A 56,813-nucleotide genomic window follows, 5' to 3' on the forward strand; every position below is an offset into this window, starting at 1 on the left:
GGCACCACCCGTGCCGAGCACGCCGACGAGCTCGACGAGGCGGTGGGCAACTGGATCGGCCGGCACACCCGCGAGGAGGCCGTCTCGGCCTTCGAGAAGGCGGAGGCGGCCATCGCGCCGATCCATGACGTCCAGGACGTGATGGAAGACCCGCAGTACCGGGCCCTGGACTCCGTCACCGAGGTCGACGATCCGGAGCTGGGCCCGCTGCGGATGCAGAACGTGCTGTTCCGGCTCTCCGCGACACCGGGCGCGATCCGCTGGGCGGGCCGGCCGCACGGCGCGGACACCGAGGAGATCCTCACCGGGCTGGGCCTGTCGGGCCCGGAGATCTCGGCACTTCGGGCGGAGCACGTCCTGTGACGGCGGCGGTACCGCTCACCTGGCTGTACGTCCCCGGGGACCGGCCGCAAGTGGTGCGCAAGGCGCGGGACTCGGGCGCGGACGTGGTGATCGTGGACCTGGAGGACGCGGTCGCCCCGGACCGCAAGGAGTACGCGCGCTCGGCCACCGCCGAGCTGCTCTCCGAGGCGGCCGGGGACACGGCCGTGCCGGTCCACGTCCGGGTCCACACCGAGGCGGACGTCATCGCCCTGGCCGGGCTGCCGGGACTGGCCGAGCTCCGGCTGCCCAAGATCACGCACGCTGCGTCCGTCCACCACATCGCGGCCGTGGCGCCGGGCGTCGCGCTCTGCCCGCTGCTGGAGTCGGCGCTGGGCATCGAGCACGCGTACTCGGTGGCCGCGTCCCATCCCCAGGTGCGTTCCATCGCCCTCGGCGAGGCGGACCTGCGGGCCGACCTGGGGGTACGGGACGACGCCGGCCTCGACTGGTCGCGCAGCCGGGTGGTGGTCGCCGCCCGTGCGGCCGGACTCGCCCCGCCCACCCAGTCGGTGTTCCCGGACGTTCGGGACCTGGACGGCCTGTGGACCTCCTGCGCGCACGGCCGGTCACTGGGCTTCCTGGGCCGGGCGGCGATCCACCCCCGCCAGCTCCCGGTCATCGAGCGGGCGTTCCGCCCGACGCGGCAGGAGGTCGAGGCGGCGGCGGAGATCGTGGCGGCGGCCGTGGCGGACGAGGGTGCGCTGGCCCTGCCGGACGGCCGGTTCGTCGACGCGGCGGTGGTGGCCTCGGCCCGTCGGACGCTCGCGCTGGCGGGCGAGTGAGACCACATGCGTGGGGCCCCGGACCGATCGGTCCGGGGCCCCACGCACGGGTTCACACGGCTCAGCCCTTCTTGGCCGTCTCCGCGGTGCCGTTCTTCTCCGATGTCTCGACGGCATCCGCGGGCCCGGCGTCGCCGTCCGCCTTCGGAGCCTTCTTCAAAGCCTTGTCCGCGCCGCCCTCGGCGGCCGCGGAAGCCTTGGTGTCCTTGGAAGCCTCGGTGTCCTCGGCGGTCTCGACGCCCTCGGCGTCACCGGACTCCGCCGCGGCCGCCGCGTCCTCCGCGGCTCCCGGCTCCACGATCTCCTCGCGCCCCGGCCGTACCTTCGCCGAGATCACGAAGTAGACCACGGCCAGCACAAAGACGATCAGCGCGGTCCACACGTTCAGACGCAGGCCCAGGATGTGGTGGGCCTCGTCGACCCGCATGTACTCGATCCAGGCCCGCCCCGCGCAGTACGCGGCGACATACAGGGCGAACACCCGGCCGTGTCCGAGCTTGAAGCGGCGGTCCGCCCAGAGCACCAGCAGAGCGGCGCCGATGCACCACAGCGACTCGTAGAGGAACGTCGGGTGGTAGGTGCCGGCGACCCGGTTGGGGCCCTCGCTGATCTTCAGCGCCCACGGCACGTCGGTCGCCTTGCCGTACAGCTCCTGGTTGAACCAGTTGCCCCAGCGGCCGCAGGCCTGGGCGAAGGCGAGGCCGGGGGCGAGCGCGTCGGCCCAGGCGGGCAGCGGGATCCCGCGGCGGCGGCAGCCGATCCAGGCGCCGACGGCACCGAGCGCGACCGCGCCCCAGATGCCGAGGCCGCCCTGCCAGATCTTGAAGGCGTCGACCCAGTTCTCACCCTCGCTGAAGTACAGCTGGTAGTCGGTGATCACGTGGTAGAGCCGGCCACCGACGAGGCCGAACGGCACCGCCCAGACGGCGATGTCGGCAACCGTGCCGGATCTGCCTCCCCGGGCGACCCAGCGCTTGTTGCCGAACCAGACGGCGACAAAGACACCGATGATGATGCAGAACGCGTAGCCGCGGAGCGGGATCGGGCCGAGATCGATCACGCCGGTCGACGGGCTGGGAATATAGGCAAGGTCCATGGCAAGGTCGACGCTACCTTGCCGGGTGGGGCGTACGGCAACCCACCCGACAACGTCTGGGTAACGGGCGGGTCATCGATTCCCCTTGCCGGACCCCGCCCGGGGACCGGTCAGGAACCCGACGGGGCGGGGGTGACCGTGCCCGGTTTCTTGCCCTTGTTGGCCTCGGCCACCCACTTCTTCAGGTTCGCCGCCGTGATCGGTTCGCTCCCCTTCTTCGGGAAGATCGACTCGCCGTTGAGCAGCGCGGTCGGTGTGCCCTGGAATCCGCCGTTCTGGAACGCCGTGTTGGACTTCTGGACCCAGCTGTCGTGCCTGCCGGCGTTCACACAGCCGCGGAAGCCGGGGGTGTCGAGCCCGGGTACCTTCCCCGCGAGCTCGATCAGCTTGTCGTTGTCACCGAAGGTGTCGACGGACTCCTGGGGCTGGTTGCGGTAGAGCACGTCGTGGTACGCGGGGAACTTTCCGGCGTCCTGTGCGCAGGCCGCCGCGTTGGCCGCCCGCAGCGAGCCGCTGCCGCCGAGATTCCCGTCGATGATCGTGGCGAGGTGGTACTCGACCTTGATCTGTCCGCTGTTCTCCAGCTGGTGGACCGTGTCACGGAAGGCGTTCTCGAACTGGGCGCAGACCGGGCAGCGGAAATCCTCCCAGATGGTGAGTGTGGACGGGGCGTCGTCCGCGCCGACCTGGATGGCCAGGCTGTCCTTCCCGGTCGCGCCGGACGGGGCGACGAGGGGACCCGCCTCGCGCTTTCCGCTCTTGCCGCCCGAATTGGCGGCGATCACGCCGACGACGGCGGCCAGCGCCAGCACCCCCACCACCGCGCTGGTGACGATCAGCGTGCGCCTGCGGCGCTCGCTCGCCCGCTGGCGCTCACGCTGCTGTACGAGCCGGTCTCGCGCGGCCCTTTTTCCCTGTTCGTTCTTCTCGCTCACACCCGCAGCAACGAACCGGGGAGGCACGTGCGTGCCTCCCCGGTCCAGGTCCACCCGTTCGGGTTACACCGGGTTCAGCGCTTTCGAACGCCTTCGGCGAGTTCGCCCGCCAGGGAGCGGACGGCGGCCAGGCCGGCCGCCTCGTCGGGGGCGTCCAGGATCGCCTTGACGAAGGCGGAGCCGACGATCACCCCGTCGGCGAAGCCCGCGACCTCGGCGGCCTGACCGGCGTTGGAGACGCCCAGGCCGACGCAGACCGGCAGCTCGGTCGTGGCGCGGGTGCGCAGGACCAGGTCCTGGGCCTGCTCGCCGACCGAGGCGCGGGTGCCGGTGACGCCCATCAGCGAGGCCGCGTAGACAAAGCCGGAGCCGGCCGCGGTGATGGTGGCGAGGCGCTCGTCCTTGCTGCTCGGCGCGACGACGAAGACGGTCGCGAGACCGTGCTTGTCGGCGTGCTCGCGCCACAGCGCGGACTCCTGGACCGGCAGGTCGGGCAGGATGCACCCGGCGCCGCCGGCTTCGGCGAGCTCGGCGGTGAAGCGCTCGACGCCGTACCGGTCGATCGGGTTCCAGTACGTCATGACGAGGATCGGGACACCGGTCGCCTCGTGGGCCTCGCGGACCGTGCGCATCACGTCGGCGATCTTCACGCCGCCGCGCAGGGCGATGTCGTCGGCGGTCTGGATGACCGGGCCGTCGAGCACCGGGTCGCTGTGCGGCAGCCCCACCTCGACGATGTCCGCGCCGCCCGCCACGACCGCCTTCACGGCCTCGATCCCGCCGTCGACGGTCGGGAACCCGGCCGGGAGGTACGCGATGAGGGCGGCCCGGTTCTCCGCCTTCGCCTGCGCGAGGGCGGAACTCAACAGCTCAACATTGCCGCTCACTTGGTGACCTCCTCTTCCCCGTCGGCCACATCGGCCTCGACGACCCCGTCGGCCCCGTCGTACAGCCCGAAGTAGCGGGCTGCCGTGTCCATGTCCTTGTCGCCGCGGCCGGACAGGTTGACCACGATCAGCCCGTCCTTGCCGAGCTCCCTGCCGACCTCCAGGGCTCCGGCCAGCGCGTGGGCGCTCTCGATGGCCGGGATGATCCCCTCGGTGCGGGAGAGCAGGCGCAGCGACTGCATGGCGGCGTCGTCGGTGACCGCGCGGTACTCGCCGCGGCCGATGTCCTTGAGGTACGAGTGCTCCGGGCCGATGCCCGGGTAGTCCAGCCCGGCCGAGATGGAGTACGGCTCGGTGATCTGGCCCTCGTCGTCCTGGAGGACGTAGCTGCGCGAGCCGTGCAGGATGCCGGGCTCGCCCGCGGTCAGGGTCGCCGCGTGCTCGCCGGTCTCCACGCCGTGTCCGGCGGGCTCGCAGCCGATCAGCCGGACACCCGCGTCCGGGATGAAGGCGTGGAAGAGCCCGATGGCGTTGGAGCCGCCGCCGACACAGGCGATGGCGGCGTCCGGCAGCCGGCCGGCCCGCTCCAGGATCTGTCGGCGGGCCTCGACGCCGATGACCCGGTGGAAGTCGCGGACCATGGCCGGGAAGGGGTGCGGTCCGGCGACGGTGCCGAAGAGGTAGTGCGTGCGGTCCACATTGGCGACCCAGTCGCGGAACGCCTCGTTGATGGCGTCCTTCAGGGTCCTGGAGCCGGACTTCACCGCGATGACCTCGGCGCCGAGCATCCGCATCCGCGCCACGTTCAGCGCCTGCCGCTCGGTGTCGATCTCGCCCATGTAGATGGTGCATTCGAGGCCGAAGAGCGCGCAGGCGGTCGCGGTGGCGACGCCGTGCTGGCCGGCTCCGGTCTCCGCGATGACCCGGGTCTTGCCCATGCGCCTGGTGAGCAGCGCCTGGCCCAGCACATTGTTGATCTTGTGCGAGCCGGTGTGGTTGAGGTCCTCGCGCTTGAGGAAGATCCGGGCGCCGCCGGCGTGCTCGGCGAAGCGCGGGACCTCGGTCAGCGCACTGGGCCGGCCGGTGTAGTTGACCATGAGCTCGTTGAGCTCGGCGGCGAAGGCCGGGTCGTGTTTGGCCTTGTCGTACTCGACGGCGACCTCGTCCACGGCGGCGACCAGCGCCTCCGGGATGAACTTGCCGCCGAACGCACCGAAATACCCCTCGGCGCTGGGGATCAGACCCTCCGGGTCCGGAATGAAGAAGTCAGATGACATCCGACGTGCTCCTCGACATCGCAATGAGTGGATTCACCGTGTGCGCCGTGAGCGGAGCGCCACCGCGACCGGTGATCGGTCGAGGCGGTGCGGTCGTACGTACGACGGGAGTGGTGCGGGTACGTCGGCCGGGGCTCGCTACGGTGCGGACCCCGTGCGCCATCGCATGCCGTTGACCTGACCGGGCTCGTCCCCGATCACGTACCGCACGCGCCGGCCGTGCACCCGGCGCGCCGGGGCGCGGCAGCCGCGCGGGCGGCAGCCGCGCGCCAGCGGGGCGTGCGGGTCACGGGCGACCGTCGTACCGGCGGGGCGCAGGCCCGGCCGGACGTGGTACGCGCAGCGGTCGGTGGACACGGTTCCGGTCAGCCCCGTCCGTGCCTCAGGGCGGGGTGGGCGCCGGCGGCGACCAGGTCGGCGACGGCGGACCGCGGGTCGCGGCCGGTGACCAGGGACTCGCCCACCAGCACCGCGTCGGCGCCGGCGTTGGCGTACGCGATCAGGTCGTGCGGGCCGCGGACGCCGGATTCGGCCACCTTGACGATGTGGTCCGGGATCTCGGGGGCGACGCGCTCGAAGACGGAGCGGTCGACCTTGAGGTCCTTCAGGTTGCGCGCGTTGACACCGATGATCTTCGCCCCGGCGTCCACGGCACGCTCCGCCTCCTCCTCGTCGTGCACCTCGACCAGCGGCGTGAGGCCGATGGACTCGGCGCGCTCGATCAGGGAGACCAGGGCCTCCTGGTCGAGGGCGGCGACGATCAGCAGGGCGAGGTCGGCGCCGTGGGCGCGGGCCTCCCAGAGCTGGTACGAGGTGACGATGAAGTCCTTGCGCAGGACCGGGATGTCGACCTTGGCGCGGACGGCCTCCAGGTCGGCGAGCGAACCGCCGAAGCGGCGCTCCTCGGTGAGGACCGAGATGACGGACGCGCCGCCCGCCTCGTAGTCCGCGGCGAGCGCGGCCGGGTCGGCGATCGCGGCCAGGGCCCCCTTGGAGGGGCTGGAACGCTTGACCTCGCAGATGACGGTGACGCCCTCGCCGCGCAGGGCGGCGACTCCGTCCTTGGCCGCGGGAGCGCGCGCGGCGCGCTCCTTCAGCTCGTCGAGGCTGACGCGCGCCTGCCGCTCCGCGAGGTCGGCGCGTACGCCGTCGATGATCTCGTCGAGCACACTCACGCGAGCGGCCCCCTTCCGGGACGGTGATGAGGTAAACAGCAGAACAGGATCAGCCATATCAATGCTATCCGCAGGAGGGCTGTCGGCCCGAATCCGGTCGGTAGATGTCCCACTACCTGGGCATTCAGGGTGCCAGAGCCGAACCGATCGGCAGGTTCCGCACCACCGAGAAGATCAGCAGCACGGCCCCGATCCCCCACCAGACGGCCGGTTTCGCCGCGATGCTCATCGGCCTGCCCCGCCAGGCGCGGACCGCCCAGACCGCCCACAGGACGGCGAAGACGCCGTAGCCGACGACGGCGAGCGCGTTGGAGCCGAGGGCGGCGGCGATGTCGCCGTGCGCGACGGCGTGGGCGCTGCGCAGTCCTCCGCAGCCCGGACAGTAGAGCCCGGTGAACCGGAGCAGCGGGCAGAGCGGGTAGTGGCCCGGCTGGTTGGGGTCGACGGCGCCGACGTAGCCGAACGCCCCGACGACGACGGCCAGCACGCCCGCCGGGGTGGCCAGCCGCCGGATGCGCGAGGGGGGTACGGGGGCCGGGGGGAAGACCGGCGGGGACGGGCGGCCGGGAGCGGGCCCGGAGGCCGGGGCCGGCACTGCGGCGGCGGAGGTAGGCGATGCGTCCACCCGGTGATTGTCCCCGTTGACGCGGAAAGGCGCAGCCCGGGTCGGACTGCGCCTCGTGTGCGTACGGGTGCCGCGTGGTGTCAGGAGATCTGGGCCTGTGCGGCGCGGGCCCTGGCCTGGGCCATCTCCGCCGACTCCTTCGGCATGCCGAGGCCCGCGGCCTTCATCGCGAGGCCGACGACGCCGCCGAGGAGGACGACGGCGATTCCGGCCCAGAAGCCGACGGGGCTGGCCGCGACCATGAAGACGCCTGCGACGCAGAAGCCGATGAAGGAGATGATGACACCGGTCCAGGCGGCCGGGGTGTGTCCGTGGCTGCTGCCCGCCATGAGTTGCTCCTTGTTGGTGATGCGCTGTTGGTATCGCTGTACGCAAAGCTGGTGGCGCTGTTGGTGCCGCCGTGCTGAAAGCTCGGCTTCATTGTCCCGTACGTGCGGGTAGGACGTGAGTTGGGGGTCACGTCTCGCGCGTCGGGTCCTCACCGCGGTCCAGGGCCTTCCAGAGGTCCTCGGGCCGGTCCGGGTCCGGGGCGGTGCGGGCGGCCTTGCGGGGGCGGGGGGTGCCGTCCCGTTCGTACCGTCCCGACATGGTGGGCCAGAGCTTCCCGTAGCGCAGGGCGAGCAGCCCGGCGAGCAGGATCAGCAGGCCGCCGGTGGCGGTGACGTAGGGCCACGGGGTGTGGGCGAGCGCGCCGATGGTCGCCGAGGTGTCGCCGGTCGTCTGCGCGGCCTTCTCGTCGAGCGCCGCGCTGTCGGCGGCACCGAGGCAGGCGCTCAGTCCGGCGCCTAGGCCGCTGAGGGCGAGGAGCCCGGCGACCAGCAGCCGGCCGCTGCCGCGGACCGCGAAGACGGCGACGAGGGCGGCCAGGCCGACTATGGCGAGGGCCGCCGGGAGGCCGGTGACATCCTGGCCGTCGGCGGTCAGTGGCAGCGAGCCGCCGCCGACGGACGCCCGGCCCTCGGCCCAGGTCTGGCCGGAGGCGAGCAGGACGACGGTGGCGCCCGCCGCCCCGAGGAGCAGACCGGCGGCCAGGCTGCGGCGGCTCCCCGAGGCGTCGGACGCGGTGGCGGCTCGGGCACGGGGCTGGGGTACGGGGACGGCACTCACGTACTCCACTATCCCCTACCGCCTCGGACGCCGTGGAGGCGGTTGGCCGTATGCACCGCGCGGAGCACCGCCGCGGCCTTGTTGCGGCACTCGGTGTCCTCGGCGACCGGGTCGGAGTCGGCGACCACGCCCGCTCCGGCCTGGACGTACGCGGTGCCGTCGCGGAGCAGGGCGGTGCGGATGGCGATGGCGGTGTCGGAGTCCCCGGCGAAGTCGAGGTAGCCGACGCAGCCTCCGTACAGGCCGCGGCGGGTCGGTTCGAGCTCCTCGATGATCTGCATCGCACGGGGCTTGGGGGCGCCGGAGAGGGTGCCGGCGGGGAAGCAGGCGGTGAGTACGTCGAAGGCGGTGCGGCCCTCGGCGACCCGGCCGGTGACGGTGGAGACGATGTGCATCACGTGCGAGTACCGCTCGATCGACATGAAGTCGACGACCTCGACGGTGCCGGGTGCGCAGACCCGGCCGAGGTCGTTGCGGCCGAGGTCGACCAGCATCAGGTGCTCGGCGCGTTCCTTCGGGTCGGCGAGGAGTTCGTCGGCGAGCGCCTGGTCCTCCTGCGGGGTGGCGCCGCGGTGCCGGGTGCCGGCGATCGGGTGGACCATGGCGCGTCCGTCCTCGACCTTGACCAGGGCCTCCGGGCTGGAGCCGGCGACGTCGAAGCCGTCGAACCGGAAGAGGTACATGTACGGCGACGGGTTGGTGGCGCGCAGCACCCGGTAGACGTCCAACGCGCTTGCCGTGCACGGGGTTTCGAAGCGCTGGGAGGGGACGACCTGGAAGGCCTCGCCGGCCCTGACGCGCTCCTTCACGTCCTCCACGGCGTCCTGGTACGCCTCGCCGCCCCACAGCGCGGTGTACGGGGGCAGCTCGGAGGGCGGGAGGGCGGCGGGGGCGTTCTCGACCGGGCGGGAGAGGTCCCGTTCCATGGCGTCGAGGCGCGCGACGGCGTCCGCGTACGCCTCGTCGACGCCGGTCGTCAGGTCGTTGTGGTTGATCGCGTTGGCGATCAGCAGGACGCTGCCGTCCCAGTGGTCGAGCACCGCCAGGTCGGAGGTGAGCAGCATCGTCAGCTCGGGGAGGTGCAGGTCGTCCTCGGTACGGTCGCCGATCTTCTCCAGGCGGCGCACGATGTCGTAGCCGAGGTAGCCGACCATGCCGCCGGTGAACGGGGGCAGTGCGTCGTCGACGACCAGGTCGTGCGGGGTGTGCAGGGTCTCGATGGTGGCGCGCAGGGCCTGCAGCGGGTCCCCGTCGACGGGGACGCCGACGGGCGGGACGCCCAGCCAGTGGGCCTGTCCGTCGCGGGCGGTGAGGGTGGCGGCGCTGCGTACCCCGATGAAGGAGTAGCGCGACCAGGTGCGGCCGTTCTCCGCGGACTCCAGGAGGAAGGTGCCGGTGCGCTCGCCCGCGAGTTTGCGGTAGAGCCCGACCGGGGTGTCGCCGTCCGCGAGGAGCCTGCGGCTGACGGGGATGACGCGCCGGTCGACGGCGAGTTTGCGGAAGGTGTCGAGATCCATGGCGGCCGGCCCTTACTGCGCGAGCGGGAGGACGTCGGCGTCGAAGCAGGTGCGGTCGCCGGTGTGGCAGGCGGCACCCGTCTGGTCGACCCGGACGAGGACGGTGTCGGCGTCACAGTCGAGCGCGACGGACTTGACCTGCTGGATGTGGCCCGAGGTGTCGCCCTTGACCCAGTACTCCTGGCGGCTGCGGGACCAGTAGGTGCAGCGGCCGGTGGTGAGGGTGCGGTGCAGGGCCTCGTCGTCCATCCAGCCCAGCATCAGCACCTCGCCGGTGTCGTACTGCTGGGCGATGGCCGGGACGAGACCGTCGGCACCGCGCTTGAGTCGGGCCGCGATGGCCGGGTCGAGATTGCCGGACGGCGGCGGGGTCCTGGGCGTGGGCGCGCTGGTCATGCGCCCATTGTGCCGTGGCCGTGGGGCCGGTTCCGTGCGGCGTCCACTGGGCGGACCGCGCGCGACGGTCGTACGCTGGCGACCATGTCGACCCATGCGAAGCGTGAACGGCTTCTGCTCGCCGATCTGTTGGAGGCGGCGGGACCGGAGGCCCCGACCCTGTGCCAGGGCTGGACGGCCCGGGACCTGGCCGCCCATGTGGTGGTCCGGGAGCGCCGGCCGGACGCGGCGGGCGGGGTGGTGCTGGGTGTTCTGAAGAACCGCCTGGACCGGGTGCAGGCGGAGTACGCGGCGAAGCCGTACGAGGAGCTGATCCAGCTGATCCGTACCGGACCGCCGAGGATGTCCCCGTTCGGCCTGAAGCCGATCGACGAGGCCGCCAACACCGTCGAGTTCTACATCCATACGGAGGACGTCCGCCGGGCCCAGCCGGACTGGTCGCGGCGGGAGCTGGACCCGGTGTTCGCCGATGTGCTGTGGTCGCGCGCCGAGCGGACGGCCCGGATCCTGGGCCGCAGGTCACCGGTGGGTCTGGTGCTGCGCCGCCCGGACGGCCAGACGGCGGTGGCGCACAAGGGCACCCCGGTGGTGACGGTGACCGGCGAGCCGGGCGAGCTGCTGCTCTTCGCGTTCGGGCGGCAGGACGCGGCGGCGGTGGGCCTGGAGGGCGACAAGGAGGCGGTGGACCGGCTGCACACGGCGGAGCTGGGGATGTAGGGCGTACGGGGCGGGCGTCAGCGCGGGAGTTCCGCGCGGCGCAGCCCGGTGATGGCCAGCCCCGTGACCGCCCCTGCGGCGCACACCCCGGCGCTGACGACGAAGACCGGGCCCGTCCCCCAGGCGGCGACGGCCGCTCCGGTGACCGGGTAGCTGAGCGGCGCGATCGCGTGGGTGAAGAGGGTGGAAACCGAGGTGACCCGGCCGAGGTAGGCGGGCTCGGTGACGGTCTGGATCAGGGCGCCGCACAGTGTGCCGCCGAGCCCGGCGAAGAGCCCGACGCAGAAGGCCGCGACGACGGCGAGGCCCACCGACGGGAGGTGGGCCAGGGCCCCGATGGCGACCGCGCCGACCAGTACCGTCAGGCACATCACCAGCCCGGCGCGCGGTACCCGGCCGCGCACGGTGAGCAGCAGGGCCGACGCACCGGCCCCGATCCCGAACGCGGCGATGACCCAGCCCATGCCGGAGGCGCCCCAGCCGCGCTCCTTGGCGAGCAGGATCATTCCGAGGTTGAGCGGCCCGACGAAGCCCAGCTCGCTGACGGCGACGACCAGCATCAGCGGGCCGAGCAGCGGATGGCGGCGGATGTGGCGCAGCCCGTCGGCCAGGTCGTGCCAGGCGGTGCCGGAGGGGCCGGCGGTCTCCCGGCCGGGCAGCGGGCTGATCCGCAGCGTCAGCAGCAGCGGCAGCGACACGGCGAAGAGCACTCCGGCCGCGGCGAAGGCGAGCGTCGGCCCGCCGAGGGCCACCGCGACGCCGCCGAGCGGGGCGCCGACGACATTGGCGGTACGGGTGGCCAGTCCGCGCAGTCCCTGGACCCGGGCCAGCTCTCCGGCGGCGGTGATCCGGGGCGGCAGGGCGCCGACGGCGGGCAGGAAGAGGGCGTCGACCACGCCGAAGACGAGCGCGACGGCGATCAGCATCCACAGCGCGGGCGAGGTGAGCAGCAGCGCGCCGGCCAGGGCGAGGACGACCAGGCAGCGGGCGGTGTCGCTGCCGATGACGACGCGGCGCGGTCCGATCCGGTCGGCGAGCACTCCGCCGCCGAGCATCAGCACGGCCCGGGGTATGGAGCCGGCGGCGAGGACGAGGCCGGTCTGGGTGGGGCTGCCGGAGCGGGCGGCGGCCCAGGCCAGCGCCATGTAGTAGATGCTGTCGCCGATCATCGACGCGGTGTAGGCGCCGAGCCAGCGCAGGACGTTGGCGTCGCGGTGGGCGGGGCGTTCCGCGGTGTGCGCGGGTGTTCCGGTGTCGGTGATGACGGTCATGGGGGTCGGCCTCCCGGGACGGCGGGTCAGGGGCGGAACGGGAATGTGTACAGGTGTACGGCGACGTTCTCGCGGCCTTCCGTGTCCCCGGCGTCCTCGCGGGCGCGGCCGAGTTCCTCGTACCGGTCGACCACCTCGTGCATCTCGCGGGTGAGCGCGGCGAGCTCCTCGGCGGTGAGCCGGGCCAGGTACTCGGAGCTGGAGGCGGCGCTGCGCCACTCCAGTGGCCAGGTCGGGGCCGAGTCGAGGTAGCGGCGGTACAGCTCGATGTGCTGGTCGAAGGAGAGCCGGCCGACGGCGGCGTGCGTGGCGGCCTTCTCGGGGGCGTCGGTGAAGTCCTCCTCGTGGAAGTTCAGCCCCTTCGAGGCGGGCTGCCACCAGCGTTCACGGCCGTCCGTGCCCTGCTGCTCGGCCTCCTCGATCAGGCCGTGGTCGGCGAGCCTGCGCAGGTGGTAGCTGACCAGCGAGACCGCCTCGTCGACCTGGTCGGCCAGTTGGGACGCGGTGGCCGTGCGGGCGATGTAGAGCGCCCGGTAGAGCCGCATCCGCAGGGGGTGCCCGAACGCCTTCAGGGTCTCCAGGTCCGAGACCCGGCGTGATTCCTTGCTTGCCATGCCCCGACCGTAGATGGAAAAGAAAACTTGCGCAATCTTTCTTGCGCAATAAAAGCTGCGGAATCCTGGGCGGTGGTGGCCGCGGAAAAGCCCGACGCCGGGCGGGGCCGGTTTCCCCGGCTCCGCCCGGCGTCGGGCTCGTACGTACGGCTGCTCAGCGGACCGGGTGGCCGGCCTCCCTGAGCGCGTCCTTGACCTCGGAGATCCGCAGATCGCCGAAGTGGAAGACGGACGCGGCGAGCACCGCGTCGGCGCCCGCCGCGATGGCGGGCGCGAAGTGGTCGAGCCGGCCGGCGCCGCCCGAGGCGATGACGGGGACGGTCACGTGCTTCCGTACCGCCGTGATCATCTCGGTGTCGTATCCGTCCTTGGTGCCGTCCGCGTCCATCGAGTTGAGCAGGATCTCGCCCGCGCCCAGCTCGGCGGCCCGGTGCGCCCATTCGACGGCGTCGATGCCGGTGCCCTTGCGGCCGCCGTGCGTGGTGACCTCGAAGGTGCCGGCGGGGGTGCGCCGGGCGTCCACCGAGAGCACCAGGACCTGGCGGCCGAAGCGCTCGGCGATCTCCCGGATGAGGTCGGGGCGGGCGATGGCGGCGGTGTTGACGCCGACCTTGTCCGCGCCGGCCCGCAGCAGCTTGTCGACGTCGTCGGCGGTGCGGACGCCGCCGCCGACCGTGAGCGGGATGAAGACCTGCTCGGCGGTGCGGCGCACCACGTCGTAGGTGGTCTCCCGGTCGCCGCTGGAGGCGGTGATGTCCAGGAAGGTCAGCTCGTCGGCGCCCTCGGCGTCGTACAGCTTCGCCATCTCGACGGGGTCGCCCGCGTCGCGCAGGTTCTGGAAGTTGACGCCCTTGACGACCCGGCCGTTGTCGACGTCCAGGCAGGGGATGACGCGTACCGCGAGGCTCACCGCGCACCTGCCCGGTAGGCCTCGACCTCGACCTCGACGACCAGGCTCGGGTCCACGAATCCGGACACGATGATCATCGACGCGGCGGGGCGGACGTCGTCGAAGAGCTCCTTGTGGGCGCGGCCGACCTCGTCCACGTCCCGGGCGTGCGTGATGTACATCCGGGTGCGGACGACGTCCTCGCGGCCCAGGCCGAACTGCTTCAGCGCGTCGAAGGCGATCCTGAAGGAGGTGACGGCCTGCTCGTACGGGCCGCCCGCGGAGATCTGCCCGTTCTCCACGGCGGTGCAGCCGGCCACCAGGACGAGGCCGTTCGGCAGCTGCACCGCGCGGGAGTAGCCGAACTTCTCCTCCCACGGGCCGCCGGAGGAGACACGGTTGACGGAGTCGCTCATCCGGAGACCACCCGCAGCGCCTCTTCGAGGGTGAACGCCTTCGCGTACAGCGCCTTGCCGACGATCGCGCCCTCGACGCCGTCCGGTACGAGCGAGGCGATGGCCCGCAGATCGTCCAGCGAGGAGACGCCGCCGGAGGCGACGACGGGCTTGTCGGTGGCGGCGCAGACGTTCTTCAGGAGCTCCAGGTTGGGGCCCTGGAGCGTGCCGTCCTTGGCGATGTCGGTGACGACGTAGCGGGCGCAGCCCTCGGAGTCGAGGCGGGCGAGCGTCTCGTAGAGGTCGCCGCCGTCGCGGGTCCAGCCGCGGCCGCGCAGCGTCGTGCCGCGGACGTCGAGGCCGACGGCGATCTGGTCGCCGTGCTCGGCGATGACCTTGGCGACCCATTCCGGGGTCTCCAGGGCGGCGGTGCCGAGGTTGACCCGGCGGCAGCCGGTGGCGAGGGCGGCGGCGAGCGAGGCGTCGTCGCGGATGCCGCCGGACAGCTCGACCTTGATGTCCATGGCGCCGGCCACCTCGGCGATCAGCGCCCGGTTGTCCCCGGTACCGAAGGCGGCGTCCAGGTCGACGAGGTGCAGCCACTCGGCGCCGGCGCGCTGCCAGGCGAGGGCGGCCTCCAGCGGGGACCCGTAGGAGGTCTCGGAGCCGGACTCGCCGTGGACGAGGCGGACGGCCTGGCCGTCGCGGACGTCGACGGCGGGGAGCAGTTCAAGCTTCGGCATTACAGCGTCTCGATCCAGTTGGTCAGCAGCTGGGCGCCGGCATCGCCGGACTTCTCGGGGTGGAACTGGGTGGCCCACAGGGCGCCGTTCTCCACGGCGGCGACGAACGGCTCGCCGTGGGTGGCCCAGGTGACCCGGGGGGCGCGGATCTTGGGGTTGGTGACTTCCAGGCTCCAGTCGTGCACGGCGTAGGAGTGCACGAAGTAGAACCGGGCCTCGGGGTCGAGACCGGCGAAGAGCTGGGAGTCCTCGGGGGCCCGCACGGTGTTCCAGCCCATGTGCGGGACGACCGGGGCCTTCAGCGGGGCGACGGTGCCGGGCCATTCGTCCAGGCCCTCCGTCTCCACACCGTGCTCGATGCCCCGCTCGAAGAGGATCTGCATTCCGACGCAGATGCCCATGACGGGTCGGCCGCCGGAGAGCCTGCGGCCGATGATCCATTCGCCGCGGGCCTTCTTCAGCCCGTCCATGCAGGCGGAGAACGCGCCGACGCCGGGCACCAGCAGCCCGTCGGCGTTCATCGCCTTGTCGAAGTCGCGGGTGATCTCGACGTCCGCGCCGACGTGGGCGAGCGCCCGCTCGGCGGAGCGGACGTTGCCGAAGCCGTAGTCGAGGACGACGACCTTCTTGTTGTCGCTCACAGCTCGTTCCCTCAGTCCCAGAGTCCCTGGATCCGCAGAATGCCTGCCACCAGGCACATCACGGAGGCGAGCGAGAGCAGGACGACGACGCCCTTGGGCATCCCCTGCTTCGCGAAGGAGTAGACGCCGCCGGCCAGGAAGAGGCCGACGACGATCAGGATGGTGTTGAGGCCGGTCACAGCGCGCCCTTCGTGGAGGGAAGGATCCCGGCGGCGCGCGGGTCGTGTTCGGCGGCGTAGCGCAGGGCGCGGGCGAGCGCCTTGAACTGGCACTCCACGATGTGGTGGGCGTTGCGCCCGTACGGCACGTGGACGTGCAGGGCGATCTGCGCCTGCGCGACGAAGGACTCCAGGATGTGCCGGGTCATCGTCGTGTCGTACGCGCCGATCATCGGCGCCATGTTCTCCGGCTCGGTGTGCACCAGGTAGGGGCGGCCGGACAGGTCGACGGTGACCTGGGCGAGCGACTCGTCCAGCGGGACGGTGCAGTTGCCGAAGCGGTAGATGCCGACCTTGTCACCGAGCGCCTGCTTGAACGCGGCGCCCAGCGCGAGGGCGGTGTCCTCGATGGTGTGGTGCGAGTCGATGTGCAGATCGCCGTCGGTCTTGACCGTGAGGTCGAAGAGTCCGTGCCTGCCGAGCTGGTCGAGCATGTGGTCGTAGAACCCGACCCCGGTCGACACATCGACCTTCCCGGTGCCGTCGAGGTTTATCTCGACGAGCACCGAGGTTTCCTTCGTGGCGCGTTCCACGCGGCCTACGCGGGGGCTCATGCGTTTGCTCCTTGGTTGTGCTCGCCTCGCCGGGCCGGATCGCGGTCGGCCCCAGGCCGGCTGGGGGTGCGGGGGTCGTCCCCCGGGAGATGCGGTACGCGGCCTGCGCGGGGGCTCATGCGTCGTGCTCCTTCTTGGCGTTCTCATTGGCAAGCGTGCGTACCGCATCGAGGAACGCGTCGTTCTCCGCCGGGGTGCCCGCGGAGACCCGCAGCCATCCCGGTACGCCGTTGTCCCGGACCAGGACGCCCCGGTCGAGGATCCGCTGCCAGGCGGTGTGGCTGTCGGCGAAGCGGCCGAACTGCACGAAGTTGGCGTCCGAGTCGGTGACGTCGAAGCCGAGGGCGCGCAGCTCGGTGACGATCCGGTCGCGCTCGTCCTTGAGCTGCGCGACGTATCCGAGCAGCGTATCGGTGTGCTCCAGGGCGGCGAGCGCGGTGGCCTGGGTGACGGAGGACAGGTGGTACGGCAGCCGCACCAGCTGCACCGCGTCCACGACCGCCGGATCGGCGGCGAGGTAGCCCAGGCGCAGCCCGGCGGCGCCGAACGCCTTCGACATGGTGCGCGAGAGCACCATGTTCGGCCGGCCCTCGATCAGCGGGAGCAGCGAGGCGTGGTGGCTGAACTCGCCGTACGCCTCGTCGACCACGACCATCGACGGCCCGGCCGCCTGCGCGGCGTCGTACAGCGCGAGCACGGTCCCGGCGTCGACGGCGGTGCCGGTGGGGTTGTTGGGAGAGGTGATGAAGACGACGTCGGGCCGGTGCTCGGCGATGGCCTTCTCGGCGGCCGCGACGTCGATGGTGAAGTCCTCGTTGCGCGGTCCGGAGATCCAGCCGGTGCCGGTGCCGCGGGCGATGAGGGCGTGCATGGAGTACGAGGGCTCGAAGCCGATCGCGGTGCGGCCGGGGCCGCCGAAGGTCTGCAGCAGTTGCTGGAGCACCTCGTTGGAACCGTTGGCCGCCCAGACGTTGGCGAGCGAGACCTCGTGCCCGGCGGTGCGGGTGAGGTAGCGGGCCAGCTCGGTACGGAGTTCGACGGCGTCCCGGTCGGGGTAGCGGTTGAGGTCGCGGGCGGCCTCGCGGACCCGCTCGGCGATCCGGTCGACGAGCGCCTCGGGCAGCGGGTAGGGGTTCTCGTTGGTGTTCAGCCGCACGGGTACGTCGAGCTGCGGCGCCCCGTAGGGGGACTTGCCGCGCAGCTCGTCGCGGATCGGGAGGTCGTCGATGCGGGTGGTCCTGCGCGGGGTGTCGCTGTTCGTCACTGCTGTGGGACCTCTCCGCCGAACCTGGCCTTGAGCGCGGCGCCGTGGGCGGGGAGGTCCTCCGCCTCGGCGAGGGTCACCACGTGGTGGGTGACCTCGGCCAGGGCGTCGCGCGTGTAGTCGACGATGTGGATGCCGCGCAGGAAGGACTGCACGGAGAGGCCCGAGGAGTGGCAGGCGCAGCCGCCGGTGGGCAGGACGTGGTTGGAGCCGGCGCAGTAGTCGCCCAGCGAGACCGGGGACCAGGGGCCGACGAAGATCGCGCCGGCGTTGCGGACCCGGTCGGCGACGGCCGCGGCGTCGGCGGTCTGGATCTCCAGGTGCTCGGCGGCGTACGCGTCGACCACCTTGAGGCCGTCCGCCAGGTCGTTGACCAGGACGATCGCGGACTGACGGCCGGCCAGTGCGGGCTCGATCCGGTCGGTGACGTGCTTGGTCGCGGCGATCTGCGGCTTCAGCTCGGCCTCGGTGGCCGCGGCCAGCTCCTCGGAGTCGGTGACCAGCACGGCGGCGGCCATCGGGTCGTGCTCGGCCTGGCTGATCAGGTCGGCGGCGACGTGCACCGGGTCGGCGGTGGAGTCGGCGAGGATCGCGATCTCGGTGGGGCCCGCCTCCGCGTCGATGCCGATGCGGCCCTTGAGCAGGCGCTTGGCGGCGGCGACGTAGATGTTTCCGGGGCCGGTGACGAGGTCGACCGGAGGACATTCGGCCGTTCCGTACGCGAACATCGCGATGGCCTGGGCGCCGCCGGCCGCGTACACCTCGTCGATGCCGAGCAGGGCGCAGGCGGCGAGGATCGTGGGGTGCGGCAGGCCGCCGAAGTCCTTCTGCGGCGGGGAGGCGACGGCGATGCCCTCGACGCCCGCCTCCTGGGCCGGTACGACGTTCATGACCACGGACGACGGGTAGACGGAGCGCCCGCCCGGGACGTACAGCCCGACGCGCTCGACCGGTACCCACTTCTCGGTGACGGTGCCGCCGGGGACGACCTGGGTGGTGTGCGTGGTGCGGCGCTGCTCGCGGTGGACGAGGCGGGCGCGGCGGATCGACTCCTCCAGGGCGGCCCGCACGGCCGGGTCGAGCCGCTCGACGGCCTCGGCGATCGCCCCGGCCGGGACCCGGATCGATTCGAGCCGTACGCCGTCGAATTTCTCCCCCCACTCGATCACTGCCGCGGAGCCACGATGGCGTACGTCCTCGCAGATGGGCCGCACCGTCTCCAGGGCGGCTTCCACGTCGAACTCGGCACGGGGCAGCAGGTCGCGCAGGGCTCCACCCTCGGGGAGGGCATCGCCGCGCAGATCGATTCGAGAGATCACACCGCAATTCTCGCAGACCGGCTCCGGCGTCCGGTCGCCCGTATCACTGGCTGATACATGTCCCGGTTGTCACTGCTGACCAATAGCGTTCACGTCGTCACTCAGAGGGAAGAACAGCTCCGAGCGGAAGGGGCACCCGTGACCGAACCGCACGACGGCGATTTTCCGGACGGTCTGAGCGCGGCCGAGCTGGGCATGTGGCAGGCCTTCCGGAACGGCAGCACCTACGATCTGCGCGCCCGCGATCCCGCGCGCGACGATCCGTTCGCGCCGCGCGTCTGGGGACCGGAGCGCAGTGTGGACGGGCGTGTCGTCGCCCGGCTGCTGCTCTCGGGGCCGCCGCCGCGCCCCGGACGGGTCGCGGCACTGAAGCTCCGGGGGGTGCGGATCACCGGGACGCTCGACCTCGCGGGCGGGCGCGTCGCGCCGTACGTCGAGATGACCGGCTGCCGCTTCGAGAACGAGGTGGTGCTGCCGGAGTGCCATTTCACGACGTTGCGGATCGTCGGCTGCGCGATGCCGCGGCTGGAGGCGGCCCGGCTGCGCACCGAGGGCGATCTGCATCTGCCGCGCTGCCGGATCCCGCGCGGGATCCGGCTCACCGACGCCCAGATCGGCACCGATCTGCTGATCAGCCAGATCGAGATCGGCCCGGACCGGGGCGGGCGCGCGCTCGCCGGGGACGGTCTCGCGGTCGCCCAGGACCTGCAGGCGGAGCTGATCGAGGCGCGCGGCGAGTTGAGCCTGCGCGGGGCGAAGGTCGGTGGTTCGCTGAGCCTGCGCGGCAGCCGGCTGCGTGGCAGGGAGGGGCGCCGCGCGCTGAACGCCCCTCAGCTGACCGTGGAGCGGACGCTGTACATGAGCGAGGCGTGGGTGAGCGTGGAGACCGGGATCCAGGGCGCCACTCCCCCGTACGGCATCGTCATGGCGTCGACCCCGGCGAGCGGCACCCGTTCGCAGGTCCTCGACTGCCGTGGCGGGGTGCGGCTGGACGACGGGCGGTTCGGCGACGCGGTCGATCTGCACAAGGCGCGGTTCGTGATGGCCCGGCACGAGGAGCTGTCGCTGCGCCGGATCGTCACCCCGGAGCTGCGGTTCAACGCGGAACGGCCGGAGGAGGGCCGGGTCGTGCTGAACGGCGCGAAGGTCGTCACGCTGATCGACGTGTCGACGAGCTGGCCGGGGCCCGGCGGCCTGGCGATGGGCGGTTTCGTGTACGAGAACCTCGTCCCGTACGGGCACTTCCCGCTCTCCCGGCGCCTGGAGTGGGTGGCGGCGGCGACCCCGGAGTACGTGCCGGAGCCGTACGAACGCCTCGCGACGGTGCTGCGCAACTGCGGGGAGGACGCGGACGCCCGGGAGGTGCTGCTGGCCAAGCAGCGGCGGCGGCGCGAGACGCTGCCGCCGGCCGGGAAGCTCTGGGGCTTCATCCAGGACTGGACGGTGGCGTACGGCTACCGGCCGGGGCGGGCCGCGGTGTGGATGGCCCTGCTGTGGGCGGCGGGGGCGCTGGCCTTCGCCCAGCATGTCCCGGCGGCGATCAAGCAGGACGAGCATCCGCAGTGGAACCCGGCGCTGTACGCGCTGGATCTGCTGATCCCGGTGATCAATCTGGGCCAGGACGGTTACTGGCGGATGCAGGGCGGCTGGCAGTGGGCGGCGGCCGTGCTCGTTCTGCTGGGCTGGATATTGGCCACGACCGTGGCGGCGGGCGCCTCACGGCTGCTCCGCCGGGGCTGACCGGATCCGGCCACGGCGGACCGGGCCGCGGGCCGTCCGGCGGCTCGCGGCCCGTTCCGCCGAACGGCCGGTACGACGCCCGTACACCGTGGTCGAACGACCGCCCGAGCTACGTCCGAAGTGCCGTACACCTTCGGCCGGAACCGCAGGAACAAGCCAGATTCCACACTTTCCTTTACTCCTTCTTGACCCGCTCCAGTACAACCCATTCACTCGGCACCAAAGCTTCACAGCGAGCCTCTGGCGCCGCTCCGACCAGGGCTTTTCAATGGTCTGCACCATGCCAATCCTTCGTGCTCTGCTCCGTGCCGCGCGCGCGGTCCGGCACCCCTCGCAGGGGCCCGCCGGACTGCCCGCCGACGACGAGGTGCTGCTCGACGCCCCCGACGAGCGGCTCTCCCCGGCACTCGTCGCCGCCGCACTCGGGGAGTACGGACCGGCCGCCAAACTCTTGGCCACCACCCGGGACGGCGCCGAGTGGGAGAACCGCGACCGGTATCTCGGCCGGCTCGTCACCTTCGCCCGCAGCCGCGACGGCTGGCTGACCGACTGGCTGGCCGCCGCCCCGCACGACCCGGACGCGCTGCTCGTCAAGGCCCAGCTGGCGGTCCGCCGGGCCTGGGAGTCGCCCGCCCGGGCCGAGCAGCTGCGCGAGGTGGGGCCGCTGATCTCGGCGGCGGCCGAGAGCGATCCGCGCGACCCGGTGCCCTGGCGCCTCGCGCTCGACCACGCCCGTGGCACCCACGCCACGCACACGACGTTCGAGGCGCTGTGGGAGCAGGCGATCCAGCGCTCCTCGCACCACTACGGCTGCCATGTCGCAGCGCTGCGATACCTCTCCGCGGCCTGGTACGGCTCGCACCGCGAGTGCTTCGACTTCGCGGAGCGGGCCGCCGAGGACTCGCTGCCCGGCTCGCTGGTGCAGGCGCTGCCGCTGCGGGCGGCCTTCGCCCTGCTGATCGAGGGTCCGGGCGCCCGGACCACCTCGGTGCAGGAGGAGCGGATCGACGCGGCGGCGGATCTGGCCATCGCACTGTCCGCCTCGTTCGAGCCGGGCGACCCTTGGTCCGCCGAGGTCCGCAATCTGCTGGCTTTCGTGCTGGTCGGCCGGGGACGCTGGGACGAGGCCCTGGAACAGTTCCGGCGGATCGGACCGTACGCCGCGTCGTTCCCGTGGTCGTCGGTCTCCGAGGATCCGCTCGGCCGGTTCCTTCAGGCGCGGGACGACACACGGCTCCGGGCGGCCTTTGCGGCACCGTTCGCGGGACGGGCCGACCGGGGCGGGCCCGGCGGCCATTACGCTTGACCGTTGTGACCACCGCTCGCCTGCCTCTGTTCCCGCTGAACGCGGTGCTGTTCCCCGGCCTCGTGCTGCCGCTGAACGTCTTCGAGGAGCGTTATCGCGCCATGATGCGCGAGCTCCTGAAGACCGACGAGGACGAACCCCGCCGGTTCGCCGTGGTCGCGATCCGCGACGGCCGCGAGACCGCCCCGACGGGCGCCGGAATGCCCGACGCGGTGAACGTCCCCGCCGAGCGCGGCCCCGCGGACGGCTTCGGCCCCGACCCTGCGCAGACCTTCCACCGGGTCGGCTGCATCGCCGACGCGGCGAAGATCCGGGAGCGGCCGGACGGCAGCTTCGAGGTCCTGGCGACCGGCACCACCCGGGTCAAGCTGCTCTCCGTGGAGGCGAGCGGCCCCTATCTGACGGCCGAGCTCGAAGAGCTGGACGAGGAGACCGGCGAGGAGGCGGGGGCGCTGGCCGAGGGCGTGCTGCGGGCCTTCCGCAGCTACCAGAAGCGGCTTGCCGGGGCGAGCGAACGGTCGCTGACGACCGGCGCGGACCTGCCCGACGACCCCTCCGTCGTCTCGTACCTGGTCGCGGCGGCGGCCGTACTGGACGTCCCGACCAGGCAACGGCTGCTCCAGGCGCCCGACACCGCGACCCGGCTGCGCGAGGAACTGACGCTGCTGCGCGCCGAGACCGCGGTCATCCGCCATCTGCCGTCGCTGCCCGCGGTGGATCTGACCCGCGCCCCGACCCACCCCAACTGATCCGACCACCGATCGACCGAGGACCCGCCCCCGTGGCGAAGAAGCCCAAGAAGCAGCAACAGTCCGGCGGCACCCCGGCCACGGTCGCCCTGACCGCGGCCGGCACGGCGTTCACCGTCCACGCCTACGACCACGACCCGGCCTCCGCCTCCTACGGCGAGGAGGCAGCCGAGGCCCTGGGCGTCTCCCCCGACCGGGTCTTCAAGACCCTGGTGGCGGACGTCGACGGCACACTGACCGTGGCGGTGGTCCCGGTGGCCGGCTCACTGGACCTCAAGGCCCTGGCCGCCGCGGTGAACGGCAAACGCGCCACCATGGCCGACCCGACAGCCGCGGAACGCACCACCGGCTACGTGCGGGGCGGCATCTCCCCACTGGGCCAGCGGAAGCGGCTGCGCACGGTGCTGGACGCGTCGGCCCGCTCACACGACACGATCTGCGTCTCGGCGGGCCGCCGAGGCCTGGAGGTCGAACTCTCCCCGACAGACCTGGCCTCACTGACGGACGCGGTACTCGCGGACATCGGCCGCGCCTGAGCCCGCCCGCACCTCCGAGCCCGCCCGCACCTCCGAGCCCGCCCGGGCTTCCGGGCCCGTCCGCACCTCCGAGCCCGTCCGGCGATTGAGGACCGGGGTCCGGGGCAGAGCCCCGGTTCGGGAAGGGGCGGGTAGGGGACAAGCCCCGCGCAGCGGCGCCCCACCCACCCCCACCGGCCCTACGGCTTCGCAGGCGGCGTGGGCGGCACAGGCGGCGCCCCCTCACCCGCAGACCCCCCTGCCCCGTTCACCCCGGACACACCCGGCGCCTCAGGCGCACCAGGCGCACCAGGCGCACCAGGCGCACCAGGCGCACCAGGAAACGAAAACGCCCCCCACTCCGGCTCCGGATCCCGCGGCCCGAACAGCGCCGTCAACCCGAGATGCACCGCCATCGCCCCCAGCGGCCAGGCCAGCAGCGCCCCCTTCGCCCGCAGCTGGAGCGGCGCGTCGAAGACGACCCCCTTGCCGACCGCCCGCGCGTGCGCGACCACGTCCTGGGTCGGCCCGAGCCACACCCCGAGCCGCCACGCCAGCAGCGAACCGAGCAGTCCGCCCAGCGCGAGCCCCATCACCAGCGCGATGCCGCCGCGCCGCTGGAACCAGAAGACCAGTGCCGCGGAGAGCGCCCCGAAGGCCAGCCCCAGCAGCACGAACGTACCGTCGGCGCCGATCGCCTCCTCGCCCTCGCTGTCGTTCAGGAAGACGGCGGTGCTGTCGGAGATCAGCGGAACCCTGGGCGCCAGCCACAGCCAGAGGAGCCCGAGCGCGATGCCCGAGACGGTGACCAGAGCGGTGACGACCGCGGCCCTCCGCAGATCCGGCCCGCGGTCCTTCTCCTCCTGCGACTCCAGCAGGGTCCCCGGGTAGTACCCACCGGCTCCACCCGGACCACCGGGCCGACCGGGCCCGCCGGATCCCCCCGGGCCACCCCAGTTCGGCGGGGTCTGCCAGGGATCGTTGGACGAGGGCTGGTGAGGCGGCGTCAGAGGTGCGGTCACCGTGCCATCGTGCCAGGCGCCCCCGCGCCGCGCCTCACCGGACCGCTGCCCTGCGGTACGCCCAGGTCGCCGCGGCCAGCGAGAGGACGCCGACCACCGCGCAGACGGCGAGGTCCAGCGCGACGACCGCCCAGTCCGGGTGGGCGTCGAAGGAACGCGCGAGCGCCTCGACACCGTAGGTGGAGGGCAGCAGGTCGCGCGCCCAGCCGACCGGCGTCGGCAGCCGGTCGGCGGGAAGGACACCGAGCAGCAGCGCCGCCGACATGCCCAGCTGGCCGAGCAGTGTGGCCAGCTCCTGCCGGGGCGCGAGCAGCCCCAGCGCCGCGCCCAGCCCCGAGAGCGCCGCCCCGGAGAGCGGGATGACGGCGACGAGCACCCACAGATGCGTCAGCGGGAGCCCGAACATCACGCTGCCGGCCACGGCCGTGACGATCGTGCCGGGCACGGTGAAGGAGGCGTACGCCCCTGCCGCGCCGAGCACCACCGCGGCGGGCGGCACCGGCAGGGTCGCGTAGTGGTCGAGCCCGCCGCCGGCCCGCAGCTGCCCGAAGTACTGGGCGAGGAGATTGAGCGCCACGAAGGCCACGACGAGGACGCTGGAGCCGGCGACGACGGCCCGCGCCTCGGAGCCGCCGTCGACCACCCCGCGCATCAGCACCATGATCCCGACGGACTGGAAGGTCGCGACGAAGAGCAGCGGGATGCGGGCGACCCTGGCCCTGGACAGCTGCGCGCGGTAGACCGCCGCGAGCGAGGGGAACAGCCGGGCCCGCGGGGCGAGCGGCGCGGGCGCCGTCTCCTCGCGGCCGGAGCCGTCGCCGAGAAGACCCGCGGGGCCGTCCTGCGCGGTCCGGACGGGTCCGGTCACCGCCTGCGCGGGAACGATGCTCGTCACCTGGCGCTGCTCCTGTTCGCTGCCTGCCCGGCCGCGCACCCGCACCCGGTCGTCCCGCTGACCCCGGCCGTACGACTCGCCCCGGCCGCCCCTCCGGTCCCGACCACCCCGCCGGCCCCCGTCATGACTTCACCAGCCCCTTGGTCGCGTCCCCGCCGAGCGCGAGATAGACGTCCTCCAGGCTGGGCGTGGCCAGCGTGAAGTCGTCGAGGGCGGCGAAGGCCGCGCCGCCGGTCACCGCGGCGACCGCGGCCCGCGCCTCGTCGGGACCGAGCCGCAGCACCCAGCGCCGCCCGGACTCCTGGGCCGAGCCGCGCAACGCGGCCACCTCGGGTACGTCGAGCGGCGCCCGGTCGCGCCACACCAGCTCCACCCGGACCTCGCCCGCCACCCGTTCTTTGAGCCCGGTCGGAGTGTCACAGGCGATGACCCGGCCGCGTTCGATCACGGCGACCCGGTCGAGGACGGTCTCGGCCTCGATGACGTTGTGGGTGACGAGCAGCACCGTCGTGCCGCGCTCGGCCCGGCGCCGGTCCACGGCGGCCCAGACGGCGCGCCGGGCGACGGGGTCCATGCCGGTGGTCGGCTCGTCCAGCACCAGCACCGGCCGCTCCCCCACCAGCGCGGCGGCGAAGCAGGCCAGCCGCCGCTGGCCGCCGGAGAGCTTCTTCAGGGGGCGTCCGGCGATCTCGGTGAGGCCGAGTTCGCCGAGCACGGCGTCACGTTCGGCGCGGGCGTCCGCCGCGGCGAGGCCGCGCAGCCGTCCGGTGGTCTCGGCGGCGAGCGACACGGTGAGCTCGTCGAGGGCGGTCGACTCCTGCCCGAGGTAGCCGATCAGCCGGGAGGCGCGCTCCGGGTGGCGCACGAGGTCGTGGCCCAGCACGGTGACGCTGCCGGAGTCGGGGCGCATCAGCCCGGTGAGCTGTCGTACCAGGGTGGACTTCCCGGCGCCGTTGGGGCCGAGGAGCCCGAAGATCTCGCCGCGCCGGACGTCCAGGCTGATCCCGTCGGTGGCGCGCACCTCGGGTGTGGCGGGGGTACCGCGGCGGCCGCGGGCTGCGCGATAGGTCTTGACCAGATCACGCACCGCGCACACGGTCCCGGTCGCCGGCTGCGCCTGTGCTGTGCCCGTACTCACGAGGTACGAGGGTACGGGGTCGGATGCCCCGTATTGCGCCCGGGGCCACGCCGGAGGGGCCCCGGGCGTGCCCGGGTCGCCCGCCCGCGGCCCGGCCCGGCCGTCAGCCGGCGGGCGGGGTCGTCCGCTCCGCCGCGGGGGTGTGCTCGGCGGCGGCCCGCACATCGATCTCCCGCCAGAATCCCGCCCGGATCGCGTAACGGTCGTGCTCGTCGATCTGGTCGTCCTTGTGGGCGAGCAGGCCGAACCGGGCCGCGTAACGCAGCAGCTCGCCGTCGATGCGGTGCGGGATGCGCGGATACATGGTCGAGAGCTTCTGCAGATGGACGGTCTCCGGGAGTCGCTCCATCCAGCGGCGGGCGAAGACCTGGCCGACCTCGAAAGGGTCACCGCCGACGGTGGTGATGTCCTCCTCGCGGTCCGCCCAGCGCTGTTCGGCGCTGGTGAGCTGGGCCAGCGTCGGCAGCGAGGCGGTCTCGGCGGGCTCGCCCAGCGGTCCGCCGCGCTCCGCCCAGCTCTTGTCGGAGGACCAGCGCAGGGTCGCGCCGGCGGGCGAGGGCTGCGGGAGGTGCCGGTCGGGCTGGGCGCCGGGGCCGCGCAGGCTGCCCGCCAGGTCCTTGGGGGTGGGGACGCCCCGCCCGCCGTGCCCGGGGCGGTCGGTGTCGGTGATCTCCTCGGGCGGCGCCGGGGCGCCGTTGACGGCGGCCGCCGCCCGGGCCTCCGAGGCGCGCTCGGCGGAGGCGGCGAGAGCGGCCTCGGGCAGCGGCGCGGAGAGGATCGCGGCGATCTCCGGACGGGGCACGGGGGGCGGGGCGCAGACGCCGCCGGTCTCCTTGGCCCGTACCGCCTGGGTGATCCAGGCCCGGTCGAGCACCCTTCGTTCGTCGGCCTCGGCCACCAGGTCCTCGGACTGGTTGTAGTCGCCGTCGGCGGCCTGGACGGCCCACAGATGCACGGCGACGCCGTGCTCCTTGGCGGACATCAGACCGGGCAGCAGATCGCCGTCGCCGGTCACCAGCACCACGTCGGAGCAGGCCCGGTTCCTGGCCAGTTCGGTGAGCTCGGCGTGCATCGCGGCGTCGACGCCCTTCTGCGCCCAGCGCCCGTCACTGCGGGTGAGAGCGCCGAGCCGGACGGTGACCCGGGGCATCACGCGCAGTCTGCGGTGCTCGGGCTGCGGCACCCGGTCGGGGGCGCCGTCGAACCAGTAGATCCGCAGCAGCGGCTGCTGTGTGTCGGCCTCGGCCCGCTCGCGCAGGCCCCGGATCAGCGCCGCGTGGTCGACCGTGATGCGGGAACGGGCGGGCTCTCCGGCCAGCAGGCTCGCGGCTGCGCCCAGCAAGTAGCCGGCGTCCACCAGGACGACGCAACGGTCCACGCGATCCACCCTCTTCCAGAAGTTCGGGTGCGGTCTTTGCCAGGGGTTTCCTTCGAGTCTGCCCGACCGCGCAGGGCTTGACGGCCGGAACTCGATCATCGGCGTGGCGGATCCGGAAAACGGCGCGTCATGCACCCCCACTACGCACGGTAATGATCCAACATGCACGGTCTATCCCGCTATGTGAATCTGAACGCGGTCCTGGCCCCGAGAGTTTCCTTAGGAGGAACACCATGGCCAAGAACAAGAACCGCAAGCAGGGTAGCCAGCAGAACCGCGCGTCCGGTCCGGAGCGCGGTGCGGAAGAGACGAAGACGACTGCGTACGAGTCTCAGATACAGCCTCAGTCGCAGGCCCAGGGCAGCCCTGCCGATGTTGCCCGTAAGCACCAGCGGCGCTTCGGCCACAACTGACCGGAGACTTCTCCGGTCCGGCCGCGGGCCGGTTGACCGAAAGGGGCGCTCCCGCTTTCGCGGGGCGCCCCTCTCGTACGTCTGCTCCCGTGCCTCAGCCGGCCAGGCAGGACGGGCCGAGCAGCACCTTCAGGTCACCGAAGAGCGCCGGGTCGGGCTTGACCCGGTGCCGGTCGAGCCGGAGCACCGTGGTCTTGCGGGGGCCCTGGAGCCTGATCCGTACCTCGGTGTCGCCCCGGTGGCTGCTGAGGACCTCGCCTAGGCGGCTGACCATGGGCGGGGTGATCTTGACGGTGGGGATGGTGAGGACCACCGGCGCGTTGGTCCCGGCGTTGGAGATGTCGGGGACCTGCATCTCCATGGCGACCAGCCGGGGCACGTCCTCCCGCTTGTCCAGGCGTCCCTTGACGAAGACGACGGTGTCCTCGACGAGCTGGGTGGAGACCAGCTGGTAGGTGGCCGGGAAGAACATGCACTCGATGGAACCGGCCAGGTCCTCGACGGTGGCGATGGCCCAGGCGTTGCCCTGCTTGGTCATCTTGCGCTGGAGGCCGGAGATGATGCCGCCGACGGTGACGATGGCTCCGTCGGCGTGCTCGCCGCCGGTCAGCTGGGAGATCGAGGAGTCCGCCTTGTCGGACAGCACGTGCTCCAGGCCGAAGAGCGGGTGGTCGGAGACGTACAGCCCGAGCATCTCGCGCTCCTGGGCCAGCAGGTAGGACTTCTCCCACTCGATGTCGGAGAACTCCACGTCGAGCCCGAAGCCCGGCTCGTCGCTCTCCTCCTCGCCCATGCCGCCGAAGAGGTCGAACTGGCCCTCGGCCTCCTTGCGCTTGACCTGCACCACGTTGTCGATCATGGGTTCGTGGTGGGCGACCAGGCCCTTGCGGGTGTGGCCCATCTCGTCGAAGGCGCCGGCCTTGATCAGCGATTCGACGGTGCGCTTGTTGCAGACGACCGCCTCGACCTTGTCCAGGAAGTCGGGGAAGGTGCTGTACTTCCCCTTCGCCTTGCGGCACCGGATGATCGAGTCGACGACGTTCTGGCCGACGTTGCGCACGGCGGTGAGGCCGAAGAGGATCACGTCGTCGCCCTGGGCGGCGAAGTTCGACAGGGACTCGTTCACATTGGGCGGCAGCACCTTGATGCCCATGCGGCGGCACTCGTTGAGGTAGACCGCCGACTTGTCCTTGTCGTCCTTGACCGAGGTCAGCAGCGCCGCCATGTACTCCGCGGGGTAGTTCGCCTTGAGGTACGCGGTCCAGTAGGTGACCAGGCCGTACGCGGAGGAGTGCGCCTTGTTGAAGGCGTAGCCGGCGAACGGGACCAGCACGTCCCACAGCGCCTTGATCGCGGCGTCGGAGAAGCCCTTCTCCTTGGCACCCGCCTCGAAGAGGACGAAGTTCTTCGCCAGCTCCTCGGGCTTCTTCTTGCCCATCACGCGGCGCAGGATGTCGGCCTCGCCGAGCGAGTAGCCGGCGACGATCTGGGCGGCCTTCTGCACCTGCTCCTGGTACACGATCAGGCCGTAGGTGAGGCCGAGGACCTCCTTGAGGGGCTCCTCCAGCTCCGGGTGGATCGGGGTGATCTCCTGGCGGCCGTTCTTGCGCTCGGCGTAGTTCGTGTGCGAGTTCATGCCCATCGGGCCCGGCCGGTACAGGGCCGAGACGGCGGAAATGTCCTCGAAGTTGTCGGGCTGCATCTGGCGCAGCAGGGAGCGCATCGGGCCGCCGTCGAACTGGAACACGCCGAGCGTGTCACCGCGGCAGAGCATCTCGTAGGTCTTGGGGTCGTCCAGCGGGAGGCCGAGCAGGTCCAGCTTGACGCCCTTGTTGGACTCCACCATCTTCACGGCGTCGTCCATGATGGTGAGGTTTCGAAGGCCCAGGAAGTCCATCTTCAGCAGGCCGAGCGACTCGCACTGCGGGTAGTCCCACTGCGTGATGGTGACGCCGTCGGTGTGCCGGACCCAGATCGGGGCGTGGTCGACGATCGGCTCGCTGGACATGATGACGCCGGCGGCGTGCACGCCCATCTGCCGGACCAGCCCCTCGACGCCCTTCGCGGTGTCGATGACCTTCTTGACGTCCGGCTCGTTCTCGTACATCCCCCGGATCTCGCCCGCCTCGCTGTAGCGCGGGTGCTTGGGGTCGGTGATGCCGTTGAGGTCGATGCCCTTGCCGAGGACGTCGGCGGGCATGGCCTTGGTGAGCCGGTCGCCCATCGCGTACGGGTAGCCGAGGACCCGGGCGGAGTCCTTGATGGCGTTCTTCGCCTTGATCTTTCCGTACGTGCCGATCATGGCGACCTTGTCGGCGCCGTACTTCTCCGTCACGTACCTGATCACCTCGACGCGCCTGCGCTCGTCGAAGTCGATGTCGACGTCGGGCATGGAGACGCGCTCGGGGTTGAGGAACCGCTCGAAGATCAGTCCGTGCTCGATCGGGTCGAGGTCGGTGATGCCCATCGCGTACGCCACGATCGAACCGGCGGCGGAGCCTCGGCCGGGGCCGACCGCGATGCCGTTGTTCTTCGCCCACATGATGAAGTCGGCGACGACCAGGAAGTACCCCGGGAACCCCATCTGGATGATGATGTCCATCTCGTACTCGACCTGCTTCTGCCGGTCCTCGGGGACACCCCCCGGGAAGCGCCGGTCCATGCCGACGCGGACCTCTTCCTGGAACCAGGTGATCTCCGTGAAGCCGTCCGGGATGTCGAACTTCGGCATCAGGTCGCGCTTCTCGAACATGCCGGTGGTGTCGATCTGCTGCGCGACCAGCAGGGTGTTGGCGCACCCCTCCTGCCAGGCGTCGGAGGAGTCGACGGCGTACATCTCGTCGGCCGTCTTGAGGTAGTAGCCGGTGCCGTCGAAGCGGAAGCGGTCCGGGTCGGAGAGGTTCTTGCCGGTCTGGATGCAGAGCAGGGCGTCGTGCGCGGTGGCCTCGTGCGCGTAGGTGTAGTGCGAGTCGTTGGTCACCAGCGGCGGGATGTCCAGCTTCTTGCCGATTTCGAGGAGCCCGTCACGGACCCGGCGCTCGATCTCGATGCCGTGGTCCATCAGCTCCAGGAAGTACTTGCCCTCGCCGAAGATGTCCTTGTAGTCGGAGGCCGCTTGGACCGCCTCGTCGAACTGGCCGAGCCGCAGCCGGGTCTGCACCTCGCCCGAGGGGCAGCCGGTGGACGCGATCAGGCCTTCGGACCACTGGGCGATGGTCTCCTTGTCCATGCGCGGCCACTTCTGCAGCCAGCCCTCGGCGTACGCGTCCGAGGACAGCTTGAAGAGGTTGTGCAGGCCCTTCGCGTTGGACGCCCAGATCGTCTTGTGGGTGTAACCACCCGAACCCGAGACGTCGTCGCGCTTCTGGTGCGGCTGTCCCCACTGGATCTTCCGCTTGTGCTTGCGCGACTCGGGGGCGACGTACGCCTCGATGCCGATGATCGGCGTCACGTTCGCCTTCTGCGCCGAGTGGAAGAAGTCGTAGGCCCCGTGCAGGTTGCCGTGGTCGGTCATCGCGATGTGGGACATGCCCATCTCGTTGCACGCCTCGAACATGTCCTTGAGCCGCGCGGCACCGTCCAGCAGCGAGTACTGGGTGTGGACGTGAAGGTGCGTGAAAGGCGGCTTGGTCACGGCGCTGTGCCTCCGATGTGCCGGCGCGGCGCGGAGCGCCTCCGTGAGGGGCGGCGGTCGGGCGACGGGCGGGCGATGACGGGCTGGGGGGACAGCGTGGAAGTCTACGTCTTCGAGGTGACGGACGACGGGCACTCACGGGTACGGTCGCGCGTTGAAGGGCTGAGACGCCCGTCCCATTTGTCATGCACGTCTGTCATGCACGTCAGGTACCAGGAGGCACCCAGAGATGTCGGAAGCGCAGACCGGCGCAGCGCAGCGCGGGGAGCAGATTCTTGAGGTCTTCGACACCGCGTTCGGGGAGCTGCTGGCCGCCGATCCGGCTGCCTTCCGGGTCAAGTTCCGCAAGATGGCGGGCTCGGCCTTCGCCTTCTACCGGGGCACGGCGTGCCTGTTCTACAACGACCTGGAGCGGGAGCGGCACGGCGGCCCGTATCTGGACGAGCGGACCGGCCGGGTGTGGATCCACGGCGATCTGCACGCGGAGAATTTCGGCACGTACATGGACGCCAACGGCCGGCTGATCTTCAACGTGAACGACTTCGACGAGGCGTACGTCGGCCCGTTCACCTGGGACCTCAAGCGGTTCGCCGCCTCCGTCGCCCTGATCGGGTACGCGAAGGCGCTGGGCGACGACCAGATCAGCGAGCTGGTGCGGGTCTACGCCACCGCCTACCGGGAGCGGATCCACGCGCTGGCGACGGGCGCGAAGAACGACGAGCTGCCGCCGTTCACACTGGACACCGCCGAGGGTCCGCTGCTGGACGCGCTGCGCGACGCCCGCTCGCTGACCCGGTTCTCGCTGCTGGACTCGATGACGGAGATCCGGGACTTCGAGCGCCGGTTCGCCCCGGGCGGCGGCTCCATCGATCTGGACGCGGCGACGCGCTACAAGGTGCTGGCGGCCTTCGACGGCTATCTGGAGACGCTGCCGGAGTCGAGCCTGACCCGCCCGGACTCGTACCGGGTGAAGGATGTGGTGGGCCGTCGTGGGATCGGGATCGGTTCGGCCGGGCTGCCCTCGTACAACATCCTCCTGGAGGGCAACAGCGACGCCCTGGAGAACGATGTGGTGATCTACCTCAAGCAGGCACAGACGCCCGCCGTCTCCCGGCACATCACCGACGCCGCGGTGCGCGGCTACTTCCAGCACGAGGGCCATCGCACCGTGATCTCGCAGCGCGCCCTGCAGGCGCACGCCGACCCGTGGCTGGGCTGGACCGAGCTGGACGGGGCGGGGCAGCTGGTCGCCGAGGTGTCCCCGTACGCGGTCGATCTGGACTGGTCCGACATCGACGAGCCGGAGGAGATCGCGGCGGTCGTCGCCGATCTCGGCAGGGCGACGGCGACGATGCACTCCGCGGCGGACGACGAGAGCGGCCACTCGCTGGTGCCGTTCTCCACCGAGCGGGCGATCGACGCGGCGATCGCGGCCGACGAGGAGGGCTTCGCCGGGCTGCTGGTGGACTTCGCCCACAGCTACGGCGCCCGGGCCCGGGCCGACCACCAGATCTTCGTGGACCTCTTCCGCAACGGCCGCATCCCGGGCCTCTGACACGCCCCCCCCGGTAACCGACGGGAGCCGCTGGAGCTCCGCCCGTGTCCGCGCGGCGACCGTCGGCGGATGGCTTGATTTCGCCCCTTTCGGCTCCAGAAAAACCCCCTTGGCACCACGGTTGCCCGCTTGTAGCGTCACCGGCGTGATCTTGACCAGTCATCAAGGAGGAACCCCGTGAGTCGTCGAGTCACGCTGACCGCTGCCGCCTGCATAGCCGCTGGAGCCTCGCTCCTCGCCGCTCCCGCTCACGCGACCGAGCGCGACACCTCCGCCTCCGTCGCCGCCGCACAGCCGTCGCAGAACGTTTCGGTCACGGCCAGCGACAGGGTCAAGTGCACCAGCCTGAGCAACGGGCAGCTCTGCATCTCCCTGAACACGAGCCCCTCCCGTATCGAGGTCTTTTACACCAAGAGCGGTGGCTCGACGATCAAGGCGAACCTCGGGTTCCGTGTGTCCACCACGTCCTGGAGCGCGCTGAAAACCATCAGCACCGGCGAGCGGGCCAACGCCACCTGGAACATGAGCTACCCCTGTGGCAAGAAGTACGTGGGGCTGATCAAGGTCCAGGGACAGGGCACCTTCGAGACCCCCGCGGCCACCCCGCCCTGCGGCTAGGCATCATCCGCGCACGGTAGTGGGGCGAGCTGATCCGCGGCCTCCGGCGGGCCGTCGTGCCCGTCCCGGAGGTGGGCCCCACTACCGCGCCCGGCCGTCCGCCCGCCGCCCGTACCGGCCGATCCGCACCCTTTCGGGGGTCGTCCACAGGTGCGCATGCGACACTCCTCAACGATGGACATATCCGGGACGCAGCTCAGAGTCGTTCGCGCGGCGCTTTTCACGGCGCTGGTCGTGACGCTCTCCGCCGCGTCCCATGTGCTGCTCTCCCGGGTCCCGCTGCCGCTGACCGCCGTCGCCCTGCTGGCCGGCGCGGTCTTCGCGGTGGCGTACGCGCTGGCCGGCCGGGAGCGCGGCTTCGGGGCGATCGCCGGGCTGCTGGTCCCGCTGGAGCTGGCCGCCGACACCGTCTTCACCACCGGTCAGCACGTCTGTTACGGCGCCGCCGGCGGCCCGATCGCGGGGCCGCTGCGTTCGGTCGGCGTCGATGTGCTGTGCGGCGGCATGGTCGGCACCGGTGCGGCGCGGGCCGAGGCCGGGGTCGACCCGCTCGCCTCGGTGGCCGATGCCGGACACACCACGGCCGCGCTGCTGGCCTCGCCCGGCCCCGCGGTGCCGTGGCTGCTGCTCGCCGCCCATGTGTCGGTCGGCCTGCTCGCCGCGGCCTGGCTCCGGCGGGGCGAGGCCGCGCTGGCCGGCCTGCTGGAGGCGGCCGCCGTCCTGGCGTTCCGGCCGCTGCTGATCGCGGTCGCCGTGGTCGGTACGGCCCGCCGCCCGGTCCGCCGCCGTACGCGGCCCGCCGGGGACGGCCCGCATCTGCTCGTACACGCCCGTCTGCTCGTGCACTCCGTGGGACGCAGGGGACCGCCGCGCTCGGCCTTCACCATCGCCTGAGCACACACATCCCCCGACGCACCCCTCACCCCATGGAGATATGGACATGAGCAACCGCAACACCCAGGCCAACAAGGCGGCGGCCCGCGAGCGACTGCGCGCCGAGCGCGAGCGCCAGGCCAAGAAGGACAAGGTCCGTCGGCAGATCATCGTCGGCGTCTCGATCGTCGGCGTGCTGGCCGTCGTGGGTGGCGTCACCTGGGGCGTCATGCAGTTGAACAAGCCGTCCCACTGGGAGGCGGCCAAGGACGCGAAGAACGTGACCGCGCCCAAGAACACCTCGGGCGAGAACGGCACCACCGTCGTCATCGGCAAGCCGGCCGCCAAGAAGACCCTGGAGCTGTACGAGGACTCGCGCTGCCCGGTCTGCGCCACGTTCGAGCAGTCCGTCGGCGAGACGGTGCACAAGGACGTCGACGCCGGCAAGTACAAGATCAAGTACATCGGTGCCACGTTCATCGACGGCGGTGCCGGCGGCGAGGGCTCGAAGAACGCGCTGAGCGCGCTCGGCGCGGCGCTCAATGTCAGCCCGGATGCCTTCCTCGACTACAAGGCCGCGCTCTACTCCGCGAAGTTCCACCCGGAGGAGACCGTCGACAAGTTCAAGGACGACTCCTACCTGATCAAGGTCGCCGACTCGGTGGACGCGCTCAAGGGCAACGCCGCCTTCCAGAAGAACGTCAAGGACGGCACGTTCGACAACTGGGCGATGAAGATGTCGGCGGCGTTCGACGACAGCGGCGTGCGGGGCACCCCGACGCTCAAGATGGACGGCAAGAAGCTCACCGACGGCAAGAGCGAGAACGCTCCGATGACGCCGGAGGACTTCAACACCGCGATCACGGCCGCGCTGAAGGGCTGACCGGCCGGCGACATCCCGGCAGCGGCTCCCCGACGGGCAGGCGAACTTCCTTCGTTCGTCTGCCCGTTCGGCTTACCGGTCAGTAGGGTGCTGCCCCGTGACCAGTCGACGCGATTCCTCGCCGCTCTCCGTCCCCAGCCGCCGCACGGTCGTCAAGGCCGCTGCCGCCACCGCCGTCGCGGCCCCGGTGCTGGGCTCCGCCACCGCCGCCCGCGCCGCGGACGGCCCCGCCTTCCTGCACGGCGTCGCCTCCGGCGATCCCCTCCCCGACGGCATCCTGCTCTGGACCCGCGTCACTCCGACCCCCGACGCGATACCCGGTTCGGGCCGCGGCGCCGATACGGCGGTGCGCTGGGAGGTCGCCGAGGACAAGGGCTTCGCCCGGGTCGTCGCCCACGGCACGACCGTCGCGAGGGCCTCGTCCGACCACACGGTCAAGGCCGATGTGCGGGGCCTGGCCCCCGCCACCGCGTACTGGTTCCGCTTCTCGGCGGGCGAGGGCACCCAGACCGTCTCCCCGGCCGGCCGCACCCGGACGGCGCCGGCGGCCGGTGCCGCCACGCCCGGCGTGCGCTTCGGCGTGGTGTCCTGCGCCAACTGGGAGGCCGGGTACTTCTCCCCGTACCGCCACCTCGCCGCCCGCGCCGATCTGGACGCGGTGCTCCACCTCGGGGACTACATCTACGAGTACGCGTCGGGCAGTTACCCGGCCGCGAAGTACGTCGTACGGCAGCACGAGCCGGTCCACGAGATCCTCACGCTCGCCGACTACCGCACCCGGCACGCCACGTACAAGACGGACCCCGACCTCCAGACGCTGCACGCCACGCACCCGGTGATCGCGATCTGGGACGACCACGAGTTCGCCAACGACGCCTGGTCGGGCGGGGCCGAGAACCACACGCCGGGCACCGAGGGCGCCTGGGCGGACCGGGTCGCGGGCGCCAAGCAGGCGTACTTCGAGTGGATGCCGGTCCGCGCCTCCACCGAGGGCACCGTCTACCGGCGGCTGCGCTTCGGCAACCTGGCCGATCTCCACCTCCTCGACCTGCGCAGCTTCCGCTCCCAGCAGGCGGGGACCGGCAGCAGCGCGGTCGACGACCCGGAGCGCAGCATCACCGGGCGGGCGCAGCTGGACTGGCTGAAGTCGGGGCTGGCCGGCTCGGACGCCGCCTGGAAGCTGGTCGGCACGTCGGTGATGATCTCGCCGGTCGCGTTCGGCTCCGTGCCGGCCCATCTGCTGGAGCCGCTGGCCGGATTGCTGGGGCTGCCGAAGGAGGGCCTGGCCGTCAACGTCGACCAGTGGGACGGCTACACGGACGACCGCAAGGAGCTGATCACCCACCTGCGGGACCGGTCGATCACCAACACGGTCTTCCTGACCGGTGACATCCACATGGCCTGGGCCAACGACGTGCCGGTGAAGGCGGCGACGTATCCGCTCTCCGGGTCGGCCGCCACGGAGTTCGTGGTGACCTCGGTGACCTCGGACAACATCGACGACATCCTGCACGTGGCACCGCAGACGGTCTCGGTGGTCGCGGCCGCCGCGGTGAAGGCCGCCAACCGCCATGTGAAGTGGGTGGACATGGACTCGCACGGCTACGGCGTCCTGGACGTGACCGCCGAGCGCTCACAGATGGACTACTACGCCGTCTCCGACCGGACGAGGCGGGACGCGACCTCCGCCTGGACGCGTTCGTACCGGACGCTCAGCGGGACGCAGAAGGTCGAGCGAGTGGACCGCCCGGTGCACTGAGGCGCTACTTTCGGCCACTCCTCCCTATGTTGACGGCGCATTACGTCGCTACGGCGGGTGGCATGTCCCACGGCCCGAATGGGGACACACCACCCACCGAGGTAACGCCTATGGTTACGTCGCCGTCTCAAACTCTGGAACGCGAAGAAAGATTCCACCCGCTTTCCACCCTTTGGCGAATAACCGATTGGGCCTGATCATTTCTCCTCGGGACCTGACATGCGCACGTAATCTCCCGGCGGCGGGTGAGGAAATTCCTCCCCCACACATCCGCGAGGAGTCCACGTGCGCGCTCTTGTCCGTATATCACCGCGTATGCGAAACCGTGCGATCGGCACCGCCGTCCTGGCCGGAACCCTGGCCCTGGCACCGCTCTCCGCTCCCTCCGGCGCCGCCGCCTCGGCCGCCCCCAAGACCTCCGCGTCCGCCGCCCAGAAGTGCGCGGACGACGCCGGCGCCGGCGCCACGGCCCGCGAGGCCCGCCCCGCCGGCACCGCCCACACCGACGACCCCAATGAGCTGACCACGAGCCAGGCCAAGGCCATGGACGCGCAGTTGAAGCAGAGACTCGCGGACCGCCGGGTCAGCGGCCCCTCGCTCGCCGCGGGCGCGACCGTCCCGGTCTACTTCCACGTCGTGCACTCCGGGACGACCGGCAAGCTGAGCGCCTCCGCGATCAGCAGCCAGATGAACGTCCTGAACGCCGCCTACGGCGGGCAGGGTTCGGGCAACACGAACTCCGGCTTCCAGTTCACGCTGGCCGGCACGGACTACACGGACAACAGCTCCTGGTACAACGGCGTCTCCCCGGGCTCCGCCGCCGAGACGGCCATGAAGTCCTCGCTGCGCAAGGGCGGCGCGAACGCCCTCAACATCTACACCGCCGACCTCGGCGGCGGCCTGCTGGGCTGGGCCACCTTCCCCAGCTCGTACAAGTCCAACCCCTCGGACGACGGCGTGGTCATGCTCGACGCCTCGCTGCCCGGCGGTTCCGCCACCAACTACAACGAGGGCGACACCGCCACCCACGAGGTCGGCCACTGGATGGGGCTCTACCACACCTTCCAGGGCGGCTGTAACGGCAACGGCGACTACGTCGCCGACACCCCGGCCGAGAAGAGCGCCGCGTACGAATGCCCGACCGGGCGCGACACCTGCACCAACAAGACCGGGGTCGACCCGATCCACAACTTCATGGACTACACGTACGACTCGTGCATGACCCAGTTCACCGCGGGCCAGGTCCAGCGGATGAGCGACAGCTGGACCGCCTACCGCGGCTGATCCGTCCGAGGGGCCCCTCCGCGGTGCGGGGCCCCTCGGTCCGTCACAGCGTGGCGAGAAAGCCGAGCGCGACCTTCCAGGCCAGCTCGGCCGACGCCCGGTCGAAGTCGGGCAGTTCGGGATCCGTGAAGAGGTGGCCGGCGCCCGGGTAGCGGTAGACCTCGACGTCGGCGCCGGTCCGCTGCATCTGCAGGTACCAGGAGTTCAGCCAGTCGTGCGTCTCGAACGGGTCCGGGTCGGCGACGTGCAGCTGTACGGGCAGCTCGTCCACGGAGGCGTTCTCGGCGATGTCCGAGGTGCCGTGGAACATCAGCAGACCGCGGGCCTTCTCGTCGCCGAGCGCCAGGGTCTGCGCGGTGGACGCACCGAACGAGAAACCGGCGTACACCAGGCCACGGTCGGAGTAGGGCGCGGCGGCCAGCACGGCCCGCCTGAGCAGTTCGTCCTTGCCGACCTCTTCCTTGAAGGCGAGGCCCTCCTCGACGGTTTCGAACGTGTGCCCCTCAAAGAGGTCGGGCACCTGTACCTCGTGCCCGGCGGCACGAAGCCGGTCGGCCGCCGCGTGCACCGCGGGGCGCAGACCGTACGTCGAGTGGAAAAGCATGATGTTCATGAGTCCCATGGTGCCAGCTACGGTCGAGGGCATGGAGAACGACGGGATGGAGAACGTGCTGCGCCCGCTGATCGTCCTCGGCGGCTCGGTCCTGATCACGCTGCTGGTCGGCTGGCTGGTCGATCTGCTGCTCAGACGGGCCGACGGCCGGCACCCCGACACACCGTTGTGGGGGCTGCTGCGGCGCTGCCGAATACCGCTCCAGCTGACGCTGTGCGCGGCGCTGCTGCGGGGCTCGTACACCCACACCCGGCTCGAATTGATCAAGGATCACCGGGCGGGGATCGGCCAGGTCCTGTCGCTGGTGCTGATCGGGGCGTCGGCCTGGCTGGTGGTGCGGATCGCGACGGCCGTCGTCGACTCCCTCTACGCGAGGTACGCCGCGAACACCCCCGATCCGGCGCGGGTGCGGCGGGTGCGGACCCAGGTGACGCTGATCCAGCGAGTGGTCACCGCGATCGTGGCGACGGTCGCCATCGGCGCGATGCTGCTGACGTTCCCGGCGATGCGGACGTTCGGCACCTCGATGCTGGCCTCGGCCGGTGTGCTCGGGATCGTCGCGGGCGTGGCCGCCCAGTCGACGCTCGGCAATCTCTTCGCGGGGCTGCAGATCGCCTTCGGCGACATGGTGCGCATCGGTGACACGGTGGTGGTGGACGGCGAGTGGGGCACGATCGAGGAGATAACACTGACCTTCCTCGCGGTGCGGACCTGGGACGAGCGGCGGATCACGATGCCGGTCTCGTACTTCACCAGCAAGCCGTTCGAGAACTGGTCGCGCGGCGGCGCGCAGATGACCGGCTCGGTCTTCCTCCACCTGGACCACTCGGCCCCGATCGAGGCGATGCGCGAGCAGCTGCGGGACATCCTGGGCGAGTGCGCCGCCTGGGACGGCCGTGACTGGTCCCTGGCCGTCACCGACACCACCCCGTCGACGATCCTGGTCCGCGCGGTGGTCACGGCGAAGGACTCGGGCGACATCTGGACGGTGCGCTGCGCCGTACGGGAACAGCTCATCGGCTGGCTGCGCGACCACCATCCGTACGCGCTGCCGAAGATCGCGACGGCGCCCGCGGTGCCGTCGCCCGAAACGTGGCCGGTTCCGCACCGCCGGGCGCCGGAAAGGCCGTCGGACCGGGACAGCTCGCCGCGCACGGGACTCGGCTGACGTGGAGCGGCCGGCCGTAGTGCCGGTCCCGGCTCACCGCAGGCTGCGGACGTCCAGCTGTCGCAGTACCCGGTCGACGATCTCCGGGTCCGCCCCGGCCTCGTTGCGGGCCGACAGCACCGCGTGGCGGGCGGCCGACATCATCTCGCGCTGGACCCGGCTGACCGCCTTGAAGCGCTCGGCCCGCTTCGCGTACGCCTCGCGGCGCTCGTCGTCGACCATGTCGGGACTGATCCGCGCCCCCACGTCGTACGCCAGCCGCTGGAGCCGCTCGGTGACCTCGTCCGGGAACTGCTCGACCTCCTGGATCTCCTTGAGGCGCTGCTTCGCGGCCTTCGCGGCGCGGATCGCGAGCTCCTTCTCCAGCGCCTCCTCGGCGTCCGTGTCCGCCTTGACCCGGAGCTTGCGGACCAGCCACGGCAGGGTGAGCCCCTGGACGACGAGCGTGGCCATGATCACCGCGAAGGCGATGAAGACGATCTCGTCGCGGCCCGGGAACGGCTTCCCGTCGTCCGTCTTCAGCGGGATCGCCAGCGCCAGCGCGACCGAGGCCACTCCGCGCATCCCGGCCCACCACATGACGACGGTCTCCCGCCAGCTGGTGGGGATCTCCTCGCTGACGTCGCGCCGGGTGTGCAGCCGCTTGGCGAGCCAGGTGGCCGGCAGCAGATACAGCAGCCGCACACCGACGACGACCACCACCACGGCGAGTCCCCAGCCCAGCATCTGGAGTTCGCGCCCGTCCGCCGTGCCGAAGACGTTGTGCAGTTCGAGGCCGATCAGCCCGAAGGCGACCCCGGTGACGAGGGTGTCGACGATCTCCCAGAAGGTGCGGCCGGTGAGCCTGCCGAGCACGTCGTCGGCGTCGGCGGTGTGCTCGGCGAGGAAGAGCGCGGTGGTCAGGACGGCGAGGACGCCCGAGCCCATCAGCTCCTCCGCCAGCACGTAACTCACGAACGGCACCAGCAGGGTCAGGCCGACCTGGAGCGTGGCGTCGCCGAGCAGTCCCATGAGCTTGATGGTGAGCCAGCCGAGCACCAGCCCCACCGCCACGGCCACCACCGCGGAGAGGATCAGCAGTCCGAAGGCCTCCGGGAGCGAGAAGCTGCCGCTCACCGCGGCGGCGATCGCCACGTGGTACAGCACGATCGCGGTCACGTCGTTGAACAGGCCCTCGCCCTCCAGGATGGAGACGAGCCTGCGCGGCAGCCCGACCGATCCGGCGACGGCCGTCGCCGCGACCGGGTCGGGCGGAGCGACGAGCGCGCCGAGCGCCACGGCCGCGGCGATCGGCAGCCCGGGGACGATCGCGTTGGCGACCGCGGCGACCGCTGCCGTCGTGACGAAGACCAGCGCCACGGCCAGCAGAAAGATCGGTCGTTTATTGGCGGCGAACTGCCGCCAGGAGGTTCGCTGCACGGAGGCGTAGAGCAGCGGCGGCAGCAGCGCCGGAAGGATGATCTCGGGCGGGATGTTCACGTTCGGTACGAAGCTGAGGAAGGCCATGCCGACCCCGGCGAGCGTCATCAGTACGGGGGCGGGCAGCCCGAGACGCTCCCCCAGTGGCACCGTGACCACAGCTCCGAGCAACAGCAGGAGGAGCAGTGCCATTTGGTCCACGGGGTGCCCTTCGGAGCGCGGTGCGCCGATCTCCGTGATCGGCGGATCTGGAGTAAAAGCCTGCCACGCAGGGACCGCAATCCAGACAACACCCCCTGATTCCCGCCTCCTCGCCCGGCATTCCTCCGATGTATCTGCGGTCGAAACCCTTCCACTGCCTCCTCGGGGCGGGCAGTATGCGGCGTGCGTGATTCAAGGACAAGAACTCTCACCACGTACATGACTGGCAGGAGAGACCCCGTGACCGCGTTCTCCCGAAGGCATTTCGTCTCCACCGCCGCTGCCGGAACATCCGCACTCTGGCTGGCCGGCTCCCGTACCGCATGGGCGGCGGCCGGCCCCGTACCGACGGAGCGTCCGGACATCGACATCCACGAGCGGACCGTCCGCGACGCCGCCATGACCTGGCGCACGCTCCCCACCGGCTGGCAGGAGGCCCCGTTCCTCGCCAACGGCCGCCTGGGCGCACAGCTGTACGCCGGAACGACCGCGAACACGCTGAAGCTGATGATCAGTCACAGCCAGGTGCAGGACCAGCGCGGCCAGTGGCGCGGCGGCATCGGCTTCTCCCGCCTCCCCATCGGGTACTTCACCCTGACCCTCGCCGGGGAGATCACCGCCGTCGACTGGACGCTGGACCTGTACGACGCCGAACTGCGCGGCACCGTCACCACCACCCGGGGCTCACTGGCCTTCTCCGCCCTGGTCCACAACGACACCGGCGCCCTGCTGGTCTCCACCCGCCCCACCCCCGGCGAGGAGTCCGCGGCCTGGAGCTTCCAGTGGCTGCGGGCCGCCACCACCCGTACCAGCGGCAGGCCCGAGGACTACACGCCCAATCCGGACCCCCGCACCGGCGACGGCTTCGTCGAGCAGCCGCTGCTGGCCGGCGGCGGCTGGACCACGGCCTGGCGCGAGCACCGCGAGGGCACCGGCCGGCTGCTCGCCGCGCACCTCGTGTACCGCTTCCCCGGCCGGGTGTCCGAGGCGACGTCCGACGCGCTGCGGGCCGTGGACCGCACCCTGGCCACCGCCCCGGACCGGCTGGTCGACCGTCACCGCCGCTGGTGGCACGCGTACTACCGGCGCAGCTTCCTCTCCGTACCGGACAAGCGGCTGCAGAGCTTCTACCTCATCCAGCTCTACAAGCTCGCCGCGTCGACCAGGGCCGACGGCCCGACGATCTCCGAATGGGGCCCCTGGTTCCCCGAGGTCGGCAACAACTGGACCGCGGTCTGGTGGAACCTCAACGTCCAGATCGGCATGGCCCCGATCCACGGCTCCAACCACCCCGAACTCGACTCGGTGACGGGCGCGTTCCGCCGCTTCGAGCACAACCTCCCCACCTCGGTCCCGGCCGATCACCGCGACGGCGAGAGCTACGCGCTGGGCCACCCCTCCGACTGGCAGCTGCGCGCGGGCGACACCTACGACGTCGGCGCCCCCGGCTCGTCCCACATCTCCGACAACTTCGGCAATCTCACCTGGGCCCTGCACAACGTCTGGCAGTCCTACCGGCACTCCATGGACCTGTCGGTGCTGCGCGACGTGGTGTACCCGATCCTCGCCAGGGCCATCAACTTCTACGCGCACTTCCTGCACGAGGGCCCGGACGGCAGGCTGCACCTGCCCGAGACCCGCTCCCCCGAGTACGCCAACGCCGCGGACTGCACCTACGACCTCTCGCTGATCCGCTGGGGAGTGCGCACTCTGATCGCGTCGGCGCAGCTGCTGCGCAACGACGATCCGAGGCTGAGGCGCTGGCAGGACATCGAGCGGCGCCTGGCCCCGTACGCCGAGGACCCGGCGGCCGGCGTCATGATCGGCAAGGATGTCCCGCTGGCCGGCTCGCACCGGCACCACTCGCATCTGCTGTGGCTGTACCCGCTGCGCGAACGGAACTGGGACCGGGCGGGGGACCGCGAGGTGATGCGGCGCTCCATGGACCACTGGGTCTCCATGCGGCAGCTGTGGCACGGCTACAGCTACGCCACCGCCTCGTCCATGTACTCGGTGACGGACGAGCCGGAGAAGGCCCTCGACTTCCTGACCTTCTTCACCGATCTGAACGTGGTCGCGGACTGCGCGATGACGGTCAACACGATGTACCGGGAGGGCAGGAACCTCGCCCTGGAGAGCCCGCTGTCCGCCGCCCGGTCGATGCTCGACATGGTGGTGCAGAGCCACGAGGGGGTGGTGAGGGTCTTCCCGTCCGTCTCGGAGCGCTGGGCCGACGCCTCGATCGCTTCGCTGCGCGCCCAGGGCGCCTTCCTGGTGGACGCGGACCGCTCGGGCGGTGCCACGCGCTGGGTACGGGTGCGCAGCGAGGCGGGCGCACCGCTGACCCTGGACCACTCGGTCGAGGGTCGGATCGAGGTACGGGACGCGCAAGGGCGCCCGCTGCGCTGGCGGGAGACCGGACCGGGCCGGATCACGCTCGCCCTGCCGCGCGGCGCCACGGCGGTGATCACTCCGCAGGGCGCTCCCCGCCCGCGGGCGGTCCCGCGCGACGTGCCGTCGAACGGCACGTGGACCCGCTGGGGCATGCCGGAGTAGGGCTGCCCGCGCCTCAGTCCCGCAGGGCGCGGCGCATCGCCCGGTGGGGGATGCCCGCGTCGGGGAACTCGGGGCCGTACGCGACATAGCCGAGGCGCTCGTAGAAGCCCGTCGCACGGGTCTGGGCGTGCAGGTCGACGGCGTCCAGACCCAGCTCCCGGGCCGCGTCCTCGATCGCCCGGACCAGCGCGGCGCCGACCCCGAGGCCGCGTGCCCGACCGGTCACCGCGAGCCTGCCGAGCGAACCCACGGCCGGGTCTCCGCCGGTCCGGTCGGCGGCGGCCGGACCGTGCAGCAGCCGCCCGGTGCCGAGCGCCGAGCCGTCCGCCGCGACGGCGAGGACATGCAGGGCGACCGCGTCGAGCTCGTCGTACTCGATCTCCTCGGGCACCCCCTGCTCACCGACGAAGACGGCCCTGCGGACCAGGAAGCAGGCCGCGAGGTCCTGCTCGTCGACGACGGTGCGCGTGCTGTACGGGGCGGGCGCGGAGGTCATTCGCTCTCCGCCGCGATCTTGTCCAGGGCCTGCTGGAGGTCGTCCGGGTAGCCGCTGGCGAACTCCACCCAGCTGCCGTCGGACGGGTGCTCGAAGCCGAGCCGGACGGCGTGCAGCCACTGCCGGGTCAGGCCGAGGCGCTTGGCCATCGTCGGGTCGGCGCCGTAGGTGAGGTCACCGACGCAGGGGTGGCGGTGGGCGGACATGTGCACCCGGATCTGGTGCGTACGGCCCGTCTCCAGCTTGATGTCCAGGAGGCTGGCGGAGCGGTAGGCCTCGATGAGGTCGTAGTGCGTCACGGAGGGCTTGCCCTCGGCCGTGACGGCCCACTTGTAGTCGTGGTTGGGGTGGCGCCCGATGGGGGCGTCGATGGTGCCGCTCATCGGGTCCGGGTGGCCCTGCACCAGCGCGTTGTACTTCTTCTCCACGACCCGGTCGCGGAACTGCGCCTTGAGCAGGGTGTAGGCCCGCTCGGACTTGGCGACGACCATCAGGCCGGAGGTGCCGACGTCGAGGCGGTGGACGATGCCCTGGCGCTCGGCGGCGCCGGACGTCGAGATCCGGTACCCGGCGGCGGCGAGACCGCCGATGACGGTCGTGCCGGTCCAGCCGGGGCTCGGGTGGGCGGCGACGCCGACCGGCTTCACGATCACGACGATGTCGTCGTCGTCGTGCACGATCTCCATGCCCTCGACGGGCTCGGCGACGATCTGCACCGGAGCGGGCGCCTGCGGCATCTCCACTTCCAGCCAGGCCCCGCCCTGGACCCGCTCGGACTTCCCGACCACCGAGCCGTCCACCTGCACCTTCCCGGCGGCCGCCAGCTCGGCGGCCTTGGTGCGGGAGAAACCGAACATCCGGGAGATGGCGGCGTCGACACGCTCGCCCTCCAGACCGTCGGGTACGGGCAGGGTGCGGACCTCGGGATACGTACTCACCTGTCGAGTATGCCTTGCCGGCACTAGTCCTTGTGCACGGTGCCGTCGGGGTCCAGGCCCTTGAAGGAAAGGATCACGATGAGGATGCCGCCGCAGACGATCGCGGAGTCCGCGAGGTTGAAAACGGCGAAGTGAGCGGGGGCGATGAAGTCCACCACCGCGCCCTGGAAGGTACCGGGGGCGCGGAAGATGCGGTCGGTGAGGTTGCCCAGCGCACCGCCGAGCAGCAGGCCGAGCGCGATGGCCCACGGCAGGCTGTAGAGCTTGCGCGCGAGCCGGGCGATCACCACGATGACGGTCGTCGCGATGCACGTGAAGATGATGGTGAACGCCTCGCCGATACCGAACGCGGCGCCTGCGTTACGGATCGCGCTGAGCTGGAGCCAGTCGCCGATGAGCTCGATCGGCTCGTGGTGCTCCAGCTTCGCGACCACGAGCATCTTGCTGCTCAGGTCGAGGAGATAGGCGAGCACGGCCACGGCGAAGAGCACCATGATCCGGCGCTTGCCCCTGCTCGGGGCGGTCTCCTCGACCTGGCCCTCGGCCCGGTCCGCGGCCTCGTCCCCTTCGGTCCCCTCAGCATCGGGGATGTCCGGCGTACCGATGATGCGCTCCGCCTCTGCCACGTGAATCCCTCAACCTAGGTTCCTGACTGAGGACGAGGGTACGACACACCGCCGGGGATCAACCGCGTCGCTCCTGCTTCTGTTTGTCCTCGACACAGAGCGTGGCACGCGGGAACGCCTGCATCCGGGCCTTGCCGATCGGATTGCCGCAGATCTCGCACAGTCCGTACGTCCCGGCTTCGAGCCGGGCCAGCGCCCGCTCGGTCTGCTCCAGCATCTCCTGGGCGTTGGCGGCGAGCGACATCTCGTGCTCGCGGGTGATGTTCTTGGTGCCGGTGTCCGCCTCGTCGTCACCCGCGCCGTCGCCGGAGTCGCGCATCAGCCCGGCGAGCGCGGCGCTCGCGGCCTCCAGCTCACTGCGCAGCCGCATGGTCTCGCTGCTCAGCTCGGCCCGTGCCTCGGCGACCTCTTCCGAGGTCCAGGGGTCCTCGCCCGGCCGGACCGCCAGCTCGCCGGGGGCTGTCGCGGCGGCCCCGCGGGCCGGGGGCACAGGCGCCGCGCCCGTGCCGGCCGTGCGGGTCCGGGCCGCGCTCTTCTTGGCTACCACCGTGTGGGCTCCCGTCTTCCCGGCGGCCTCGGCCGCCCCCTCGGCCGCGTCGGCGGCCTTCTTCGAAGCCTTCCTGGCTGCGCTCTTCTTCGCAGGTGCCTTCTTGAGCGGCGCCTCGTGCCCGGCATCCGCCTGCTCGACGGCCGCCACCTTCCTGGCCGCCGTCCTCTTCGCGGCGGTCTTCTTCGCAGCGGTCTTCGTCGCACCGGCCTCCGGGATGGTCTCCATGCCCGCGTCACCCGTCTCCCCGGCCGCCGCGCCCGTGGATCCGGCCGACGCCGTCTTCTTTGCGGCGGTCTTCTTCGCCACCATGGCCGCGGCCCCTTCACATATTGTGATCTTGCACGCGAATCGTGCTGGGACGATAAATCGACCCCAGCCCCGCGGCAACGGGGCACGCCGCCGAATCGCTCCTCCCCGCGTCCGGATCCCGACCTGCCTGCATCCGTTGTGCCCAGCTCACGGCCGGGTAATCCGCCTCCGCACGCCCCGCCCGGACTCCGTGCACCCGCGTCTGGCCATTCGGGTCATGCCCCGTCCGCCGCGTTAAACCGGTCGGCCGTCCCCCGTACGGGCCCGTACACTGGCCTCAGCGAGAGGCGTGGATGGGACGAGTAGCGTCGTACGCAGCCAGGAGCGACCCGGGGACGGTGGAAGCCCGGGGGCGAGCGCGTCGTGAAGATCACCCGGAGCCGTCGGAAGAACGCTTTGGACAGTGGGCTCCGCCCACGGGCGCCAGGCAAGTAGAACCGGCATCGCGCCCCAATGAGGGGGCCACGGGCGCACACCCGGGGTCAAGGAGGGTGGTACCGCGGGAGCCGATGAGGCCCTCGTCCCTCCGACGGAAGTGGAAAACGTCCGCCGGAGGAAGTCCGCCCATGACATCGCCGCAGTACCACCAGGTACCCGCCCAGGTCGACCTGCCCGCGCTGGAGCACGCCGTGCTCGATTTCTGGCGCGACAGCAAGGTCTTCGCCAAGAGCCTCGAACAGTCCGAGGGACGCCCCGAGTGGGTCTTCTACGAGGGCCCGCCCACCGCCAACGGCATGCCCGGTGCCCACCACATCGAGGCCCGCGTCTTCAAGGACGTCTTCCCCCGCTTCCGGACCATGCAGGGCTACCACGTCGGCCGCAAGGCCGGCTGGGACTGCCACGGACTGCCGGTCGAGCTCGCGGTCGAGAAGGAGCTGGGCTTCAACGGCAAGAAGGACATCGAGGCGTACGGCATCGCCGAGTTCAACGCCAAGTGCCGTGAGTCCGTGACCCGCCACACCGACGCGTTCACCGACCTCACGACCCGCATGGGCTACTGGGTCGACCTCGACGACGCGTACCGCACGATGGACCCCGAGTACGTCGAGTCGGTCTGGTGGTCGCTGAAGGAGATCTTCGGCAAGGGCCTGCTGGTCCAGGACCACCGTGTCGCCCCCTGGTGCCCCCGCTGCGGCACCGGCCTCTCCGACCACGAGCTGGCGCAGGGGTACGAGACGGTCGTCGACCCGTCGGTCTTCGTCCGCTTCCCCCTCACCTCCGGCCCGCTGGCCGGCGAAGCCGCGCTCCTCGTCTGGACGACCACCCCCTGGACCCTGGTCTCCAACACCGCCGTCGCCGCGCACCCCGACGTCACCTACGTCGTCGCGACCAATGGCGAGGAGAAGCTCGTAGTCGCGCAGCCGCTGGTCGAGAAGGCCCTGGGCGAGGGCTGGGAGACCACCGGCGAGAGCTTCACCGGCCGTGAGATGGAGCGCTGGACCTACGACCGCCCCTTCGCTCTCGTCGACTTCCCGGCCGAGGCGCACTACGTGGTCAACGCCGAGTACGTGACGACCGAGGACGGTACGGGTCTGGTCCACCAGTCCCCCGCCTTCGGCGCCGACGACCTCGTCGTCTGCCGCTCCTACGGTCTCCCGGTCGTGAACCCGGTCCGCCCCGACGGCACCTTCGAGGAGGGTCTGCCGCTGGTCGGCGGGGTCTTCTTCAAGAAGGCCGACGAGGCGCTCACCGAGGATCTGGCCGCCCGCGGCAAGCTCTTCCGGCACGTCCCGTACGAGCACAGCTACCCGCACTGCTGGCGCTGCCACACCGCGCTGCTCTACTACGCGCAGCCGTCCTGGTACATCCGCACGACCGCCATCAAGGACCGGCTGCTCCAGGAGAACGAGAAGACCAACTGGTTCCCGGACTCCGTCAAGAACGGCCGCTTCGGCGACTGGCTGAACAACAACGTCGACTGGGCGCTGTCCCGCAACCGCTACTGGGGCACCCCGCTGCCGATCTGGCGCTGCGAGGACGGCCACCTCACCTGCGTGGGCTCCCGCACCGAGCTCGGCGAGCTGGCCGGCACCGACCTCTCGGGCCTCGACCCGCACCGCCCGTTCATCGACGAGATCACGTTCACCTGCACACACGAGAACTGCCAACTGGAGGCGTACCGCGTCCCGGAGGTCATCGACGCCTGGTACGACTCGGGCTCGATGCCGTTCGCGCAGTGGGGCTACCCGTACAAGAACAAGGAGCTCTTCGAGAGCCGTTACCCGGCGCAGTTCATCTCGGAGGCCATCGACCAGACCCGCGGCTGGTTCTACACGCTGATGGCGGTCGGCACCCTGGTCTTCGACAAGTCGTCCTACGAGAACGTGGTCTGCCTGGGCCACATCCTCGCCGAGGACGGCCGGAAGATGTCCAAGCACCTGGGCAACACCCTCGAACCGATCCCTCTCATGGACCGGCACGGCGCCGACGCGGTCCGCTGGTTCATGGCCGCCGGCGGCTCCCCGTGGGCGGCGCGGCGCGTCGGTCACGGCACCATCCAGGAGGTCGTCCGCAAGACGCTCCTCACGTACTGGAACACGGTCGCCTTCCAGGCCCTGTACGCCCGTACGTCGAACTGGGCGCCGTCCGCGGCCGACCCGGCCCCGGCGGACCGCACGGTCCTGGACCGCTGGCTGCTGAGCGAGCTGAACGCGCTGGTGGACCAGGTCACGCAGGCCCTGGAGGGTTACGACACCCAGCGCGCCGGCAAGCTGCTGTCCGCCTTCGTCGACGACCTGTCCAACTGGTACGTGCGCCGCTCGCGCCGCCGCTTCTGGCAGGGCGACAAGGCGGCGCTGCGCACTCTGCACGAGGTCGTGGAGACGGTGACCCGGCTGATGGCCCCGCTCACCCCGTTCATCACCGAGCGGGTCTGGCAGGACCTGGTGGTCCCGGTCACTCCGGACTCCCCCGAGTCGGTCCACCTCTCCACCTGGCCGAAGGCGGACCTGTCGGCGATCGACCCCGCCCTCTCCACGCAGATGGCCCTGGTCCGCCGCCTGGTCGAGCTGGGCCGGGCCACCCGCGCCGAGTCGGGCGTCAAGACCCGCCAGCCGCTGTCCCGCGCCCTGGTCGCGGCGACCGGCTTCGGCTCCCTCTCCCCCGAACTGCACGCCCAGATCACGGAGGAGCTGAACGTCTCCTCGTTGGCCTCCCTCTCGGAGGTCGGCGGTTCGCTGGTCGACACGACGGCGAAGGCGAACTTCCGGGCGCTCGGCAAGCGGTTCGGCAAGGGCGTCCAGGCGGTGGCCAAGGCGGTCGCGAACGCCGATGCGGCGGCCCTCTCGCTGGCCCTGCGCGAGGGCACGGCGTCGGTCGAGGTGGACGGCGAGACGGTCGCCCTCTCGCCGGACGAGGTGATCATCACCGAGACCCCGCGCGAGGGCTGGTCGGTGGCGTCCGACTCGGGCGCGACGGTCGCCCTGGACCTGGAGATCACCCCGGAACTGCGGCGCGCGGGCCTCGCCCGTGACGCGATCCGCCTCATCCAGGAGGCCCGCAAGAACAGCGGCCTGGACGTAGCCGACCGCATCGCCGTCCGCTGGACGTCGGCCTCCCCCGCCACGGTGGAGGCCCTGACCGAGCACGCCACCCTGATCGCGGACGAGGTCCTGGCCCTGGACTACGCCCAGGGCGAGGCGGACCCGGCATACGGCGAGCCGTTCGAGGACGAGGGCCTGTCCCTGGCGTTCCGCCTCCGCAAGACGGAGCAGTAACCCGCAAAAAACAGGAGGGCCCGGCCGGACACCAAACACCAGTCCGACCGGGCCCTCCTGCTGTTCCCTCAGTCTCCCGACGCCCTTTCCACCCGACCCCGACATCGCGTCCACGCCACCCCGTCGCCCCTTCCAACTGACCCGGCATCGCTTCCACGCCACCCCCGCCGACCCTCCCAACCCGACCCGGCATCACTTCCACCCCACCTCCTCCGTCCCTCCCAACCCGCTCCCGCCGCCCCTTCCACCCCACCCCCGCCGCCCCTCCCGGCATCGCTTCCAACCCACCCCCGCGCCCCTCCCAGCCCCTCCGGCGATTGAGGAGCGGGGTCTGGGGCAGAGCCCCAGTTTCGGGAAGGGGCGGGTAGGGGAACAGCCCCGCGCAGCGGCCCAGCACCTCCACCCCACAGCACTCGCCCCGCCCCGCCCCCCGCAGAAGCGACCCGCGCACGGCAAAAGGGCCGGGCCCCGGGGAAATCCCCGGGGCCCGGCCCTCAGCCTGCCGACGGCTACGCGCTCACCGCGCGCACCCGGCTCAGTTGTCGTCCTCGTCGATCAGGAACCCGCGCATCGGCGAGGGAGCCTGCTGCATCGGCTGCGGCGCCTGCGGCCGCACCGGTGCCATCGGCTGGGTCATCGCCGGCGACATCTGCTGCTGGCCGCCGTACGAGGGCCCACCGCCCATGGACGGGTTGCCGCCCATCGGCTGGTTGCCGTGGTTGCCGCCCATGGTGTGGCCCATGGCGCCCGCACCGGCCGGAGCCAGCGAGGGCGACGGCGGCAGCGAAGCGGTCGCCGGGGTCCGCGGCGGGGCCAGCGAGTCGTCCGCCTGGGTCTCCAGCTGACGCAGCTGGCTCTCCAGGTAGGACTTCAGGCGGGTCCGGTACTCACGCTCGAAGCCGCGCAGATCCTCGACCTTGCGCTCCAGCGTCGCGCGGGCCGACTCCAGCGAGCCCATCGCCACGCGGTGCTTCTCCTGCGCGTCCCGCTCCAGGGCATCCGCCTTGGCACGCGCGTCGCGCTCCAGGCCCTCGGCGCGGCTGCGCGCCTCGCCGACGATCTTGTTGGCCTCGGAACGGGCCTCCGCGATCGCCTGGTCGGCGGTCTGCTGCGCGAGCGAGAGGACACGGGCGGCGCTGTCGCCACCGGGGCCCTGACCGGGCTGCTGCATCTGCGGCTGCTGCATCTGCTGCATCTGCTGCTGCGGGGCGTGACCACCCATGGGGCCACCCATCGGGCCACCCATGGGACCGCCCTGCATCGGGCCGGGGCCGTGCTGGCCCTGCGGACCGGGGCCGTGCTGGCCCTGGGGACCAGGACCGTGACCACTGGGACCGGCAGGCAGCTGCGGAGCACCACCGGGCAGCTGGGGGGGACCCATCTGCGGGGGCTGCTGCTGGACCGGCGGACCCGATATGGCGGCGGGCACCGGCGCCCCGGGCCGGTCCTGCGGCTCCGGCTTGCGCATGCCCTGCTGCTGGTTCTGCGCGGCGGCACGCGTGGCAGCGGCCAGCTTCGCGCGCAGGTCCTCGTTCTCACGGAGCAGGCGGGTCAGCTCGGACTCGACCTCGTCGAGGAAGGCATCGACCTCGTCCTCGTCATAGCCTTCTCGGAGGCGGACGGTCGTGAACTGCTTGTTCCGCACTTCCTCAGGAGTCAGCGGCATCTCTTCTTCACCTCTACGTAGTCGTCGGCAGTCGGCAAGACCGTATCGCTCACAGCCTGATCACGATGGCGATCAGGATGTAGACGATGATCATCAGAACGAAGAAGGACAGGTCGAGTGCCACGCCCCCGAGACGCAGCGGCGGGATGAACCGCCGCAGAAGCTTGAGCGGTGGATCGGTGACAGTGTAGGTGGCCTCAAGTATGACCACCATCGGCTTGCCGGGCTGCCATGAACGCGCGAACTGGAAGACGTAGTCCATGACCAGCCGGAAGATCAGCACGATGAGGAAACACATCAGCGCGATATAGACAACCTGCAGTGCGACGCCCATTTCGCGCTTCCCTCTCCCCTGGCTCTCGTAGCTCCGGCCTCGCGGCCGGGTTGTTCCCGGTGTCGTGTTCTCAGCTCTGGTTGAAGAATCCGCCCTCAGCGATACGGGCCTTGTCCTCCGCCGTGACATCGACGTTAGCAGGCGACAACAGGAACACCTTCTGCGTCACGCGCTCAATGCTGCCATGGAGACCGAAGACGAGTCCTGCAGCAAAGTCGACAAGTCGCTTTGCATCCGTATCGTCCATCTCCGTGAGATTCATGATCACCGGAGTGCCCTCACGGAAGTGTTCCCCGATGGTACGGGCCTCGTTGTAGGTCCTGGGGTGCAGCGTGGTGATGCGGTAGGGCTCCCGCTCGGACACGACCTTGGGCATGATCACCGGTGCGTTCTTCTCCATGTTCGGGCGTTCAGGTGTGATGGATGCCACGGGGGCGATTCGGGCGGGTCGCTCTCTCTCCACCGGGATCTGAACCGGCTCCCGCTGCGCGGGAGGCTGCACCGCTCGTACCGGTTCGTCCCGTTCCCGGTCCCGTTCCCGCTCCACCTGATGCGCGGGCTGGTGCCGCCGCCGGTCGCGCTCCGGCTCCGGCTCGGGTTCGAATTCGTCGTCGGGGTCGAACCCCGGACCGTCGTACCCATCGTCCTCCACGAGGCCGAGGTAGACCGCCATCTTGCGCATCGCGCCGGCCATGCTCTGAGTCCTCCGCTCTGTGGTGGATCGGCATCTGTCACCAAGTGCCCCGCGATCCACTGAGGCCTGCCCGCCATAGGCGGGAATGACCATATTTTCTGCTGTGGTCCGACCTGCTTGGCGACGTTACCCGAGCCCGGGTCGGACTCCGAGTACCGCCGTACCGACGCGCACATGTGTCGCTCCGGCCGCGACCGCGTCCTCGACGTCCGCGCTCATCCCCGCAGAGACCATGTTCGCAGCCGGATGGTTCCCGCGCAGGCGGGATGAGAATTCCATCAGCCGGTCGAAGGCGGCCCGTTGGCGGCCCGCGTACGGTCCGGCGAGCGGTGCGACGGTCATCAGACCGCCGAGCCGCAGCCCCGGCGCGGACTCGACCGCGTCGGCCAACTCCTCGATCCCGTCCGGTGCGACACCGCCCCGGTCGCCCCGCTCGCCGCTCTCCGCGTCGAGTGCCACCTGGATGAGGCAGCCGAGTTCGCGTCCTTCGCGTTCGGCGGCGGCCGAGAGGGCCGTGACCAGTCTGGCCCGGTCCACCGACTGCACGACGTCGGCATAACTCGCTACAGAACGAACCTTATTCGTCTGCAATTGACCGACAAAGTGCCACGTGAGCGACAGATCCGCACATTCGGCTGCCTTGGGTGCCGCGTCCTGGTCACGATTCTCCGCGACATGACGTACACCCAGTCCGTGCAGAATCCGCACATCGCTCGCGGGGTAGGTCTTCGTGACCACGATGAGCGTCACTTCTTCCCGCTCACGACCGGCGGCGGCACAGGCGGAAACGATGCGTTCCTCCACCCGAGCCAGATTTTCGACGAGTTGAGCCTTACGGTCCGTCATGCCCTATCAGTCCAACCAGACATATCCGGCGAGCCGCCCGGTGGTGCGGTCGCGGCGGTACGAGAAGTGATCGCCCGATTCGAGGGTGCAGACCGGCGAGGCCTGCCGGTCCTCGATCCCGAGATCCTTGAGCTGGGCGTGGACCCCCGCGGTGACATCCACCGCCGGAGTGCCCCAGCTGGTCTCGGACCAGGCGGCCGGGACGCTCTTCGCGACCTCGGCGCGCATGTCGGCCGGGACTTCGTAGCACCGTCCGCAGACCGCCGGCCCGGTGCGGGCGACGATCCGGGAGGTGTCGGCGCCGAGCCCGGCCATGGCCTCGACCACGGCGGGGACGATCCCGGCGACCAGACCGGGACGGCCCGCGTGCGCAGCCGCCGCGATCCCGGCGACCGGCTCGGCCAGCAGTACAGGGGTGCAGTCGGCGGTGAGCACGGCAAGCGGGAGCCCGCGTCGGGCGGTCACCACCGCGTCCACCGCGGGGATCTGCGAAGCGTCTCCCCATGGCCCGTCGACGACCGCGACGTCCCGCCCGTGCACCTGGTTCATCCAGACGACCCGCGCCGGGTCCAGGCCGAGGGTCCGGGCGGCACGCTCGCGATTGGCCAGAACGGCGGCGGGGTCGTCTCCGACCGCGCCGCCGAGGTTGAGCTCCTCGTACGGAGCGGCGCTCACTCCGCCCCACCGGTCGGTGAAGGCGAAGTGCGCGCCGCCCGTCGAGGGCAGTGCGTGGTGCTGAGCTATCACTTCAAGAAATCCGGGACATCCAGCTCTTCGGCCTGGGAGTCCTGGTACGGACGGGCCGTCGGGACGTGCGGCGGGGCGACCGGCGGCAGGTGCGTCTCGCTCGCCACCGATACGGGCTCCGACTGGACCGGCGGCTCCTCGCGGATGGGCACGGAGCCCAGTCCACCGGTCTGACGCACGGGCTCCGGGGTCCGGGCCGGCGCGGCGGGCTCGTCGCGCTTGGCCGAGTTGGCGCCCAGGACGTTCTCGCGACGGGCCGGCGGCTGTCCGCCGTCGAAGCCCGCGGCGATCACGGTGACGCGTACCTCGTCGCCCAGCGCGTCGTCGATGACCGCACCGAAGATGATGTTCGCCTCGGGGTGCGCCGCCTCGCTCACCAACTGGGCGGCCTCGTTGATCTCGAAGAGACCGAGGTCGCTGCCGCCGGAGATGGAGAGCAGTACACCGCGGGCGCCGTCGATGGACGCCTCCAGGAGCGGCGAGGAGATCGCCATCTCCGCGGCGGCCACCGCACGGTCGTCGCCACGGGCCGATCCGATGCCCATGAGCGCCGATCCGGCCTCGGACATGACCGACTTGACGTCGGCGAAGTCGAGGTTGATCAGGCCCGGGGTGGTGATGAGGTCGGTGATGCCCTGGACACCCGAGAGCAGCACCTGGTCGGCCGACTTGAACGCGTCGAGCACGCTGACCTGGCGGTCCGAGATGGACAGCAGCCGGTCGTTGGGAATGACGATGAGGGTGTCGACCTCTTCGCGGAGTTCGGCGATGCCGTCCTCCGCCTGGTTCGCGCGTCGCCGGCCCTCGAAGGTGAACGGGCGGGTGACCACGCCGATCGTCAGGGCGCCGAGCGAGCGCGCGATGTTGGCGACGACGGGTGCGCCGCCGGTGCCGGTGCCGCCGCCTTCTCCGGCGGTGACGAAGACCATGTCGGCCCCCTTGAGGACCTCCTCGATCTCCTCACGGTGGTCCTCTGCCGCCTTGCGACCGACTGCCGGGTTGGCGCCGGCGCCAAGGCCGCGGGTGAGTTCGCGGCCGACGTCGAGCTTGACGTCGGCGTCGCTCATCAACAGGGCTTGCGCATCAGTGTTGATCGCGATGAACTCGACGCCCTTGAGACCGACCTCGATCATTCGGTTGATGGCATTGACACCACCGCCGCCGACACCGATGACCTTGATGACTGCGAGGTAGTTCTGCGGTGCTGCCACGTCGAAGGCCTCTCGCCTCGAGTTACGTGTCGTCGCTTCGCGGTAGTCCCGCCGCGACGACGGATGCCGATTGGGACGGTCCGAAACGCCGACCCAAACCCTAACGTTGAAGTTTAGGGTTACCAGTGTGTCTGCTTCATGGACTCTTCCGAACA

55 protein-coding genes (1 of these 55 cut by a window edge) are annotated in these 56,813 nt (G+C 71.2%); 17 read left to right on the plus strand and 38 right to left on the minus strand.

Annotated elements, in window-relative coordinates; all coding sequences use genetic code 11:
• Window positions 1–363 carry the end of a CoA transferase gene (locus tag ABZ622_RS05750; protein WP_360540725.1) on the plus strand. Its footprint begins 837 nt before the window's first position, so 363 of the gene's 1,200 nt are visible here — the last part of the coding sequence; its start codon lies beyond the left edge, outside the window; its stop codon occupies window positions 361–363.
• Window positions 360–1,166: a CoA ester lyase gene (locus ABZ622_RS05755; RefSeq protein ID WP_360540727.1), complete on the plus strand. Its 807-nt coding sequence runs from the start codon at window positions 360–362 to the stop codon at window positions 1,164–1,166. The genes ABZ622_RS05750 and ABZ622_RS05755 overlap by 4 nt, the downstream gene beginning before the upstream one ends.
• 61 nt (window positions 1,167–1,227) lie before the next feature.
• Here ABZ622_RS05755 and lgt read toward each other — a convergent pair whose 3' ends face one another.
• From lgt to hisI, 11 genes are all read right to left on the minus strand, one after another.
• Entirely contained in the window at window positions 1,228–2,262 is a 1,035-nt protein-coding gene (gene lgt / locus ABZ622_RS05760) for a prolipoprotein diacylglyceryl transferase (protein WP_360540729.1), read from the minus strand.
• Window positions 2,263–2,372: 110 nt separating this feature from the next.
• Window positions 2,373–3,197, minus strand: coding sequence for a thioredoxin domain-containing protein (locus tag ABZ622_RS05765; protein WP_360540731.1), 825 nt, complete (start codon window positions 3,195–3,197; stop codon window positions 2,373–2,375).
• Window positions 3,198–3,271: 74 nt separating this feature from the next.
• A complete protein-coding gene (gene trpA / locus ABZ622_RS05770; protein WP_360540733.1) occupies window positions 3,272–4,084 on the minus strand; it encodes a tryptophan synthase subunit alpha in 813 nt (270 codons plus the stop codon).
• Window positions 4,081–5,361, minus strand: a complete 1,281-nt coding sequence (gene trpB, locus ABZ622_RS05775) for a tryptophan synthase subunit beta (RefSeq protein WP_360540735.1) — start codon at window positions 5,359–5,361, stop codon at window positions 4,081–4,083. The genes trpA and trpB overlap by 4 nt, the downstream gene beginning before the upstream one ends.
• Before the next feature lie 138 nt (window positions 5,362–5,499).
• Entirely contained in the window at window positions 5,500–5,679 is a 180-nt protein-coding gene (locus ABZ622_RS05780; RefSeq protein ID WP_266919255.1) for a tryptophan synthase subunit(beta), read from the minus strand.
• A gap of 47 nt (window positions 5,680–5,726) precedes the next feature.
• Window positions 5,727–6,536, minus strand: a complete 810-nt coding sequence (trpC, locus tag ABZ622_RS05785; protein ID WP_360540737.1) for an indole-3-glycerol phosphate synthase TrpC — start codon at window positions 6,534–6,536, stop codon at window positions 5,727–5,729.
• A 124-nt stretch (window positions 6,537–6,660) separates the two neighbouring features.
• Window positions 6,661–7,050, minus strand: coding sequence for a DUF2752 domain-containing protein (locus tag ABZ622_RS05790; protein ID WP_360541027.1), 390 nt, complete (start codon window positions 7,048–7,050; stop codon window positions 6,661–6,663).
• Window positions 7,051–7,241: 191 nt separating this feature from the next.
• On the minus strand, window positions 7,242–7,490 hold the full coding sequence (locus ABZ622_RS05795) for an HGxxPAAW family protein (protein WP_189540917.1): 249 nt from the start codon (window positions 7,488–7,490) through the stop codon (window positions 7,242–7,244).
• Between the two features lie 127 nt (window positions 7,491–7,617).
• Entirely contained in the window at window positions 7,618–8,277 is a 660-nt protein-coding gene (locus ABZ622_RS05800; protein WP_360540739.1) for a TIGR02234 family membrane protein, read from the minus strand.
• Window positions 8,277–9,785 (minus strand): anthranilate synthase component I, encoded by a 1,509-nt coding sequence (locus ABZ622_RS05805; protein WP_360540741.1) that lies wholly within the window; start codon window positions 9,783–9,785, stop codon window positions 8,277–8,279. The genes ABZ622_RS05800 and ABZ622_RS05805 overlap by 1 nt, the downstream gene beginning before the upstream one ends.
• Before the next feature lie 12 nt (window positions 9,786–9,797).
• Window positions 9,798–10,181 carry a phosphoribosyl-AMP cyclohydrolase gene (gene hisI, locus ABZ622_RS05810; protein WP_360540743.1) on the minus strand — a complete coding sequence of 128 codons (384 nt, stop codon included), beginning with the start codon at window positions 10,179–10,181 and terminating at the stop codon, window positions 9,798–9,800.
• Window positions 10,182–10,265: 84 nt separating this feature from the next.
• Here hisI and ABZ622_RS05815 point away from each other — a divergent pair, with 84 nt between their 5' ends.
• The gene (locus ABZ622_RS05815; protein ID WP_360540745.1) at window positions 10,266–10,898 is read left to right on the plus strand and encodes a TIGR03085 family metal-binding protein; all 633 of its coding nucleotides are present in this window, start codon (window positions 10,266–10,268) and stop codon (window positions 10,896–10,898) included.
• Window positions 10,899–10,915: 17 nt separating this feature from the next.
• Here the strand turns inward: ABZ622_RS05815 and ABZ622_RS05820 are convergent, their stop codons facing one another.
• The 10 genes from ABZ622_RS05820 to hisD all read right to left on the minus strand — a co-directional run bounded on the left by ABZ622_RS05820 (window position 10,916) and on the right by hisD (window position 18,806).
• Window positions 10,916–12,169: an MFS transporter gene (locus tag ABZ622_RS05820; protein ID WP_360540747.1), complete on the minus strand. Its 1,254-nt coding sequence runs from the start codon at window positions 12,167–12,169 to the stop codon at window positions 10,916–10,918.
• A 26-nt stretch (window positions 12,170–12,195) separates the two neighbouring features.
• The gene (locus ABZ622_RS05825; protein WP_360540749.1) at window positions 12,196–12,783 is read right to left on the minus strand and encodes a helix-turn-helix domain-containing protein; all 588 of its coding nucleotides are present in this window, start codon (window positions 12,781–12,783) and stop codon (window positions 12,196–12,198) included.
• Between the two features lie 154 nt (window positions 12,784–12,937).
• The gene (gene hisF / locus ABZ622_RS05830) at window positions 12,938–13,693 is read right to left on the minus strand and encodes an imidazole glycerol phosphate synthase subunit HisF (protein WP_360540751.1); all 756 of its coding nucleotides are present in this window, start codon (window positions 13,691–13,693) and stop codon (window positions 12,938–12,940) included.
• A complete protein-coding gene (locus tag ABZ622_RS05835; RefSeq protein WP_266916496.1) occupies window positions 13,690–14,088 on the minus strand; it encodes a RidA family protein in 399 nt (132 codons plus the stop codon). The genes hisF and ABZ622_RS05835 overlap by 4 nt, the downstream gene beginning before the upstream one ends.
• The gene (gene priA / locus ABZ622_RS05840; protein WP_124718208.1) at window positions 14,085–14,810 is read right to left on the minus strand and encodes a bifunctional 1-(5-phosphoribosyl)-5-((5-phosphoribosylamino)methylideneamino)imidazole-4-carboxamide isomerase/phosphoribosylanthranilate isomerase PriA; all 726 of its coding nucleotides are present in this window, start codon (window positions 14,808–14,810) and stop codon (window positions 14,085–14,087) included. The genes ABZ622_RS05835 and priA overlap by 4 nt, the downstream gene beginning before the upstream one ends.
• Window positions 14,810–15,451, minus strand: coding sequence for an imidazole glycerol phosphate synthase subunit HisH (gene hisH / locus ABZ622_RS05845; RefSeq protein WP_360540754.1), 642 nt, complete (start codon window positions 15,449–15,451; stop codon window positions 14,810–14,812). The genes priA and hisH overlap by 1 nt, the downstream gene beginning before the upstream one ends.
• An 11-nt stretch (window positions 15,452–15,462) precedes the next feature.
• Window positions 15,463–15,630 carry a hypothetical protein gene (locus tag ABZ622_RS05850; RefSeq protein ID WP_266916492.1) on the minus strand — a complete coding sequence of 56 codons (168 nt, stop codon included), beginning with the start codon at window positions 15,628–15,630 and terminating at the stop codon, window positions 15,463–15,465.
• Window positions 15,627–16,223 (minus strand): imidazoleglycerol-phosphate dehydratase HisB, encoded by a 597-nt coding sequence (gene hisB, locus ABZ622_RS05855; protein WP_360540756.1) that lies wholly within the window; start codon window positions 16,221–16,223, stop codon window positions 15,627–15,629. The genes ABZ622_RS05850 and hisB overlap by 4 nt, the downstream gene beginning before the upstream one ends.
• A 115-nt stretch (window positions 16,224–16,338) precedes the next feature.
• Window positions 16,339–17,487, minus strand: a complete 1,149-nt coding sequence (locus ABZ622_RS05860; protein WP_360540758.1) for a histidinol-phosphate transaminase — start codon at window positions 17,485–17,487, stop codon at window positions 16,339–16,341.
• Complete coding sequence (hisD, locus tag ABZ622_RS05865; protein WP_360540760.1) at window positions 17,484–18,806, minus strand: histidinol dehydrogenase; 1,323 nt, start codon at window positions 18,804–18,806, stop codon at window positions 17,484–17,486. The genes ABZ622_RS05860 and hisD overlap by 4 nt, the downstream gene beginning before the upstream one ends.
• 138 nt (window positions 18,807–18,944) lie before the next feature.
• On the opposite strand from hisD, the gene ABZ622_RS05870 reads away from it, so the two are divergent.
• The 4 genes from ABZ622_RS05870 to ybaK all read left to right on the plus strand — a co-directional run bounded on the left by ABZ622_RS05870 (window position 18,945) and on the right by ybaK (window position 23,137).
• A complete protein-coding gene (locus ABZ622_RS05870; RefSeq protein WP_360540762.1) occupies window positions 18,945–20,546 on the plus strand; it encodes an oxidoreductase in 1,602 nt (533 codons plus the stop codon).
• Window positions 20,547–20,814: 268 nt separating this feature from the next.
• Window positions 20,815–21,852: a hypothetical protein gene (locus ABZ622_RS05875; protein ID WP_360540764.1), complete on the plus strand. Its 1,038-nt coding sequence runs from the start codon at window positions 20,815–20,817 to the stop codon at window positions 21,850–21,852.
• A 5-nt stretch (window positions 21,853–21,857) separates the two neighbouring features.
• On the plus strand, window positions 21,858–22,601 hold the full coding sequence (locus ABZ622_RS05880; RefSeq protein WP_360540766.1) for an LON peptidase substrate-binding domain-containing protein: 744 nt from the start codon (window positions 21,858–21,860) through the stop codon (window positions 22,599–22,601).
• Window positions 22,602–22,633: 32 nt separating this feature from the next.
• Window positions 22,634–23,137 carry a Cys-tRNA(Pro) deacylase gene (gene ybaK, locus ABZ622_RS05885; protein ID WP_360540768.1) on the plus strand — a complete coding sequence of 168 codons (504 nt, stop codon included), beginning with the start codon at window positions 22,634–22,636 and terminating at the stop codon, window positions 23,135–23,137.
• A gap of 179 nt (window positions 23,138–23,316) precedes the next feature.
• Here the strand turns inward: ybaK and ABZ622_RS05890 are convergent, their stop codons facing one another.
• The 4 genes from ABZ622_RS05890 to ABZ622_RS05905 all read right to left on the minus strand — a co-directional run bounded on the left by ABZ622_RS05890 (window position 23,317) and on the right by ABZ622_RS05905 (window position 27,558).
• On the minus strand, window positions 23,317–24,138 hold the full coding sequence (locus ABZ622_RS05890) for an ABC transporter permease (protein ID WP_360540770.1): 822 nt from the start codon (window positions 24,136–24,138) through the stop codon (window positions 23,317–23,319).
• A 34-nt stretch (window positions 24,139–24,172) separates the two neighbouring features.
• The gene (locus ABZ622_RS05895) at window positions 24,173–24,901 is read right to left on the minus strand and encodes an ABC transporter permease (protein ID WP_266919253.1); all 729 of its coding nucleotides are present in this window, start codon (window positions 24,899–24,901) and stop codon (window positions 24,173–24,175) included.
• A gap of 253 nt (window positions 24,902–25,154) precedes the next feature.
• Entirely contained in the window at window positions 25,155–26,129 is a 975-nt protein-coding gene (locus ABZ622_RS05900; RefSeq protein ID WP_266919251.1) for an ABC transporter ATP-binding protein, read from the minus strand.
• A gap of 145 nt (window positions 26,130–26,274) precedes the next feature.
• Window positions 26,275–27,558, minus strand: coding sequence for an NYN domain-containing protein (locus ABZ622_RS05905; protein WP_360540772.1), 1,284 nt, complete (start codon window positions 27,556–27,558; stop codon window positions 26,275–26,277).
• 224 nt (window positions 27,559–27,782) lie between these two features.
• On the opposite strand from ABZ622_RS05905, the gene ABZ622_RS05910 reads away from it, so the two are divergent.
• Entirely contained in the window at window positions 27,783–27,962 is a 180-nt protein-coding gene (locus tag ABZ622_RS05910; protein ID WP_360540774.1) for a hypothetical protein, read from the plus strand.
• A gap of 94 nt (window positions 27,963–28,056) precedes the next feature.
• Here ABZ622_RS05910 and dnaE read toward each other — a convergent pair whose 3' ends face one another.
• Window positions 28,057–31,596 (minus strand): DNA polymerase III subunit alpha, encoded by a 3,540-nt coding sequence (gene dnaE, locus ABZ622_RS05915; RefSeq protein ID WP_360540776.1) that lies wholly within the window; start codon window positions 31,594–31,596, stop codon window positions 28,057–28,059.
• Between the two features lie 229 nt (window positions 31,597–31,825).
• On the opposite strand from dnaE, the gene ABZ622_RS05920 reads away from it, so the two are divergent.
• The 6 genes from ABZ622_RS05920 to ABZ622_RS05945 all read left to right on the plus strand — a co-directional run bounded on the left by ABZ622_RS05920 (window position 31,826) and on the right by ABZ622_RS05945 (window position 38,568).
• Window positions 31,826–33,151, plus strand: coding sequence for a DUF2252 domain-containing protein (locus tag ABZ622_RS05920; protein ID WP_360540778.1), 1,326 nt, complete (start codon window positions 31,826–31,828; stop codon window positions 33,149–33,151).
• 177 nt (window positions 33,152–33,328) lie between these two features.
• Window positions 33,329–33,769, plus strand: coding sequence for a hypothetical protein (locus ABZ622_RS05925; RefSeq protein WP_360540780.1), 441 nt, complete (start codon window positions 33,329–33,331; stop codon window positions 33,767–33,769).
• A gap of 174 nt (window positions 33,770–33,943) precedes the next feature.
• A complete protein-coding gene (locus ABZ622_RS05930; protein ID WP_360540782.1) occupies window positions 33,944–34,663 on the plus strand; it encodes a hypothetical protein in 720 nt (239 codons plus the stop codon).
• Window positions 34,664–34,709: 46 nt separating this feature from the next.
• The gene (locus ABZ622_RS05935; RefSeq protein WP_360540784.1) at window positions 34,710–35,525 is read left to right on the plus strand and encodes a DsbA family protein; all 816 of its coding nucleotides are present in this window, start codon (window positions 34,710–34,712) and stop codon (window positions 35,523–35,525) included.
• Window positions 35,526–35,622: 97 nt separating this feature from the next.
• Complete coding sequence (locus ABZ622_RS05940) at window positions 35,623–37,284, plus strand: alkaline phosphatase D family protein (protein ID WP_360540786.1); 1,662 nt, start codon at window positions 35,623–35,625, stop codon at window positions 37,282–37,284.
• A gap of 315 nt (window positions 37,285–37,599) precedes the next feature.
• The gene (locus ABZ622_RS05945; protein ID WP_360540788.1) at window positions 37,600–38,568 is read left to right on the plus strand and encodes a zinc metalloprotease; all 969 of its coding nucleotides are present in this window, start codon (window positions 37,600–37,602) and stop codon (window positions 38,566–38,568) included.
• Window positions 38,569–38,611: 43 nt separating this feature from the next.
• Here ABZ622_RS05945 and ABZ622_RS05950 read toward each other — a convergent pair whose 3' ends face one another.
• The gene (locus ABZ622_RS05950) at window positions 38,612–39,190 is read right to left on the minus strand and encodes a dienelactone hydrolase family protein (RefSeq protein ID WP_360540790.1); all 579 of its coding nucleotides are present in this window, start codon (window positions 39,188–39,190) and stop codon (window positions 38,612–38,614) included.
• A 37-nt stretch (window positions 39,191–39,227) separates the two neighbouring features.
• Here ABZ622_RS05950 and ABZ622_RS05955 point away from each other — a divergent pair, with 37 nt between their 5' ends.
• Window positions 39,228–40,349: a mechanosensitive ion channel domain-containing protein gene (locus ABZ622_RS05955; RefSeq protein WP_360541030.1), complete on the plus strand. Its 1,122-nt coding sequence runs from the start codon at window positions 39,228–39,230 to the stop codon at window positions 40,347–40,349.
• 33 nt (window positions 40,350–40,382) lie between these two features.
• Here the strand turns inward: ABZ622_RS05955 and ABZ622_RS05960 are convergent, their stop codons facing one another.
• Window positions 40,383–41,969, minus strand: coding sequence for a Na+/H+ antiporter (locus ABZ622_RS05960; RefSeq protein WP_360540792.1), 1,587 nt, complete (start codon window positions 41,967–41,969; stop codon window positions 40,383–40,385).
• A 240-nt stretch (window positions 41,970–42,209) separates the two neighbouring features.
• On the opposite strand from ABZ622_RS05960, the gene ABZ622_RS05965 reads away from it, so the two are divergent.
• On the plus strand, window positions 42,210–44,525 hold the full coding sequence (locus ABZ622_RS05965) for a glycoside hydrolase family 95-like protein (RefSeq protein ID WP_360540794.1): 2,316 nt from the start codon (window positions 42,210–42,212) through the stop codon (window positions 44,523–44,525).
• A 13-nt stretch (window positions 44,526–44,538) separates the two neighbouring features.
• Here ABZ622_RS05965 and ABZ622_RS05970 read toward each other — a convergent pair whose 3' ends face one another.
• From ABZ622_RS05970 to ABZ622_RS05985, 4 genes are read right to left on the minus strand one after another with little or no spacing between them, the layout of a single operon-like run.
• On the minus strand, window positions 44,539–45,021 hold the full coding sequence (locus ABZ622_RS05970; RefSeq protein ID WP_360540796.1) for a GNAT family N-acetyltransferase: 483 nt from the start codon (window positions 45,019–45,021) through the stop codon (window positions 44,539–44,541).
• Entirely contained in the window at window positions 45,018–45,959 is a 942-nt protein-coding gene (locus ABZ622_RS05975) for an RluA family pseudouridine synthase (protein ID WP_266691374.1), read from the minus strand. The genes ABZ622_RS05970 and ABZ622_RS05975 overlap by 4 nt, the downstream gene beginning before the upstream one ends.
• A 23-nt stretch (window positions 45,960–45,982) precedes the next feature.
• Window positions 45,983–46,585 carry a signal peptidase II gene (gene lspA, locus ABZ622_RS05980; protein ID WP_360540799.1) on the minus strand — a complete coding sequence of 201 codons (603 nt, stop codon included), beginning with the start codon at window positions 46,583–46,585 and terminating at the stop codon, window positions 45,983–45,985.
• A 58-nt stretch (window positions 46,586–46,643) separates the two neighbouring features.
• Entirely contained in the window at window positions 46,644–47,444 is an 801-nt protein-coding gene (locus ABZ622_RS05985) for a TraR/DksA C4-type zinc finger protein (protein WP_360540801.1), read from the minus strand.
• Window positions 47,445–48,010: 566 nt separating this feature from the next.
• Between ABZ622_RS05985 and ileS the strand changes: the two genes are divergently transcribed.
• Window positions 48,011–51,160, plus strand: a complete 3,150-nt coding sequence (gene ileS / locus ABZ622_RS05990) for an isoleucine--tRNA ligase (protein WP_360540803.1) — start codon at window positions 48,011–48,013, stop codon at window positions 51,158–51,160.
• A 535-nt stretch (window positions 51,161–51,695) separates the two neighbouring features.
• Here the strand turns inward: ileS and ABZ622_RS05995 are convergent.
• From ABZ622_RS05995 to ftsZ, 6 genes are all read right to left on the minus strand, one after another.
• A complete protein-coding gene (locus ABZ622_RS05995) occupies window positions 51,696–52,826 on the minus strand; it encodes a DivIVA domain-containing protein (protein ID WP_360540805.1) in 1,131 nt (376 codons plus the stop codon).
• A 49-nt stretch (window positions 52,827–52,875) separates the two neighbouring features.
• Window positions 52,876–53,160, minus strand: coding sequence for a YggT family protein (locus ABZ622_RS06000; protein WP_360540807.1), 285 nt, complete (start codon window positions 53,158–53,160; stop codon window positions 52,876–52,878).
• Between the two features lie 70 nt (window positions 53,161–53,230).
• Window positions 53,231–53,854, minus strand: a complete 624-nt coding sequence (gene sepF, locus ABZ622_RS06005) for a cell division protein SepF (protein ID WP_124718181.1) — start codon at window positions 53,852–53,854, stop codon at window positions 53,231–53,233.
• A 126-nt stretch (window positions 53,855–53,980) separates the two neighbouring features.
• Window positions 53,981–54,700 (minus strand): YggS family pyridoxal phosphate-dependent enzyme, encoded by a 720-nt coding sequence (locus ABZ622_RS06010; protein ID WP_360540809.1) that lies wholly within the window; start codon window positions 54,698–54,700, stop codon window positions 53,981–53,983.
• Between the two features lie 6 nt (window positions 54,701–54,706).
• Window positions 54,707–55,447: a peptidoglycan editing factor PgeF gene (pgeF, locus tag ABZ622_RS06015; protein ID WP_360540811.1), complete on the minus strand. Its 741-nt coding sequence runs from the start codon at window positions 55,445–55,447 to the stop codon at window positions 54,707–54,709.
• Complete coding sequence (ftsZ, locus tag ABZ622_RS06020) at window positions 55,444–56,658, minus strand: cell division protein FtsZ (RefSeq protein WP_360540813.1); 1,215 nt, start codon at window positions 56,656–56,658, stop codon at window positions 55,444–55,446. The genes pgeF and ftsZ overlap by 4 nt, the downstream gene beginning before the upstream one ends.
• Window positions 56,659–56,813: the final 155 nt, after the last annotated feature.

It is taken from the genome of Streptomyces sp. NPDC007164 (genome assembly GCF_040634135.1).
In the GTDB taxonomy this organism is placed as follows: Bacteria; Actinomycetota; Actinomycetes; order Streptomycetales; family Streptomycetaceae; genus Streptomyces; species Streptomyces sanglieri.

What these genes read in the sequence shown, in the direction of transcription:
- lgt (WP_360540729.1), bottom strand. Translation starts at nt 2,262, where the DNA reads ATGGACCTTGCCTATATTCCCAGCCCGTCGACCGGCGTGATCGATCTC.
- trpB (WP_360540735.1), bottom strand. Translation starts at nt 5,361, where the DNA reads ATGTCATCTGACTTCTTCATTCCGGACCCGGAGGGTCTGATCCCCAGC.
- ABZ622_RS05795 (WP_189540917.1), bottom strand. Translation starts at nt 7,490, where the DNA reads ATGGCGGGCAGCAGCCACGGACACACCCCGGCCGCCTGGACCGGTGTC.
- ABZ622_RS05805 (WP_360540741.1), bottom strand. Translation starts at nt 9,785, where the DNA reads ATGGATCTCGACACCTTCCGCAAACTCGCCGTCGACCGGCGCGTCATC.
- hisI (WP_360540743.1), bottom strand. Translation starts at nt 10,181, where the DNA reads ATGACCAGCGCGCCCACGCCCAGGACCCCGCCGCCGTCCGGCAATCTC.
- ABZ622_RS05815 (WP_360540745.1), top strand. Translation starts at nt 10,266, where the DNA reads ATGTCGACCCATGCGAAGCGTGAACGGCTTCTGCTCGCCGATCTGTTG.
- ABZ622_RS05820 (WP_360540747.1), bottom strand. Translation starts at nt 12,169, where the DNA reads ATGACCGTCATCACCGACACCGGAACACCCGCGCACACCGCGGAACGC.
- ABZ622_RS05825 (WP_360540749.1), bottom strand. Translation starts at nt 12,783, where the DNA reads ATGGCAAGCAAGGAATCACGCCGGGTCTCGGACCTGGAGACCCTGAAG.
- ABZ622_RS05835 (WP_266916496.1), bottom strand. Translation starts at nt 14,088, where the DNA reads ATGAGCGACTCCGTCAACCGTGTCTCCTCCGGCGGCCCGTGGGAGGAG.
- priA (WP_124718208.1), bottom strand. Translation starts at nt 14,810, where the DNA reads ATGCCGAAGCTTGAACTGCTCCCCGCCGTCGACGTCCGCGACGGCCAG.
- hisB (WP_360540756.1), bottom strand. Translation starts at nt 16,223, where the DNA reads ATGAGCCCCCGCGTAGGCCGCGTGGAACGCGCCACGAAGGAAACCTCG.
- ABZ622_RS05875 (WP_360540764.1), top strand. Translation starts at nt 20,815, where the DNA reads ATGGTCTGCACCATGCCAATCCTTCGTGCTCTGCTCCGTGCCGCGCGC.
- ABZ622_RS05910 (WP_360540774.1), top strand. Translation starts at nt 27,783, where the DNA reads ATGGCCAAGAACAAGAACCGCAAGCAGGGTAGCCAGCAGAACCGCGCG.
- ABZ622_RS05920 (WP_360540778.1), top strand. Translation starts at nt 31,826, where the DNA reads ATGTCGGAAGCGCAGACCGGCGCAGCGCAGCGCGGGGAGCAGATTCTT.
- ABZ622_RS05930 (WP_360540782.1), top strand. Translation starts at nt 33,944, where the DNA reads ATGGACATATCCGGGACGCAGCTCAGAGTCGTTCGCGCGGCGCTTTTC.
- ABZ622_RS05935 (WP_360540784.1), top strand. Translation starts at nt 34,710, where the DNA reads ATGAGCAACCGCAACACCCAGGCCAACAAGGCGGCGGCCCGCGAGCGA.
- ABZ622_RS05945 (WP_360540788.1), top strand. Translation starts at nt 37,600, where the DNA reads ATGCGAAACCGTGCGATCGGCACCGCCGTCCTGGCCGGAACCCTGGCC.
- ABZ622_RS05950 (WP_360540790.1), bottom strand. Translation starts at nt 39,190, where the DNA reads ATGGGACTCATGAACATCATGCTTTTCCACTCGACGTACGGTCTGCGC.
- ABZ622_RS05955 (WP_360541030.1), top strand. Translation starts at nt 39,228, where the DNA reads ATGGAGAACGTGCTGCGCCCGCTGATCGTCCTCGGCGGCTCGGTCCTG.
- ABZ622_RS05970 (WP_360540796.1), bottom strand. Translation starts at nt 45,021, where the DNA reads ATGACCTCCGCGCCCGCCCCGTACAGCACGCGCACCGTCGTCGACGAG.
- ABZ622_RS05985 (WP_360540801.1), bottom strand. Translation starts at nt 47,444, where the DNA reads ATGGTGGCGAAGAAGACCGCCGCAAAGAAGACGGCGTCGGCCGGATCC.
- ileS (WP_360540803.1), top strand. Translation starts at nt 48,011, where the DNA reads ATGACATCGCCGCAGTACCACCAGGTACCCGCCCAGGTCGACCTGCCC.
- ABZ622_RS05995 (WP_360540805.1), bottom strand. Translation starts at nt 52,826, where the DNA reads ATGCCGCTGACTCCTGAGGAAGTGCGGAACAAGCAGTTCACGACCGTC.
- ABZ622_RS06000 (WP_360540807.1), bottom strand. Translation starts at nt 53,160, where the DNA reads ATGGGCGTCGCACTGCAGGTTGTCTATATCGCGCTGATGTGTTTCCTC.
- sepF (WP_124718181.1), bottom strand. Translation starts at nt 53,854, where the DNA reads ATGGCCGGCGCGATGCGCAAGATGGCGGTCTACCTCGGCCTCGTGGAG.
- ABZ622_RS06010 (WP_360540809.1), bottom strand. Translation starts at nt 54,700, where the DNA reads ATGACGGACCGTAAGGCTCAACTCGTCGAAAATCTGGCTCGGGTGGAG.